Annotated in this window: 55 protein-coding genes and 1 tRNA gene (1 of these 56 only partly in view); 18 read left to right on the top strand and 38 right to left on the bottom strand. The window is 61.7% G+C overall.

Annotated features, from left to right (window positions below; all coding sequences use genetic code 11):
* The 6 genes from pilB to ACK41V_RS02725 all read left to right on the top strand — a co-directional run.
* On the top strand, positions 1-1,319 hold the 3' portion of the coding sequence (gene pilB, locus ACK41V_RS02750) for a type IV-A pilus assembly ATPase PilB (RefSeq protein WP_409777479.1). The gene continues 424 nt to the left of window position 1, outside the view; the window shows 1,319 of its 1,743 coding nt (coding positions 425-1,743); its start codon lies beyond the left edge, outside the window; the stop codon is at positions 1,317-1,319.
* Between the two features lie 18 nt (positions 1,320-1,337).
* Entirely contained in the window at positions 1,338-2,555 is a 1,218-nt protein-coding gene (locus ACK41V_RS02745) for a type II secretion system F family protein (protein WP_409777476.1), read from the top strand.
* The gene (locus ACK41V_RS02740) at positions 2,555-3,424 is read left to right on the top strand and encodes a prepilin peptidase (RefSeq protein WP_409777474.1); all 870 of its coding nucleotides are present in this window, start codon (positions 2,555-2,557) and stop codon (positions 3,422-3,424) included. The genes ACK41V_RS02745 and ACK41V_RS02740 overlap by 1 nt, the downstream gene beginning before the upstream one ends.
* A 17-nt stretch (positions 3,425-3,441) precedes the next feature.
* Positions 3,442-4,065: a dephospho-CoA kinase gene (gene coaE, locus ACK41V_RS02735; RefSeq protein ID WP_409777472.1), complete on the top strand. Its 624-nt coding sequence runs from the start codon at positions 3,442-3,444 to the stop codon at positions 4,063-4,065.
* Between the two features lie 85 nt (positions 4,066-4,150).
* Entirely contained in the window at positions 4,151-4,906 is a 756-nt protein-coding gene (zapD, locus tag ACK41V_RS02730) for a cell division protein ZapD (RefSeq protein WP_409777469.1), read from the top strand.
* Positions 4,907-4,973: 67 nt separating this feature from the next.
* On the top strand, positions 4,974-5,201 hold the full coding sequence (locus ACK41V_RS02725; RefSeq protein ID WP_409777466.1) for a DNA gyrase inhibitor YacG: 228 nt from the start codon (positions 4,974-4,976) through the stop codon (positions 5,199-5,201).
* Positions 5,202-5,332: 131 nt separating this feature from the next.
* Here ACK41V_RS02725 and ACK41V_RS02720 read toward each other — a convergent pair whose 3' ends face one another.
* From ACK41V_RS02720 to ACK41V_RS02700, 5 genes are all read right to left on the bottom strand, one after another.
* Positions 5,333-5,803, bottom strand: a complete 471-nt coding sequence (locus tag ACK41V_RS02720) for an NUDIX domain-containing protein (protein ID WP_409777463.1) — start codon at positions 5,801-5,803, stop codon at positions 5,333-5,335.
* The gene (locus ACK41V_RS02715; RefSeq protein ID WP_409777461.1) at positions 5,796-6,668 is read right to left on the bottom strand and encodes an ATP-binding protein; all 873 of its coding nucleotides are present in this window, start codon (positions 6,666-6,668) and stop codon (positions 5,796-5,798) included. The genes ACK41V_RS02720 and ACK41V_RS02715 overlap by 8 nt, the downstream gene beginning before the upstream one ends.
* Positions 6,669-6,727: 59 nt before the next feature.
* Positions 6,728-7,957 carry a bifunctional glutamate N-acetyltransferase/amino-acid acetyltransferase ArgJ gene (argJ, locus tag ACK41V_RS02710; RefSeq protein WP_409777458.1) on the bottom strand — a complete coding sequence of 410 codons (1,230 nt, stop codon included), beginning with the start codon at positions 7,955-7,957 and terminating at the stop codon, positions 6,728-6,730.
* Positions 7,958-8,065: 108 nt separating this feature from the next.
* Entirely contained in the window at positions 8,066-10,822 is a 2,757-nt protein-coding gene (gene secA / locus ACK41V_RS02705) for a preprotein translocase subunit SecA (protein ID WP_409777455.1), read from the bottom strand.
* Positions 10,823-10,959: 137 nt separating this feature from the next.
* On the bottom strand, positions 10,960-11,943 hold the full coding sequence (locus ACK41V_RS02700) for a M23 family metallopeptidase (RefSeq protein ID WP_409777452.1): 984 nt from the start codon (positions 11,941-11,943) through the stop codon (positions 10,960-10,962).
* A gap of 32 nt (positions 11,944-11,975) precedes the next feature.
* Here ACK41V_RS02700 and ACK41V_RS02695 point away from each other — a divergent pair, with 32 nt between their 5' ends.
* Positions 11,976-12,275, top strand: coding sequence for a hypothetical protein (locus tag ACK41V_RS02695; RefSeq protein WP_409777450.1), 300 nt, complete (start codon positions 11,976-11,978; stop codon positions 12,273-12,275).
* A 42-nt stretch (positions 12,276-12,317) separates the two neighbouring features.
* On the opposite strand, the gene ACK41V_RS02690 is transcribed toward ACK41V_RS02695, so the two are convergent.
* From ACK41V_RS02690 to petA, 6 genes are all read right to left on the bottom strand, one after another.
* Positions 12,318-12,393: transfer RNA gene (locus tag ACK41V_RS02690), tRNA-Thr, on the bottom strand.
* A 49-nt stretch (positions 12,394-12,442) separates the two neighbouring features.
* Entirely contained in the window at positions 12,443-12,982 is a 540-nt protein-coding gene (locus ACK41V_RS02685; RefSeq protein WP_409777447.1) for a ClpXP protease specificity-enhancing factor, read from the bottom strand.
* A gap of 54 nt (positions 12,983-13,036) precedes the next feature.
* The gene (locus ACK41V_RS02680; RefSeq protein ID WP_409777445.1) at positions 13,037-13,648 is read right to left on the bottom strand and encodes a glutathione S-transferase N-terminal domain-containing protein; all 612 of its coding nucleotides are present in this window, start codon (positions 13,646-13,648) and stop codon (positions 13,037-13,039) included.
* Between the two features lie 100 nt (positions 13,649-13,748).
* On the bottom strand, positions 13,749-14,507 hold the full coding sequence (locus ACK41V_RS02675) for a cytochrome c1 (protein ID WP_409777442.1): 759 nt from the start codon (positions 14,505-14,507) through the stop codon (positions 13,749-13,751).
* Positions 14,508-14,526: 19 nt separating this feature from the next.
* Positions 14,527-15,939: a cytochrome b gene (locus ACK41V_RS02670; protein WP_409777439.1), complete on the bottom strand. Its 1,413-nt coding sequence runs from the start codon at positions 15,937-15,939 to the stop codon at positions 14,527-14,529.
* An 11-nt stretch (positions 15,940-15,950) separates the two neighbouring features.
* Complete coding sequence (gene petA, locus ACK41V_RS02665; protein WP_409777436.1) at positions 15,951-16,547, bottom strand: ubiquinol-cytochrome c reductase iron-sulfur subunit; 597 nt, start codon at positions 16,545-16,547, stop codon at positions 15,951-15,953.
* A gap of 147 nt (positions 16,548-16,694) precedes the next feature.
* Between petA and mscL the strand changes: the two genes are divergently transcribed.
* A complete protein-coding gene (mscL, locus tag ACK41V_RS02660) occupies positions 16,695-17,123 on the top strand; it encodes a large conductance mechanosensitive channel protein MscL (RefSeq protein ID WP_409777433.1) in 429 nt (142 codons plus the stop codon).
* 46 nt (positions 17,124-17,169) lie between these two features.
* On the opposite strand, the gene pdxA is transcribed toward mscL, so the two are convergent.
* From pdxA to ACK41V_RS02635, 5 genes are all read right to left on the bottom strand, one after another.
* Positions 17,170-18,198 (bottom strand): 4-hydroxythreonine-4-phosphate dehydrogenase PdxA, encoded by a 1,029-nt coding sequence (pdxA, locus tag ACK41V_RS02655; RefSeq protein ID WP_409777431.1) that lies wholly within the window; start codon positions 18,196-18,198, stop codon positions 17,170-17,172.
* A gap of 85 nt (positions 18,199-18,283) precedes the next feature.
* The gene (locus tag ACK41V_RS02650; RefSeq protein WP_409777428.1) at positions 18,284-19,051 is read right to left on the bottom strand and encodes a Nif3-like dinuclear metal center hexameric protein; all 768 of its coding nucleotides are present in this window, start codon (positions 19,049-19,051) and stop codon (positions 18,284-18,286) included.
* An 85-nt stretch (positions 19,052-19,136) separates the two neighbouring features.
* Entirely contained in the window at positions 19,137-21,101 is a 1,965-nt protein-coding gene (locus ACK41V_RS02645) for a TRAP transporter large permease subunit (RefSeq protein WP_409777425.1), read from the bottom strand.
* Positions 21,101-21,718, bottom strand: a complete 618-nt coding sequence (locus tag ACK41V_RS02640) for a TRAP transporter small permease subunit (protein ID WP_409777422.1) — start codon at positions 21,716-21,718, stop codon at positions 21,101-21,103. Before ACK41V_RS02640 ends, ACK41V_RS02645 begins: the two co-directional genes overlap by 1 nt.
* Positions 21,719-21,794: 76 nt before the next feature.
* Complete coding sequence (locus tag ACK41V_RS02635) at positions 21,795-22,913, bottom strand: TRAP transporter substrate-binding protein (protein WP_409777420.1); 1,119 nt, start codon at positions 22,911-22,913, stop codon at positions 21,795-21,797.
* Positions 22,914-23,192: 279 nt separating this feature from the next.
* Between ACK41V_RS02635 and ACK41V_RS02630 the strand changes: the two genes are divergently transcribed.
* The gene (locus ACK41V_RS02630; RefSeq protein WP_409777417.1) at positions 23,193-24,341 is read left to right on the top strand and encodes a trypsin-like peptidase domain-containing protein; all 1,149 of its coding nucleotides are present in this window, start codon (positions 23,193-23,195) and stop codon (positions 24,339-24,341) included.
* Between the two features lie 240 nt (positions 24,342-24,581).
* On the opposite strand, the gene tatC is transcribed toward ACK41V_RS02630, so the two are convergent.
* The 12 genes from tatC to ACK41V_RS02570 form a co-directional block, all read right to left on the bottom strand.
* The gene (tatC, locus tag ACK41V_RS02625) at positions 24,582-25,376 is read right to left on the bottom strand and encodes a twin-arginine translocase subunit TatC (RefSeq protein ID WP_409777414.1); all 795 of its coding nucleotides are present in this window, start codon (positions 25,374-25,376) and stop codon (positions 24,582-24,584) included.
* 65 nt (positions 25,377-25,441) lie between these two features.
* Positions 25,442-25,903, bottom strand: coding sequence for a Sec-independent protein translocase protein TatB (gene tatB / locus ACK41V_RS02620; RefSeq protein WP_409777411.1), 462 nt, complete (start codon positions 25,901-25,903; stop codon positions 25,442-25,444).
* Positions 25,904-25,952: 49 nt separating this feature from the next.
* Positions 25,953-26,189, bottom strand: coding sequence for a Sec-independent protein translocase subunit TatA (gene tatA / locus ACK41V_RS02615; RefSeq protein ID WP_409777408.1), 237 nt, complete (start codon positions 26,187-26,189; stop codon positions 25,953-25,955).
* A 106-nt stretch (positions 26,190-26,295) separates the two neighbouring features.
* Positions 26,296-26,652 (bottom strand): histidine triad nucleotide-binding protein, encoded by a 357-nt coding sequence (locus tag ACK41V_RS02610; protein ID WP_409777405.1) that lies wholly within the window; start codon positions 26,650-26,652, stop codon positions 26,296-26,298.
* Positions 26,653-26,814: 162 nt separating this feature from the next.
* Positions 26,815-27,861: a patatin-like phospholipase family protein gene (locus tag ACK41V_RS02605; RefSeq protein WP_409777402.1), complete on the bottom strand. Its 1,047-nt coding sequence runs from the start codon at positions 27,859-27,861 to the stop codon at positions 26,815-26,817.
* Positions 27,854-28,240 (bottom strand): DUF4870 family protein, encoded by a 387-nt coding sequence (locus ACK41V_RS02600; protein ID WP_409777399.1) that lies wholly within the window; start codon positions 28,238-28,240, stop codon positions 27,854-27,856. Before ACK41V_RS02600 ends, ACK41V_RS02605 begins: the two co-directional genes overlap by 8 nt.
* The gene (locus ACK41V_RS02595) at positions 28,237-28,611 is read right to left on the bottom strand and encodes a phosphoribosyl-ATP diphosphatase (RefSeq protein ID WP_409777396.1); all 375 of its coding nucleotides are present in this window, start codon (positions 28,609-28,611) and stop codon (positions 28,237-28,239) included. Before ACK41V_RS02595 ends, ACK41V_RS02600 begins: the two co-directional genes overlap by 4 nt.
* A 5-nt stretch (positions 28,612-28,616) precedes the next feature.
* The gene (hisI, locus tag ACK41V_RS02590) at positions 28,617-29,015 is read right to left on the bottom strand and encodes a phosphoribosyl-AMP cyclohydrolase (RefSeq protein WP_409777695.1); all 399 of its coding nucleotides are present in this window, start codon (positions 29,013-29,015) and stop codon (positions 28,617-28,619) included.
* A gap of 241 nt (positions 29,016-29,256) precedes the next feature.
* Complete coding sequence (locus tag ACK41V_RS02585; protein WP_409777393.1) at positions 29,257-29,841, bottom strand: hypothetical protein; 585 nt, start codon at positions 29,839-29,841, stop codon at positions 29,257-29,259.
* Positions 29,838-30,638: an imidazole glycerol phosphate synthase subunit HisF gene (gene hisF / locus ACK41V_RS02580; protein WP_409777390.1), complete on the bottom strand. Its 801-nt coding sequence runs from the start codon at positions 30,636-30,638 to the stop codon at positions 29,838-29,840. The genes ACK41V_RS02585 and hisF overlap by 4 nt, the downstream gene beginning before the upstream one ends.
* Positions 30,639-30,799: 161 nt before the next feature.
* Positions 30,800-31,813, bottom strand: coding sequence for a UDP-glucose 4-epimerase GalE (galE, locus tag ACK41V_RS02575; protein WP_409777387.1), 1,014 nt, complete (start codon positions 31,811-31,813; stop codon positions 30,800-30,802).
* A 127-nt stretch (positions 31,814-31,940) separates the two neighbouring features.
* On the bottom strand, positions 31,941-32,240 hold the full coding sequence (locus tag ACK41V_RS02570) for a hypothetical protein (RefSeq protein ID WP_409777384.1): 300 nt from the start codon (positions 32,238-32,240) through the stop codon (positions 31,941-31,943).
* A gap of 16 nt (positions 32,241-32,256) precedes the next feature.
* Between ACK41V_RS02570 and ACK41V_RS02565 the strand changes: the two genes are divergently transcribed.
* From ACK41V_RS02565 to ACK41V_RS02530, 8 genes are all read left to right on the top strand, one after another.
* On the top strand, positions 32,257-35,109 hold the full coding sequence (locus ACK41V_RS02565) for a bifunctional glycoside hydrolase 114/ polysaccharide deacetylase family protein (protein WP_409777382.1): 2,853 nt from the start codon (positions 32,257-32,259) through the stop codon (positions 35,107-35,109).
* The gene (locus tag ACK41V_RS02560) at positions 35,069-38,983 is read left to right on the top strand and encodes a tetratricopeptide repeat protein (protein ID WP_409777379.1); all 3,915 of its coding nucleotides are present in this window, start codon (positions 35,069-35,071) and stop codon (positions 38,981-38,983) included. The genes ACK41V_RS02565 and ACK41V_RS02560 overlap by 41 nt, the downstream gene beginning before the upstream one ends.
* Before the next feature lie 46 nt (positions 38,984-39,029).
* Positions 39,030-39,560, top strand: a complete 531-nt coding sequence (locus ACK41V_RS02555; RefSeq protein ID WP_409777377.1) for a penicillin-binding protein activator LpoB — start codon at positions 39,030-39,032, stop codon at positions 39,558-39,560.
* A gap of 18 nt (positions 39,561-39,578) precedes the next feature.
* On the top strand, positions 39,579-40,958 hold the full coding sequence (locus tag ACK41V_RS02550; protein WP_409777374.1) for a PelD GGDEF domain-containing protein: 1,380 nt from the start codon (positions 39,579-39,581) through the stop codon (positions 40,956-40,958).
* Positions 40,951-41,964, top strand: a complete 1,014-nt coding sequence (locus tag ACK41V_RS02545; protein WP_409777371.1) for a hypothetical protein — start codon at positions 40,951-40,953, stop codon at positions 41,962-41,964. The genes ACK41V_RS02550 and ACK41V_RS02545 overlap by 8 nt, the downstream gene beginning before the upstream one ends.
* Positions 41,961-43,505, top strand: a complete 1,545-nt coding sequence (gene pelF, locus ACK41V_RS02540) for a GT4 family glycosyltransferase PelF (protein WP_409777368.1) — start codon at positions 41,961-41,963, stop codon at positions 43,503-43,505. Before ACK41V_RS02545 ends, pelF begins: the two co-directional genes overlap by 4 nt.
* 1 nt (position 43,506) lies before the next feature.
* Positions 43,507-44,880 carry an exopolysaccharide Pel transporter PelG gene (gene pelG / locus ACK41V_RS02535; RefSeq protein ID WP_409777365.1) on the top strand — a complete coding sequence of 458 codons (1,374 nt, stop codon included), beginning with the start codon at positions 43,507-43,509 and terminating at the stop codon, positions 44,878-44,880.
* 333 nt (positions 44,881-45,213) lie between these two features.
* A complete protein-coding gene (locus tag ACK41V_RS02530; RefSeq protein ID WP_409777362.1) occupies positions 45,214-46,230 on the top strand; it encodes a spherulation-specific family 4 protein in 1,017 nt (338 codons plus the stop codon).
* A gap of 91 nt (positions 46,231-46,321) precedes the next feature.
* On the opposite strand, the gene hisA is transcribed toward ACK41V_RS02530, so the two are convergent.
* From hisA to ACK41V_RS02495, 7 genes are all read right to left on the bottom strand, one after another.
* Positions 46,322-47,068, bottom strand: coding sequence for a 1-(5-phosphoribosyl)-5-[(5-phosphoribosylamino)methylideneamino]imidazole-4-carboxamide isomerase (gene hisA / locus ACK41V_RS02525; protein ID WP_409777359.1), 747 nt, complete (start codon positions 47,066-47,068; stop codon positions 46,322-46,324).
* Between the two features lie 68 nt (positions 47,069-47,136).
* Positions 47,137-47,805 (bottom strand): imidazole glycerol phosphate synthase subunit HisH, encoded by a 669-nt coding sequence (gene hisH / locus ACK41V_RS02520; RefSeq protein WP_409777356.1) that lies wholly within the window; start codon positions 47,803-47,805, stop codon positions 47,137-47,139.
* A gap of 52 nt (positions 47,806-47,857) precedes the next feature.
* Entirely contained in the window at positions 47,858-48,493 is a 636-nt protein-coding gene (gene hisB, locus ACK41V_RS02515) for an imidazoleglycerol-phosphate dehydratase HisB (protein WP_409777353.1), read from the bottom strand.
* Positions 48,490-49,611, bottom strand: coding sequence for a histidinol-phosphate transaminase (gene hisC / locus ACK41V_RS02510; protein ID WP_409777350.1), 1,122 nt, complete (start codon positions 49,609-49,611; stop codon positions 48,490-48,492). The genes hisB and hisC overlap by 4 nt, the downstream gene beginning before the upstream one ends.
* Positions 49,608-50,060, bottom strand: coding sequence for a PIN domain-containing protein (locus ACK41V_RS02505; RefSeq protein ID WP_409777348.1), 453 nt, complete (start codon positions 50,058-50,060; stop codon positions 49,608-49,610). The genes hisC and ACK41V_RS02505 overlap by 4 nt, the downstream gene beginning before the upstream one ends.
* 14 nt (positions 50,061-50,074) lie before the next feature.
* A complete protein-coding gene (locus ACK41V_RS02500; protein WP_015012682.1) occupies positions 50,075-50,299 on the bottom strand; it encodes a hypothetical protein in 225 nt (74 codons plus the stop codon).
* A 71-nt stretch (positions 50,300-50,370) separates the two neighbouring features.
* Positions 50,371-51,819, bottom strand: coding sequence for a PLP-dependent aminotransferase family protein (locus ACK41V_RS02495; protein ID WP_409777344.1), 1,449 nt, complete (start codon positions 51,817-51,819; stop codon positions 50,371-50,373).
* 151 nt (positions 51,820-51,970) lie between these two features.
* Here ACK41V_RS02495 and ACK41V_RS02490 point away from each other — a divergent pair, with 151 nt between their 5' ends.
* On the top strand, positions 51,971-52,372 hold the full coding sequence (locus tag ACK41V_RS02490) for a DUF2917 domain-containing protein (protein WP_409777341.1): 402 nt from the start codon (positions 51,971-51,973) through the stop codon (positions 52,370-52,372).
* 33 nt (positions 52,373-52,405) lie between these two features.
* On the opposite strand, the gene ACK41V_RS02485 is transcribed toward ACK41V_RS02490, so the two are convergent.
* The 3 genes from ACK41V_RS02485 to hisG are packed head-to-tail and all read right to left on the bottom strand — an operon-like array spanning position 52,406 to position 55,973.
* Positions 52,406-53,923, bottom strand: coding sequence for a hypothetical protein (locus tag ACK41V_RS02485; protein ID WP_409777338.1), 1,518 nt, complete (start codon positions 53,921-53,923; stop codon positions 52,406-52,408).
* Between the two features lie 15 nt (positions 53,924-53,938).
* A complete protein-coding gene (gene hisD / locus ACK41V_RS02480; protein ID WP_409777336.1) occupies positions 53,939-55,306 on the bottom strand; it encodes a histidinol dehydrogenase in 1,368 nt (455 codons plus the stop codon).
* 19 nt (positions 55,307-55,325) lie between these two features.
* Positions 55,326-55,973, bottom strand: coding sequence for an ATP phosphoribosyltransferase (hisG, locus tag ACK41V_RS02475; protein ID WP_409777692.1), 648 nt, complete (start codon positions 55,971-55,973; stop codon positions 55,326-55,328).
* Positions 55,974-56,103 lie beyond the last annotated feature (130 nt).

Raw genomic sequence — 56,103 nt, 5'->3', positions numbered from 1 at the left:
ACGATAAACTGAGTAAATTGGTGGACGCTACCACCAAATCCACCAGCGAATCAATGGACACCCTGACGGCTTCCGGGGGTGGCGATTTTGATTTTGACGATGTTGCCGTCGAGGATGTTCCGGACAATAATGACACGGGCGCAGCCGATGTCGAAGATGCCCCTATTGTCAAATTCCTTCACAAAATGCTCCTCGACGCGTTTAACATGCGTGCATCGGATTTGCATTTCGAGCCCTACGAACACCAGTACCGTGTTCGCTTTCGCATTGACGGGGAATTGAGAGAGATTGCTTCTCCCCCCATCGCTATCAAAGACAAGCTGGCCTCACGCATCAAAGTGATATCACGGCTAGATATTTCAGAAAAGAGAGTGCCGCAAGACGGGCGGATGAAACTCAAGGTCGGGCCGGATCGCGTCATCGACTTTCGGGTAAGCACTCTCCCAACACTGTTCGGCGAGAAAATCGTTATCCGTATTCTTGACCCCAGTAGCGCAAAACTCGGCATCGACGCACTTGGATATGAAGCAATAGAAAAAGAGCGTTTACTCGAGGCGATTGGCCGACCTTATGGAATGATCCTAGTTACGGGCCCTACCGGATCCGGAAAAACAGTTTCTTTATATACCTGTTTGAATCTTCTCAACAAGCCGGGCGTCAACATAGCGACAGCAGAAGATCCATCGGAAATTAACCTACCCGGCGTAAACCAGGTCAACGTAAACGAAAAAGCTGGCATGACGTTTGCCGTGGCACTCAAATCGTTTCTTCGTCAAGATCCAGACATTATTATGGTGGGCGAAATCCGCGATCTGGAAACTGCCGATATTTCGATCAAGGCAGCCCAAACGGGGCATTTGGTGCTTTCGACACTGCACACCAATGATGCGCCTACGACGCTTACGCGCATGCGCAACATGGGCATAGCGCCGTTCAATATTGCCTCCAGCGTGATTTTGATTACTGCACAGCGTTTGGCACGCAAGCTTTGCCCGCTTTGCAAAACGCCAGCTGACATCCCGCATGAGTCACTTCTCGAAGCCGGATACCCCGAAGAGGAGATTGATGGCTCTTGGGTCACGTACCGTCCGGTGGGTTGTTCTGCTTGCAATAATGGATACAAAGGGCGAGTAGGCATCTACCAGGTCATGCCTATCACTGAGGACATTCAACGCATTATCTTGCGCGATGGCAGCGCCTTGGAAATTGCCGAACAAGCAAAGGCGGAAGGTGTGCGTTCACTTCGCGCTTCTGGTCTGTACAAGGCCAAACAAGGACTGACTTCTCTGGAAGAAGTACTCGCAGTCACCAACGAATAATGCTCACTAGGGACTAGTATGGCGACCGCAGCATCAAGAGACGTCAAAGAGTTTGTTTTTGAATGGGAAGGCAAGGACCGACACGGAAAAGTCGTCCGTGGCGAGGTGCGAGCGTCTGGGGAAAACCAGGTCCAGGCCACGCTGCGTCGGCAAGGCGTTTTCCCGACAAAAATTAAAAAGCGCCGGATGCGCTCGGGCAAAAAAATCAAACCCAAAGATATCGCACTCTTCACACGGCAACTCGCGACCATGATGAAGGCCGGCGTTCCGTTGTTGCAGTCGTTTGATATTGTGGGCCGAGGAAATACCAATCCCAGCGTTACCAAACTGCTCAACGACATCCGCTCTGACGTCGAGACCGGGACATCGCTGAATGGTGCTTTCCGCAAACATCCAATGTACTTCGACAGCCTCTACTGCAATTTGGTAGAAGCTGGCGAAGCCGCCGGTATTCTCGAGGCGCTGCTGGATCGTCTAGCTACCTATATGGAGAAAACGGAGGCGATCAAATCGAAAATCAAATCTGCCTTGATGTATCCCATTTCCGTGGTTATCGTAGCCTTCGTCGTGGTGGCAGTGATCATGATTTTCGTGATTCCCGCGTTTAAAGAAGTTTTTACATCTTTCGGCGCTGACCTCCCTGCTCCCACGCTGTTTGTCATGGCAATCAGCGAGATATTCGTCAAATGGTGGTGGCTGATTTTTGGCGGGATCGGTGGCGGTTTCTATTTTTTCATGCAAGCATGGAGACGCAACGAGAAGATGCAGATGTTTATGGACCGCCTTTTGCTCAAAATACCAATTTTCGGTGCTTTGATTGAAAAGTCCTGCGTTGCGCGATGGACCCGGACTCTGTCCACCATGTTTGCCGCAGGGGTTCCGTTGGTGGAAGCACTGGATTCGGTCGGCGGCGCATCGGGAAATTCCTTGTATTCGATGGCCACGGAGAAAATCCAGCAGGAGGTTTCCACGGGCACCAGCTTGACCGCAGCGATGGGCAACGCGAACATCTTTCCCTCCATGGTTCTACAAATGTGCGCCATCGGCGAAGAGTCCGGCTCCATTGACCATATGCTGGGCAAGGCGGCCGACTTTTACGAAGCCGAAGTGGACGAAATGGTCGCTGGTTTGTCCAGCCTGATGGAACCTATCATCATCGTGTTTCTCGGCACGCTCATTGGTGGCATCGTGGTGTCGATGTACCTGCCCATCTTCAAGCTTGGTCAAGTTGTGTAATGGGAGTGGATGTTTGGTTGGATGCAGCACTTGGAAGTGTGCTGGGGCTGCTGATTGGCAGCTTTTTGAATGTGGTGATCTATCGGCTCCCCAAGATCATGGAGCGCCAATGGACGGCAGAGGCTGCTGCCTACCGGGCCCATGAACTCGGGCAGGACCCGCCTCCAGCACAGGAGGCCTTCAACCTGCTTACGCCCCGTTCCCGGTGCCAGTCGTGCGGACACATGGTGCAGTGGTACGAGAACATTCCCGTTCTCAGCTACCTTTTTCTTCGGGGTCGGTGCTCTGCATGCAACACACGCATCAGCGTGCGTTATCCGTTGGTAGAAATCGCCACTGGCGCACTGTTCTACTTTTGCATTCAACGCTGGGGGATCACGCCCACAGGCATCATGTGGTGCGGCTTTTCCGCGGCCTTGGTCGCGCTTGCGTTCATTGACTGGGATACCACGCTGCTTCCCGACGACATCACGCTGCCCTTGCTGTGGGCAGGATTGCTGGCGTCTGCCATGCAATGGACTGACGTCCCGCTGTACAGCTCGGTGGTGGGCGCAGCGGCAGGCTATCTCTCATTGTGGCTTGTCTACTGGGGTTTCAAGTTAGCGACCGGCAAAGAGGGCATGGGCTACGGTGACTTCAAGCTGTTCGCGGCCTTGGGTGCCTGGTTTGGCTGGCCCGCGCTCGTCCCTATCATTTTGATGTCGTCGGTCATTGGGGCCATTGTCGGGATCGCGCTGAAAATATTCAGCAACCTGCGCGAGGGCGGGTACGTGCCTTTTGGACCGTTCCTTGTGGGCGCAGCGTTCACGGCCATGATTTTCGGTCCCAATGCCATCATTGAGTCGGTATTGAAGCTCGCGGGCCTTTGAGCCGGTGGGTTGGGTTTATGTCGGACTACAAGTCGCCGCCCTTGCGCCTGGGCCTGACCGGAGGCATTGGTAGTGGCAAAAGCACCGTCGGCAATGTGTTCGCATCCCTGGGTGCCGCACTGGTAGACGCCGACCAGATTGCTCGAAACGCTACAGGCCCTGGTGGTGCGGCCATGCCTGCGATCCGCGCGGTGTTTGGCGATGCGTATGTCAATGCCGATGGCGCCCTGCACCGCGACCGCATGCGCCAACTGGCGTTCAACCGCCCTGAAGCACGGGCGCAACTGGAAGCAATCGTGCATCCCCTGGTGTCGCTGCACAGCGATCTCCAGGCACAGCAAGCGGTGGACCGTGGTTGCGCCGTGATCGTGTTTGACATTCCACTGCTGGCGGAGTCTGGGCGGTGGGCGCGACGGCTGGATGCCGTGCTGGTGGTGGACTGCTCCCCAGAGACACAAATCGAGCGCGTCATGCGGCGCAACGGTCTGACCAGAGAAGTCGTACAAGCCATCATTGCGTCCCAAGCGACCCGGCGCGCCCGCCGTGCCGTGGCCGATGTGGTGATCGCCAACGACGGTGACTGCACGCTCGATGCACTGCACACCCGCACAAGGCAGGCCGCCTTGCTGTTCGGGCTATGATGCGAACGAAACCGTTTGTGTTTTCATCCCATGCCGTGCGCCACCGGCGTCAGAATCCCCCCTGAGCCCCCAGGAACCCGCCAGCGTGATCCTTTACGAATATCCATTTAACGAGCGTCTCCGAACCTATCTGCGGCTTGAGCAGTTGTTTCGCAGGCTGGGCGAGTTGATTCCCCGCACGCATGCGCTGGACCACCACTTTGCACTGGTCACCATCTTCGAGATCATGGACGTTGCGGCCCGTGCTGACTTGAAGTCAGATGTCCTCAAGGACATTGAAAAACACAAACACCAGCTCGACAGCTACCGAGGCAATCCCTCGATCTCCGAGGCAGCGCTGGATGCGGTGATTGCCCAGCTGGACCGTTGCTTTGTGGCGCTCAACACCCAGTCCGGCAAGTCCGGCCACTCGCTGACCGAGAACGATTGGCTGATGAGCATTCGCAGCCGGGTGGGCATTCCGGGTGGCACCTGCGGCTTTGATCTGCCGGCCTACTATGCGTGGCAGCACCACGATCCCGCCATGCGTCAGCAGGCTCTAGAAGGATGGGCGTCCACCCTGGCGCCGCTGGCGGAATCCATTTATGTACTGCTCAAGCTGCTGCGGGACTCGGGCGTGCCACAGAAAGTGGCTGCAGAGCGGGGCCAGTTCCAGCAAAACCTGCCGCAAGGCCGCACGTTTCAGTTGCTGCGCCTGCGCATCGACCCGGCGCTGAACCTGATTCCAGAAATCAGCGGCAATCGGCTGATCGTGTCGGTGCGGTTGATGCGGCTAGAGGACGATGCCCGTCTGCATGCATGCCCAGAAGACGCCGCCTTTGAGCTGACCTTGTGCGCTTGACGACGCCCTGGCATCGCAAAAACCGCTCAGCAACGGCACAAGCAAACAGACTTTGAGGACAACGAGGATGGCTCACCCAGAACGCGACCGTGCTGCTGCGCCCGCTGCACGCATCGTCACCTGCCCTTGCTGTGGCGGCGACAGCATCTACGCGCCGAGCAACGCCTACCGCCCCTTCTGCAGCGAACGGTGTAAACAGGTGGACCTGGGCGCCTGGGCCAGCGAAGACTTTCGCATGCCCGCCGAAGCGCCACCGGGTGATGCGCCGCACGGCGATTCTTACCTACCACACTGACACATCACTGCGGCTGGACTGTAAATCAGTCAGTCAGTGAGTAAGTCAGCCAGCGCCTTGACCAGCAAATATTCGCATGGAATTTGAATGAAATCTGGCTCTAGCGCTTATCCATCAAGCGCTAGCAGCTATCATTTTTGCAATTCAGGTGCTACCAGTGACTGGCCACGCTCTTCGGCCAGCCACTGCAGGACTGGGTAGGCACCCGGCAACACGGGCTCCACCGTCAACGGCATCTGCTGCCAGTCCATCGACTGGCCTTCGCGCATCTCGAACTCTCCCGTCCACGCCCACACCTTGCACCAGTGCAGTCGCACCAGCGCATGCGGGTAATCGTGCTCGGTCACCTTCCAGACACTGGCGGGGCCGATGGTCACGCCCAGTTCTTCAATGAGCTCACGGCGCAGAGCCTGTTCCACGGTTTCTCCCGCTTCCAGCTTGCCACCCGGAAACTCCCAGTACCCGGCATACGGTTTCCCAGGCGGGCGGGTGGACAGCAGCATGGCACCGTCCGGGCGCAGCAAGATACCGACCGCGACTTCGGTGTGGGGGCGCGCATCGGCGGCACCAGTCGCCGCTTTGGCGGAAGTTGTTTCAACCATCGTGTCGCCCCGCATAGTCGCGCGCAAACTGGTAAGCCACCCGGCCGCTGCGCGAGCCGCGCTCCAGCGCCCACACCAAGGCTTCTGCACGGGCGGCTGAAATTTCGGCGGCTGGTACGCCCAGCGACGACAGCCACTGGGCCACGATGGTCAGGTACTCCTCTTGGCTGAAGGGATAGAAGCTGACCCACAGCCCAAACCGCTCGGACAACGAGATCTTTTCCTCCACCACTTCGCCGGGGTGGACCTCGCCATCCGCGGTGTGGGTGTAGGTGAGGTTTTCGGCCATGTACTCCGGCAGCAGATGGCGCCGGTTGCTGGTGGCGTAGATCAACACATTGGGCGTGGCAGCGGCCACCGAACCATCCAGGGTGGACTTGAGCGCCTTGTAGCCGGGCTCGCCGTCCTCAAAGCTCAAGTCATCACAGAACACGATGAATTTCTCGGGCCGATCAGACACCACGTCCACGATATCGGGCAGGTCCACCAGGTCGGCCTTGTCCACTTCGATCAAGCGCAGGCCTTGTGCCGCGTAGACGTTCAGGCACGCCTTGATCAGCGATGACTTGCCGGTGCCGCGCGCGCCGGTCAGCAGCACGTTGTTGGCGGGTTTGCCGGCTACAAACTGCTGCGTGTTGCGTTCGATCTTTTCCTTTTGCGGATCAATCTCTTTGAGGTCTGCCAGCTGCATGGCCGCCACATGGCGCACGGGTTCCAGCGTGCCATGGCCACTGCTGCGCTTGCGGTAACGCCAGGCAATGGCAGCGGACCAGTCGGGCGCCCCCAAAGGCTGGGGCAGGACGGATTCAATGCGAGCGATGAGTTGCTCGGCGCGCTCGATCAGATGGTCAAGTTTTTGATTCATTTTGGCCTCTAGCGCTTATCTATCAAGCGCTAACAGCTATGAAATTAGGAGTAACTGCTTCAAGACCGGTAATCGGCATTGATGGTGACGTATTCGTGGCTGAAATCGCAGGTCCAGACGGTGTCAGACGCATCGCCCCGGCCCAGCAGCACCCGCACCGTGATCTCGCTTTGTTTCATCACACGCTGGCCGTCTTCCTCGCGGTAGGCCGGGTTGCGGCCACCCTTGATGGCGACGTGCACGTCGTCGAGGAACAGATCGATGCCCGTCTGGTCCAGGTCATCAATCCCGGCGTAACCCACAGCGGCCAGGATGCGGCCCAGATTGGGGTCGCTGGCAAAAAATGCCGTTTTGACCAATGGCGAATGCGCAATGGCATAGGCCACTTTGCGGCACTCGTCGCCCGTCTTGCCGCCCTCGACCCGCACCGTGATGAACTTGGTCGCGCCCTCGCCATCGCGCACGATGGCCTGCGCCAGCTTTTGTGCCACATCCAGCATGGCGGCCTTCAAGGCCTGGCCGTCTGCGCTGTCGAGCGCCGTAATGGGTTTGTGGGCCGCCTTGTTGGTGGCGACCACCACAAACGAATCATTGGTAGATGTGTCGCCGTCGATGGTGACGCGGTTGAAGGAGCCGTCGGCCAGCTCGCGTGCCAGCTGTTGCATGACCGTGGGGTGCACGCATGCGTCTGTGGCCATAAAGCCCAGCATGGTCGCCATGTTGGGGCGGATCATGCCCGCGCCCTTGCTGATGCCGGTGATGGACACCGTGGCCCCGCCGATCTGCACTTGCGCCGAGAACGCCTTGGGCAGGGTGTCCGTGGTCATGATGCCTTCGGCGGCGCGGGCCCAGTGGTCTGGCTTTGCGTCGGCAATGGCCGCAGGCAACCCGGCTTCGATGCGCTCCACGGGCAAAGGCTCCATGATCACGCCGGTGGAAAAGGGCAGCACCTGCTCGGGTGCCACGTTCAGTTGCTTCGCCATGGCCACGCAGGTCGCTCTTGCACGCGCCAGTCCGTCAGCACCGGTGCCCGCATTGGCATTGCCAGTGTTGATCACCATGGCGCGAATGGCCTGCCCGCCTGCGAGATGTTCACGCCCTACCTGCACCGGTGCCGCACAAAAGCGGTTCTGCGTGAACACACCCGCCACGCTGGCCCCCTCGTCCAGCAAAAAGACGGTGAGGTCCTTGCGGTTGGCTTTGCGAACACCGGCTTCGGCAACACCAATACGGACACCGGCAATCGGGTGCAGATCAGCGGCAACGGGAGCGAGAAGATTGACGGGCATGGAAGTCCTTCTTAAAAACTGCGGCCGATTATCCGGAAAACCGTGGCACGCAAATGAAGACACGGGCCGCAGCCCGTGTCGTTTGGTCCTACTCAGTCAGCGCACAACTCAAGCGAGTTTGCCGTGGCACTGCTTGAATTTTTTGCCGCTGCCGCAAGGGCATGGGTCGTTGCGGCCCACGCGCATGCCATCGGGCAGTGCCTGACCAGCCGACTGGGTGTCTGCCAGGGTGGTTTCCACTTCGCCGGTCTCGGTGGGGGCGGTGTAGGTCACGTTGGCAATGGCCTCGCCACGGGCTTCCATGTCCTGCGCCGCCTGGTCCAACTGGGCCGGTGATTGCACCTGCACGGTCATCAGTATCTTGGTGACTTCGTTCTTGACGCCATCGATCAGCTGGCGGAACAGCTCGAAGGCTTCGCGCTTGTACTCTTGCTTGGGCTGCTTCTGGGCATACCCACGCAGGTGAATGCCTTGGCGCAGATAGTCCAGCGAGCTCAGGTGATCGCGCCAGTTGGAGTCAAAGCTTTGCAACAGAACCATGCGCTCAAACTGCGTGAAGTTCTCGCGACCCACCTGATCGACCTTGGTATCGAACGATGCATGGGCAGCCTGCAGCACCTTCTCCAGAATTTCGTCGTCGGTGATGGCGCTGGCGCCCTGGACTTCTTGCTGTAAGGGAATCGACACCTGCCATTCGTCGGCAAGCACCTTCTCCAGCGCAGGCAGGTCCCACTGCTCTTCCACCGATTCCACCGGCACATACTGGCGAACCAGGTCGGTCATGCAGTCTTCGCGCATGACGGCAATGGTGTCGGACAGTTCGCTCGCGTCCAGGATGTCATTGCGCTGCTGGTAAATGACCTTGCGCTGGTCGTTGGCCACATCGTCGTATTCCAGCAATTGCTTGCGGACGTCGAAGTTGCGGGCCTCGACCTTGCGTTGGGCCGACTCGATGCTGCGGGTCACAATGCCCGCTTCGATGGCTTCACCATCGGGCATTTTCAGGCGGTCCATGATCGCCTTGACGCGATCGCCCGCGAAGATGCGCATCAGCGAATCATCCAGGCTCAGGTAGAAACGTGAAGACCCTGGATCGCCTTGGCGACCCGAGCGGCCACGCAGCTGGTTGTCGATCCGGCGAGACTCGTGGCGCTCGGTGGCGATGATGCGCAGGCCACCCAGGGCCTTGATCTTCTCGTGGTCCACGGCCCACTCTTCACGCAGTTTGGCAATCTGTGCTTCACGCGCAGCGGCGTCCAGCGACTCGTCGGCCTCCACCGCGGCCACCAGCTTTTCGATGTTGCCGCCCAACACAATGTCGGTGCCCCGGCCGGCCATGTTGGTCGCAATGGTGACCATGCCCGCACGGCCTGCCTGGGCCACGATGTCGGCCTCACGCGCATGCTGCTTGGCGTTGAGCACCTGATGCGGCAAGCCTTCCTTGTTCAGCAGCTGGTCGATGATTTCGGAGTTCTCGATCGACGTGGTGCCCACCAGCACGGGCTGGCCGCGCTCGTGGCATTCGCGAATGTCCTTGATCGCCGCTTCGTACTTCTCGCGCGTGGTCTTGTAAACGCGGTCGAGCTGGTCGTCGCGCTTGCTCGGACGGTTGGGCGGGATCACCGTGGTTTCCAGGCCGTAGATCTCCTGGAACTCGTAGGCCTCGGTATCTGCCGTGCCGGTCATGCCCGCCAGCTTGTTGTACAGGCGGAAATAGTTCTGGAAGGTGATCGAGGCCAGGGTCTGGTTCTCGGCCTGGATGTTCACGCCTTCCTTGGCTTCAACCGCCTGGTGCAGACCTTCGCTCCAGCGGCGGCCCGACATCAGACGACCGGTGAACTCGTCGACGATCACGATCTCACCCTCTTGCACCACGTAATGCTGGTCGCGGTGATAAAGGTGGTTGGCCCGCAGCGCTGCATACAGGTGGTGCATGAGCGTGATGTTGGCCGGGTCGTAGACGGAGGCGCCTTCGGCAATCAGGCCCTGGCTGGCCAGAATGCGCTCCGCGCTTTCATGGCCTTGCTCGGTCAGGAACACTTGGTGGGTTTTTTCGTCCAGCGTGAAATCGCCGGGCTTGGTCACACCCTCACCTGTGCGTGCGTCGGCTTCGCCTTCCTGGCGCACCAGCAGCGGCACGACTTTGTTCATGGCGATGTACATCGCCGTGTGGTCTTCGGCCTGGCCACTGATGATCAGCGGCGTGCGGGCTTCATCGATCAGGATCGAATCCACCTCATCGACGATAGCGAAGTTCAGGCCCTGCTGCACACGGTCTGCAGCTTCGTAGACCATGTTGTCGCGCAGGTAGTCGAAGCCATATTCATTGTTGGTGCCGTAAGTGATGTCGGCACGGTAGGCTTCCTGCTTTTGCTCGCGCGGCATGTTGGGCAGGTTGATACCCACCGTGAGGCCCAGGAAGTTGTACAGGCGCCCCATCCACTGGGCATCGCGGTTGGCGAGGTAGTCATTGACCGTCACCACGTGCACGCCCTTCGCAGACAGCGCGTTCAGGTACACCGGCAGCGTGGCAGTCAGCGTCTTGCCTTCCCCCGTGCGCATTTCGGCGATTTTGCCGAAATGCAGCGCCATGCCACCCAATAGCTGCACATCAAAATGCCGCATCTTCATGATGCGCTTGGAGCCCTCGCGGACTACGGCAAAAGCTTCAGGAAGAATGTCGTCAAGCGATTCGCCCTTGGCCACGCGCTCCTTGAATTCCTGCGTCTTGGCGCGAAGCGCCTCGTCCGTCAGCTTCTCGTAGTCGGGCTCCATCGCATTGATGCGAATCACCGTCTTGCGGTATTGCTTGAGGAGCCGGTCGTTGCGGCTGCCGAATAATTTGGTGAGGAAGTTGGTGGCCATGCGAACAGGACCGCTTGCCCCGCTGATAACAGCGCGTCAAGCGACCGAAATCCCTAAGATGAATTGAGTTCAGGTGGGTCCGACGCGCATGATTGCAAGCTTTGCAAACCCGTGCGGCAAACACCGGACCCGTGATTTTACCTGCCTGCTGCAGGGGTGGCCGTCGGACCAGGCAATGGCGACGGCTGAGCCGCCGCCACCTGAGCACCAGTGGCGGTACCGCCAGCACTCAAAAACTTCTGAGGATCCTGAAAAACCCCTTGCACCAGGACTTCAAAATGAAGATGTGGGCCGGTCGAGCGCCCCGTGGTGCCGACCTCTGCAATCTTCTGCCCCCGGCGCACGATGTCCCCTTGTTTGACCAATGTGCGCGAGGCATGGGCATAACGGGTGATCAGTTGATTGCCGTGGTCCACCTCGATCATGTTGCCGTAGGCCGAGTGGTATTCCTGGGTGACCACCACACCACCCGCCGCAGCCAGGATTGGCGTGCCCGTGTCCGCCTGAAAATCAAGTCCGGTGTGCAGGGCCGACTGGCCGGTGATCGGGTCCACGCGCCAACCAAAGGCGGAACCTGCCGCCCGGCCGGTCACCGGAGCATGGGTAGGAATCATCTTTTTGCGGATGTGCTGGTCGAAAAGACGGGATTCCAGCACCGTCATCAAGTCCACCCGCTGGTGGGTCAGGCGCTCCATCTCATCGAGCGTGGCCTGCAGTTCTTCCAACGACAAATCTCGCGCACCGACCAGCACACCACCGCGCCCATCGGCTTTGGGGACATCGGCGGGCGCCATGCCTGCAAGTCCTAAAACCCGATCACCCAGAGATTCGAGTTGCACCATGCGCGCCTGCATTTCGCCGACCCGTCGCGCCATGGCATCCAGGTTGGCACGCATGAAGCGGTCCCGCTCAGCGAACTCATCCTTGACCACAAGGCGCACCAGCGAACCCACAATGGGCCACCCTTCGCGTGCGCCTTTGAGGAAAACCCAGTGGTACAGACTGGCGGCCACGAGCATGAGGCACAAAGAAACCGCAAAACCCGCCAAGAGCAAACGCGTGCCAGACAGATGAATGGCCCGGCTACGCGCCAGCCTAGCGTCCGTGATAATCAGATGCACTACTAGTTCTCCACGCCCGAAGACGCCACACCATGAACCGCCGCCACTACGCAGTCAGCCTGCAGCAAGCCAGCGAGGAATCCCCCACGCTGGCCAAGCTCACAGCGCTGACCCGTGACTCCAGTGATCGGCTCAAAGCGATTGAATTGCTGATTCCCGCAGCACTCCGACCCGCCGTCCAAGCCGGTCCCATCGATGGGGACAGCTGGTGCCTTCTGGTCAAAAGCAATGCCGCAGCGGCAAAAATACGCCAGCTGCTGCCTGCATTGCAGGCGCATTTGCGCAGCCGGGGGTGGGAGGTTAACGCGATTCGCCTGAAAGTTCAAACCTGACGACCTGCGTCTGAACCGGGGAATGCGAAGAAAAGAAGAATTTGGTGCCGGTTGTCGGAATCGAACTGACGACCTACCGCTTACAAGGCGGGTGCTCTACCAACTGAGCTAAACCGGCGAAGGCTGGATTCTATGTGAAAAAACAGCCCTAAAAATCGAAATCGAGGCTATTTGACGCGCTTCAGCGAAGGCCGCGCTCCGCCCGCAGTCGGCGGAGGTCGCGGTGCATCCCCGCCATCATCTTTTTTACCCTCTTCCGTGGTCACCAACTGCACCACGCGGTCTTCCGAAACCGGCGCAGTCACGGCAGACTCCGCATCCGTTGGCGCAACGACTTGCGCCAACGCTGTGGTGGTTGTGGCGACATCGCCCCCCACCAGGTTATCGACCGGCGGAGGAAACGCCATGCCTTGGCCGTTCTCGCGCGCATAAATTGCGATCACTCGCCCGACCGGCACCAGGATCTCCCGGGGCTTGCCACCGAAGCGCGCTTTGAACTCGATGAACTCGTTGCCCAGCTGCAGTGAACTGGTGGCGTCAAAACTGATGTTCAGAACGATCTCACCATCCTTCACATACTCGCGCGGCACCTGCACGGAATCATCCACACGCACCGCCACATAAGGCGTCAGCCCGTTGTCGGTACACCATTCGTACAGGGCACGAATGAGATAGGGGCGCGTGGACGTGGATTCCTGAGCGTTCATGAAGAAGTAGGTTGGCGGCTGCGGTGAAGGAAGGAATGGACAGCAAGCCGAGGCTTACTTGCGCATCACCTTTTCGGAGGGTGTGAGCGCCTCGATGTAGGCAGGGCGCGAGAAAATGCGTTCGGCATACTTGAGCAGCGGGGCGGCATTCTTGCTCAGATCAATGCCGTAGTAGTCCAAGCGCCACAACAGAGGGGCAATCGCAACGTCGAGCATCGAGAAGTTGTCGCCCAGCATGTACTTGTTCTTGAGGAACACCGGCGCCAGCTGCGTGAGGCGATCACGAATGTGCGCGCGCGCTTTTTCCAGCGCCTTCTCATTGCCCTTGGTGGCGCGCGATTCGAGGATGTTCACATGCACGAACAGCTCCTTCTCGAAGTTGAGCAGGAACAGGCGCACACGGGCGCGGTCCACTGGGTCGCCGGGCATGAGTTGTGGGTGCGGAAAACGCTCGTCAATGTACTCATTGATGATGTTCGACTCGTACAGGATCAGGTCACGCTCGACCAGAATCGGCACCTGGCCGTACGGGTTCATCACATTGATGTCTTCGGGCTTGTTGTACAGGTCCACATCGCGGATTTCAAAGTCCATGCCCTTTTCAAACAGGACGAAGCGGCAGCGGTGGGAAAAGGGACAGGTCGTACCCGAGTAAAGCACCATCATGGTGGGAGGCTCCTAAAAATCAAAAGAGTGGGACGCCGAAAGCGCCCACTCTGTAAAAACCCAATGGCACCCCGAAGGGTGCTTTCGATGGATTCAGCGTTTACTTGACGTCCTTCCAGAAGGCTGCGTTCAGCCTCCAGGCGATGAGTGTGAACACGCCGAGGAAGATCAGCACCCAGACACCGATGCGCTTGCGGGTGTTCTGTGCGGGCTCTGCCATCCATTGCATGTAATTCACCAAATCACCGACCGCCTCGTCGTATTTGAGCGGGGTCAAGAGACCGGGTCTCACCTGCTCCCAGCCCTTGAAAACCTGGGTCTTGTGACCATGGCTTTCGTGCTCTTCAAACACAGGACGGCGATCCCCCTGCAGTTCCCACAATGCGTGGGGCATGCCCACGTTAGGGAACACCAAGTTGTTCCAACCCGTCGGCTTGGCTTCGTCGCGGTAGTAGGTGCGCAAGTAGGTGTACAGATAATCTGCACCCGAACCACCGGCGCCAGCACGCGAGCGGGCAATCACTGTCAAATCGGGAGGGTTCGCGCCAAACCAGGCCTTGGCCTGCTTGGGGTCAATGGCCGCTTTCATCGTTTCGCCCACTTTGTCGGTCGTGAACAGCAAGTTGTCTTTGACCTGCTGGTCCGAAAGACCGATGTCTTTCAGGCGGTTGAACCGCATGAAAGCTGCCGAATGGCAGTTCAGGCAGTAGTTGACGAAAATCTTGGCGCCGTTTTGCAGAGAAGCCAGGTCGTTCGTCTTGTTAGGCGCCTTGTCCAGGGGAATGCCACCGCCTGCGGCGAACGCAGAACCCACAGCAAGACCAAGGGCAGCAACCAGCGTGAGGAAAATTTTCTTCATTGTTGTTATCTCCTGGGGCTCAGTGTGCAACAAACGTCACACGGTCAGGCACGGGCTTGGTCTCGCCAATGCGGCTCCACCAGGGCATCAACAGAAAGAAGCCGAAGTAGAACAGCGTACCCACTTGCGAGACCCGCTCACCCAAAGGCGATGGAGGCTGCACACCCAGGTAGCCCAGGATCAGGAAGTTGATCACGAAGATGCCGTACAGGTACTTGTGCCAATCAGGGCGGTAGCGGATCGACTTGACCGGGCTGAAGTCCAGCCAAGGCAGAAAGAACAGGATGATTACAGCACCACCCATCACCACCACACCCCAGAACTTGGCATCAATCGCCAGCATCAGCGCACAGGCCACGACGGCTGCACCCACAATGCCGATCTTGATGAAGCTGGGCAACTTGGCCTTGAAAACACCAAACGCTGCAGCGCCCACCACGCACAGAATCAGCGCATACATCATCTCGCTGGTGATGGCACGCAGCATCGAGTAGAACGGCGTGAAGTACCAGACAGGCGCAATGTGCAGCGGCGTCACCAGCGGATCGGCGGGGATGAAGTTGTTGTACTCCAGGAAGTAGCCACCAAACTCGGGCGCAAAAAACACCACGGCGGTGAATGCCATGAGGAACATGCTCAACGCAAAAATGTCGTGCACCGTGTAGTAAGGGTGGAAAGGCACACCATCGAGCGGCTTGCCATTGGCATCCTTGGGCGCCTTGGGGCCCTTGATTTCCACGCCATCGGGGTTGTTGGAACCCACGTCATGCAGCGCCAGCAAGTGCGCAACCACCAAGCCGAGCAGCACCAGCGGCACAGCAATCACGTGGAAGCTGAAGAAGCGGTTCAGCGTAGCGTCACCCACCACGAAGTCACCACGGATCAACAGCGCCAGATCAGGGCCGATGAACGGGATGGCGGCAAACAGGTTCACGATCACCTGAGCGCCCCAGTACGACATCTGGCCCCAGGGCAGCAGGTAGCCCATGAAGGCTTCGGCCATCAGGCACAGGAAGATGGCGCAGCCAAAGATCCAGACCAGCTCACGCGGCTTGCGATAGCTGCCATAGATGAGGCCTCGGAACATGTGCAGATACACCACCACAAAGAAGGCCGAGGCCCCGGTGGAGTGCATGTAGCGGATCAGCCAGCCCCAGGGCACATCGCGCATGATGTACTCGACCGAAGCGAACGCCAAATTGGCGTCGGGCTTGTAGTGCATGACCAGGAAAATGCCGGTCACGATCTGGATCACCAGCACGACCAAGGCGAGCGAGCCGAAGATGTACCAGAAGTTGAAGTTTTTCGGAGCGTAATACTCCGACATGTGCACTTTGTAGGCGTCAAAAGCGGTCGGGAAGCGGTTCTCAAACCAGTTCGTGACCTTGGCGCCTGCGGAAGCGTTGGGGGAGATTTCCTTGAATTCAGCCATGTCGATGTACCTCAGGCCTTCTTGTCTTCGCCGATCAACAGCAGTGTGTCGGACAGATACATGTGCGGCGGCACTTCCAGGTTGTCAGGCGCCGGCTTGTTTTTGAAGACCCGGCCGGCCACGTCGAACGTGGAACCATGGCAGGCGCAGAGGAAACCACCGTGCCAGTCGTCCGGCAGGGACGGCTGAGGACCGGTCTGGAACCTGTCGCCCGGCGAGCATCCAAGGTGGGTACAAATGCCCACACCCACAAACACGTCGGGCTTGATCGAGCGGTGCTGGTTTTTGGCGTACTCGGGGGTGGGGTACGTATTGCGATCCGACTTGGGATCGGCGAGTTGCGGCTCGGTCTGCGCGAGGGACTCCAGCTGCTTGGGAGTGCGCTTCATGATCCACACGGGTTTGCCACGCCATTCGACCGTCAGCTTCTCGCCGGGCTGGAGGGCCGAAATATCCACCTCTACAGCGGCACCGGCCGCTTTGGCTTTTTCCGAAGGCTGAAAACTACTGACGAAAGGCACTGCAACTGCCACTCCGCCAGCGGCACCGGCACATCCGGACGCAATCAGCCACGTCCTTTTACTGGTGTCGACTGGTGTGTCACTCATGGGGATCCTCGGTAAACATCGCTATTGTTTGGGTCAACCGCGAATTGTAGCGGAGTGAAAATGGTTATTTCAAGGCGCTGGACTGTCTTGACAGGGCATTGGACTGGGCAATACTCCGCCATCACCATTCATACACGGAGGAACATCATGGGAATGATGCAAGAGTTCAGGGAGTTCGCGGTCAAGGGCAATGTGATTGACTTGGCGGTAGGCGTCATCATTGGCGGCGCATTTGGCAAGATCGTGGACTCGGTGGTCACTGACCTGATCATGCCGTTGGTGGGACTGGTGTTTGGCAGGCTTGACTTTTCCAACCTGTTTGTGGTGCTGGGCACCGTGCCAGCAGGCACAGCGATGACGCTGGATGCGATCAAAAAGGCTGGCGTGCCCGTTTTTGCCTACGGTAACTTTTTGACCGTGGCAGTCAATTTCATCATTTTGGCGTTCATCATTTTCTTGATGATCAAACAAGTCAATCGCCTCAAGCGCGAAGCCCCCGCACCGGCGGCTGCACCCGCCGTGACGCCCGAAGACATCGTGCTGCTGCGTGAAATTCGCGACAGCCTGAAGAAGTAACAGCAACGGCCACAACAGCTGCAGCTGCAGCTGTTGTGAGGCCGCTTCAGGCGCAGAGCGCTCGCGCCATGCGCACTGCCTCGATGAGGCTCGCGGGGTCGGCCACGCCCTGCCCTGCGATGTCGAACGCCGTGCCATGGTCCGGGCTGGTGCGCACCAGCGGCAGGCCCAGCGTCACATTCACCCCCTTGTCCACCCCCAGGTATTTCACCGGGATCAAGCCCTGATCGTGGTACATCGCAATCACCACATCGAACTCACCCTGGCGACCCGGCGTGTTGCGCGCGCGCATGAACACGGTGTCTGGCGCCAGCGGATCCGACACGTCCAACCCCTGCACCCGCGCGGCGGCGATGGCAGGGGCGATGATGGCGGCCTCCTCGTGGCCAAACAAGCCGCCCTCGCCTGCATGGGGGTTAAGGCCCGCCACAGCGATGCGGGGCGCGCGGCCCAGGCTGCGCAGCAACGCGGCGTGGGTGATCTGCAGGGTTTGCAACACGTTGTCGAAGGTGACCGCCGCTATCGCGTCGCGCAGCGGCAGGTGGATGCTGACCAGCACCGTGCGCAGCTCGTCGTTGGCCAGCATCATGCGCACCGGCATGTGCGACACGGCAACGCCCTGGTGCGCGGCAGCCTCGGCCTGCAGCAACTCGGTGTGCCCCGGGAACACAACCCCCGCGGCGGACAGCGCCTCTTTGTGCAAAGGCGCCGTCACCAGCGCCGCCACCTCCCCGCGCAACGCAGCGCGTGCGGCCCAGACCACGCTGTCGGCAGCCGCGCGCCCGGCGTCTGCGCTGACCTGCCCCCACGGCTGGGGCCCTGCGATGCCGGGCAACTGCAGCACGGGGATACAGCGCGGTGGCACATCCCATGCGTCAGCTGGCGCGGCGATCTGCGCCACAGGCACCGTCGGCACGCCCGGGCGCGCAACCGCGTGCGCAGCGCGCCGCAACGTAGCCACGTCTCCCACCACAAAACACCCGCGCAAATCGGACTGCGCATCACGAAACGCCTTGGCGACCGTTTCGGGGCCGATGCCTGCAGAGTCTCCCTGGGTAATGGCAATGGTGTGCATGAAAAATATGAGTCAAATTGGCCTCTAGCGCTTATCTATCAAGCGCTAGCAGCTATTAATAAGTGAGTAACCGCAGACTTTGCCTCTACGCCGGGTTGTCAATCTCGATGAACTGATGGGCCAACCCATAGCGCCCGGCCACCTGCGCTGCCACGGCGGGGGCACCGTACCGCTCCGTGGCGTGGTGTCCGGCAGCGATGAAGCTCACCCCCATCTCGCGCGCAAGATGCGCCTGGGGTTCCGAAATCTCCCCGGTGATAAAGGCATCGGCACCCGCCGCAATGGCGGATTCGAAGTAGCCCTGAGCCCCCCCGGTGCACCAACCCACACGGCGGACAGGGCGTGCAGTGCCGTTTTCTGCCGCTTCGGGCTGCACCAGCGTCACCGGGCGGCCCAGCGCGTGGGCCACATGGTCCGCCAGCGCCCGCCCGTCCGTAAATGCAGCGGGCGCCACACAACCCAGATCCTGCTCGCCAAACCGGGCGTCGGCCACCCAACCCAGCACGCGGCCCAACTGGGCGTTGTTGCCCCATTCGGGGTGGGCGTCCAGCGGCAGGTGGTAGGCATACAGGTTGATGTCGTGCGCCAGCAGCAGTTGCAGGCGCTGCTTCATCCAGCCCGTCACACGGCCGTCCTGCCCACGCCAGAACAGGCCGTGGTGCACAAAAACGGCATCAGCGCGGGCGGCAATGGCTGCCTCGATCAGCGCACGGCTGGCGGTCACGCCACTCACGATGCGCGTGATCTCTGCCTTGCCTTCGACCTGCAGGCCGTTGGGGCCATAGTCCTTGAAGCGCTCGGGTTGCAGCAGGCCGTCAAAAGCCTGCAAGAGTTCAGTGCGTGAAATGCTCATGCCGGTATTGTCGCTGCCGCCCCAAAGGAACAAGGCGCCACAGGGGCGCCTTGTTGTGCTAACGATCAGCCGCTGGAACCATCCGTCACCGGTAAAGCACCTGCGGCAGCCACAGACCAATGGCCGGGAACTGGTACAGCAGCACGATGGCCAGAATCTGAATGCCCATGAACGGCAACATGCCCGCAAAAATCTGGTTCAGCGTCACATGCTTGGGCGCCACTCCTTTCAAATAGAACGCACTCATGGCCACGGGCGGGCTCAAGAACGCGGTCTGCAGGTTCAGCGCCACCAGCAGACCGAAGAACAGCGGGTCCACGCCAAAGTTGTCCAACAGCGGGATGAAGATGGGCATGAAGATCACGATGATCTCGGTCCACTCCAGCGGCCAGCCCAGGATGAAGATGATGACCTGCGAGAGCACCAAAAACTGCGTCTTGGTGAGGTTCATGCTCAGCACCCACTGCTCGACCAACTCTTGCCCGCCCAGCAAGGCAAACGCCGCCGAGAAAATCGCCGACCCCACAAACAGCCAGCACACCATCGCGCTGGTCTTGGCCGTGAGGAACACCGATTCCTTCACCACGCTGAAGGTGAGCTGCCGGTAAGCCGCCGCCAGCACAAAGCCCCCAAAAGCTCCCACGGCCGCTGCCTCGGTCGGTGTCGCCAGGCCAAACACGATGGAGCCAAGCACCGCCAAAATCAGCACCAGCAGCGGGAAGAAGCTGGACAGCAGCATCTTGAAGACTTCGAGCCGCGCGTAGCTCAGGATGGCATAGAACGTCACCAGTGCCAGGGCGCCTACGCCCAGGCCGATCCAGAACCCGGTGGGCGCGGGTTTGGTGGTGGCGGCAGGTTCGCCGGGGGCTGCCGTGTCAGCACCGGCTACCGCGGCTGGCGGCTCAGGCACAGCGGCGGCATCCGACCCTTGGGGGGCAGACTCTGCGCCCGGCGGTTCGGCCACCGCATCGTCGCTGGGCGGCTCTGCCAAACCTGAGCCCTCTGGCTCGGCGAGTCCACCACTGGACGAAGCCTGGTTGGTGCCGGACCCCATGGCCTGCAGCTCGGTGTAGGCCTCCACCACCACCACCCGGGTGGCGCTCTGGTAACTGGCCAAAGCGGCGGCAGCAAAAAGCACGGCGGGCAGCAACGCCACCCCCAACTGGCCCAGCAAGTAGCGGGTCGAGACATTTTGATTGCGTTTGCCCTTGAGGGCGTTGACCAGGCTGCCCAGCGCCCAACGGTCGGACGTAGCGCCAATCGCCACAAGGCCGGGCGGCAAAGGAACATAACGCTGCTCGGCCGTGAGCGGCGGCGCCCACGCTGGCTTGAGCTTGGCCATGATGATCACGTACACGATGTACAGGCCCGCCAGCATGATGCCGGGGAAGAACGCGCCCGCGTACAACTGCACCACCGACACACCGGCCGTGGCGCCATACACGATGAGCAGCACAGAAGGCGGAATCAGGATGCCCAGACAACCGCCAGCAGTGATGACGCCCGCCGACAGCCGAACGTCATACCCCGCGCGCAGCATCTGCGGCAAGGCGAGCAGCCCCATCAACGTGACCACCGCGCCGACGATGCCCGTGGCAGTGGCAAACACCGCGCAGGTCACCAGCGTGGCCACGCCCAGCGAGCCAGGAACGCGGGCCAGCGCCAGGTGCAGGCTGCGAAACAGCTTGTCAATCAGGTTGGCACGCTCCACCAGGTAGCCCATGAAGACAAACAGCGGAATCGAGATCAGCACGTCGTTGCCCATGACCGAGAACGCGCGCTGCACCATCAGATCCAGCGTCTGCTTAAGCGCCCCGGCAGTCGTCTGCCCCCCCGAGTGGTAGGCAAAAAAGGCGAACATCATCCCCATGCCCATGAGGGTAAAGGCCGTCGGAAAGCCCAGCATGATGGCCACCACCACCAGCGACAGCATCAACAGGCCGTAGTGGCCGTTGGTCATCTTGTCCACACTGAACACCATCACGATGGCAGCCAGAATGATCAGCGCCATCAGCGTAAAACCGAAATACAGCTCCTTGCGAATCTTCATCACTGGCCCCCTTTCTGTACGACCAGGCGGTCCAGCGCTTCGATGTCGGCGTCTTTGACGTTCACCATCTGTTTGAGCTTGTCCACATCCACTTCCTCGACATCGTCCTCGCGTTTGGGCCAGGTCCCGTCTCGAATGCAGATCACGCAGCGAATGATTTCCACAATGCCTTGCAGCAACAAAAATGCGCCTGCAAGCGGCACAACGAACTTGAACGGATACAGGGGTATTGGGTCGGCATTGAAGGTTTGCTCGCGCATGGCCAGTGAGTCCTGAAAGTAGTACCAGCCCGCGAACGTGAGCGCGATGATGCCGGGCAGAAAAAAGAGGATGTACAGGACCAAATCCACCCAGGCCTGCGTGCGGGGTGCAAAGAATCCATAGAGCACGTCCCCGCGCACATGGCCGCTTTTGGCCAGCGTGTACGCCCCTGCGGTCATGAACAGCACGCCATACAACATGATCTGCACGTCCAGCACCCAGGCGTGCGGTTTGTTGAGAACGTAGCGGGAGAACACCTCCCAGGTAATCAACAGCGTGAGCGCAACGACACTCCACGCACAAGCCTTGCCGAACCAGGTCGAAATCCGGTCTACGGCGAGTAATAGTTTTTGCATGGCTTACCTATCTTGGAACAGAAAAAAGGCGCCTGGAGGCCATTGCCTGTAGGCGCCCTTGCTTCACAGCTACCGCTTAGGCCTTCTTTGCGCCCTTGCCAAAATAATGGTTGTAGGCCATCTTGAAGTCCACCATGTAATCGTTCTGCCATTGGCCCGCGCGCTGGGCGAAGACTTTCTGCGATTCCAGGATCTTCTTGAAAAGCGCGTTCTCACCGCCCTTCTTGGTGATGATCTTGTCCCAGGCAGCCAATTGGGCGCGCAAGATCGCATCGGGCGTTTTGTAGAACTTCACGCCCTGCTTCTTGAGTTCTTCGTAGTCCTTGGAATTGCGCTCGATGGCCTTCCAGCTCATGTCGGCACTGGCAGCTTGCACTGCGTAATCGACGATGGCCTTGAGCTCGGCGGGCAGCGCCGTGAGCTTGGTCTTGTTGAACAGGATTTCGAACTGCTCCCCGCTTTGGTGGAAGCTCTGCAACATGCAGTTCTTCACCACATCGGGGAAGCCCAGCACGCGGTCCGACGAAGCGTTGTTGAACTCGGCACCGTCGATCAGGCCGCGATCCAGCGCGGGCACGATTTCGCCGCCTGGCAGCGGGTTCACGGCAGCGCCCATCTCGGTGTACATGTCCACGGCAAGGCCCACCGTTCGGAACTTCACACCCTTCATGTCTTCGGCCTTGGCGATGGGCTTCTTGAACCAGCCAAACGGCTGCGAGGGCATGGGGCCGTAAAGATAAGAGACCACATCCAGGTTCAGCGACGCGTAGATTTCCTCAAGCAGGGCCTTGCCACCGCCGTAGTTGTGCCAGGCAAGCACCATGTTCGGGTCCATGCCGAAGGCGGGTCCCGAGCCCCACAGCGCCAGCGCCGAGTTCTTGCCGTAGTGGTAGGCCACCACACCGTGGCCGCCATCGAGCGTGCCTTTGGCCACTGCCTCCAGCAGCTGAAACGCTGGCACCACCGCGCCCGCAGGCAACACCTCGATCTTGAGGCGGCCGCTGGCCATGTCGTTGACCTTTTTCGCGAAGTCCTGCGCGTACTCGTGAAAGATGTCCTTGGCAGGCCAGGTGCTCTGAAAGCGCAGACTCGTGGTCGTCTGCGCCGTGGCGACCATGGGGGCGCTCAGGGCGCCCGCCGCAACGGCGGCTCCCTTGAGCAGGCTGCGGCGGCGCGGTGTATTGCTATGCGTCATAGATGTCTCCGTAATGTTGATGCAATCTACTGTTGCGATTTCATTGTCGGCATCGCTAGCGCCATCCCTACAGGGTTTACACCATCGGCAAAATGACGAAAGCGGCAAAAAGGATGAAAAAAATTTCACGGGCACCACCCCCGCAAAAACCCGGGCCGTCCGCCTCGCCGGAAGCCCCTGATCGCGGGTGGACAGGCCATTCGGCGACAATCCTGCCCTGTCCGCCGCACGGCGAAACCGCGTTTTTACGCCCCTGTCCTTGAGTCACACCCCAACACCATGAAGCGCATTTGGCTCCTCTTCTCCCAGGCCGTGACCGTGCTCGTTGCCGCCTACTTTGTAGTTGCCACTTTGCAGCCCGGCTGGCTGGACCGGGGTACCACGCGCTCCGGGGCGGGGATTGCCTTGATCGAAGCGCCTGGCGCGCCCGCATCCCAACCCGCGTCGGGCAGCTTCAGCGCCGCAGCCCGCAAGGCTTCGCCGGCGGTGGTCAGCATCAACACCAGCAAGGCGGTTCGGCACCCGCGCAGCAACGACCCGTGGTTCCAGTTCTTCTTTGGCGACCAGGGCAGCCAGGCGCAGGCGGGACTGGGCAGCGGTGTGATCATCAGCCCCGACGGCTATGTGCTGACCAACAACCACGTGGTCGAAGGCGCCGACGAAATCGAAGTCACGCTGACCGACAGCCGCCGCACCCGCGCCAGCGTGATCGGCACCGACCCCGACACGGATCTGGCCATTCTCAAGATCGACCTCGACAAGTTGCCTGTCATCGTGCTGGGCAATTCGGACCAACTGGCCGTCGGCGACCAGGTGCTGGCCATTGGCAACCCGTTTGGCGTGGGCCAGACCGTGACCAGCGGCATCGTCAGCGCGCTGGGCCGCAGCCAGCTGGGCATCAACACGTTTGAGAACTTTATTCAGACCGACGCCGCCATCAACCCCGGCAACTCGGGGGGTGCGCTGGTGGATGTCAACGGCAACCTGATGGGCATCAACACCGCCATTTATTCGCGCTCCGGCGGCAGCATGGGCATTGGTTTTGCCATTCCGGTGTCCACGGCCCGCCTGGTGCTGGACGGCATCGTCAAGGACGGCCAGGTCACCCGCGGCTGGATCGGTGTGGAGCCCAACGAGCTGTCCCCCGAACTGGCCGAGACCTTTGGCGTGAAAAAAGCCACCGAAGGCGTGATCATCACCGGCGTGCTGCAGGACGGCCCTGCGGCGCAGGCAGGCATGCGACCGGGTGACGTGATCGTTCAGGTGGATGGCAAAAAAGTGGGGAATGTGTCGGAGCTGCTCACCGCAGTGGCCGCCCTCAAGCCCGGCGAGGCCTCGGCGTTCAACGTGCAGCGCGGCGACACGATGGTGGAGCTGAACATCAGCCCGGGCGTGCGACCCAAGCCCCAGCGCAATGTGAGGCGGTAAAGGAGTCGAAGCCCCCCTGAGCCGCTGCGCGACGTCCCCCTGGGGGGGGACGCCTCCAGCGGCCCGGCGAAGCCGGTTCCGCGGTGGCGCTGGTATCGGAGTGCGCCGATTCTCGGGGTGTGCGCCCAACACGGCAGCACAGCCGCCGAGATGGGGATGGCTTGATTTACTATTAAAAATATAGCTACTGGCGCTTATGGGATAAGCGCTAGAGGCCATTTTGACCATTAATCCCAAGGATCAGGGATTGGAAGCAGGTTCGCTGCCTTCTTCCGGCGCCTTGGTGTGCTTGATGAAAATCTGCGCGGCCCAGATGCCCACCTCGTACAGGATGCACATGGGGATCGCCAGCGACAGCTGTGACACCACGTCCGGCGGCGTCACGATGGCGGCGATCACGAACGCCAGCACGATGAAATAGCCGCGGAACTCGCGCAGCTTTTGGATACTGACGATGCCCATGCGGGCCAGCACCACCACCGCAATGGGCACCTCGAACGAAAGGCCAAACGCCAGGAACATCGACAACACGAAGCTCAGATACGCCTCGATGTCTGGCGCAGCGGTGATGCTCTTGGGCGCAAAGCTCTGGATGAACGCAAACACCTGGCCAAACACCAGGTAGTAGCAAAACGCCACGCCGATGAAGAACAGCAACGTGCTGGAGATGACCAGCGGCAGCACCAGCTTTTTCTCATGCGAATACAGGCCGGGCGCCACAAACGCCCACACCTGCCACAGCACAAAAGGCAACGCCAGCAAAAAGGCGGCCATCAGCAAGATCTTGAGCGGCACCATGAACGGCGAGATCACCGAAGTGGCAATCAGCGTGGCCCCCTTGGGCAGGTGAGCGACCAAAGGCGCAGCCAGAAAGTCGTACAGCTCGCCAGGGCCAGGAAAGAAGAACAGGATCGCCGCCGCAATGCCGATGGCGATGATGGCCTTGACCATCCGGTCGCGCAGCTCCATCAGGTGCTGAACAAACGGCTGCTCGCTACCGGCCAGCTCGTCTTCTTTGGAAGGGGTTTCGGACATGTTGGGTCTTCGTGGGCGTCAGGGTCGTCGCCCGTACAGCGCGCGGGGCGCTGCTGGCTGCTGCATCAGTGGAATTTTTGGGGACGGTAACGGGCCACACGGGCCGCGCCAGACTGCGCCTTGGTGCGCACGCCGCTCTTGGACTTGTACCACTGGGGCATGGCGCCGCGTTTGAGGCGCCAGTTTTTACCCGGGTGTTTATAGGCTGGCACCACCGCCGTCTGGTCCTGCAACGCAGCGCTCGCGGTGTCGGTGGCCTCAGACCAGTCCTTTTCAAAGTCGCTGGCGCTGGTCTGGATGGAATTCTGCACATCCCGTGCAGCGCCTTCCACCGTGTCCTTCATTTTCTTGAGCTCATCCAGCTCCATGGACCGGTTGACCTCGGACTTGACATCGGCCACATACCGCTGCGCCTTGCCCAGCAGGGTGCCGACCGTCCGGGCCACGCGGGGCAACTTTTCGGGCCCGATGACTATCAATGCCACCGCGCCGATCAGCGCCATCTTGGACAGGCCAATATCAATCATGAAGGGTCAAGCGCCAATGCCAATGCGGGTACCAATGCGGAACGCTCGCTCAGCTTTTTTGCTTGGCTTCGACATCGATGGTGGTCTTGTCTGCGGCTTGGCTGTTGGCAACCTGGCCGGCGGGTGGGGTGCCAGCTGCGTCGGCCGAACCGTCCTTCATGCCGTCTTTGAAGCCCTTGACAGCGCCCCCGAGATCGGAGCCCATGTTCTTGAGCTTCTTGGTGCCAAACACCATGACGACGATCAGCAGCACGATCAGCCAGTGCCAGATGGAAAAAGAGCCCATGGAATATCTCCTAACGAATTGCAATCATTTTAGACGGGGGCCGTGACAAGAGTTCAGCACCCTCCCCCGCATGCGGGAAACTACTGGCTCTCGCCGTCAGCCTGGTTCAGCCTTTGAGCCATGGGCGCGGGCCGCCCATCACATGCACATGCAGATGATGGATTTCCTGCCCCCCTTCAAGCCCCGTGTTTACCACGACGCGAAAGCCACCTTCCGGGTACGGGTTGCAGCCCTGCTCCAGGGCCAGTCGGGGTGCCAGCGCCATCATGCGCCCCAGCACGCCCGCGTGTTCTGCGGTGACCTGCGCCATGGAAGGGATATGGACCTTGGGCACCATCAAGAAATGCACCGGCGCCCAGGGATGGATGTCGTGAAAGGCGAAGATTTCTTCGTCTTCATAGACCTTCTTCGAAGGAATCTGGCCTGCGATGATTCTGCAGAAGAGGCAGTTCGGATCGTGCATGGAAAAATGTCCGTACGAAGTTAACAGTTAACCGGGCGCTGCTTGGCCCGCAAGCCATTGAAACCGGCGCGCCCAAAACCAGTGCCCCCATGGAACTGGCTTTGCCAGGCCACCGGTGGCGTCCCCTTGGGGGGAAGGCGCCGTAGGCGACACAGGGGGGCTTCATATATTTTCAGTGATCTTGATGGTCGGCCGCACACCCACATCCTTGCGGTGCGCATGCAGCCAGTCCTGCCCGGCCGTGCGGCCCAGGGCGAACAGCTTGCGCACAAACGACATATCAGCGCGGGTCTTGCTGTCCGCGCCGAACGGTGCCAGCACCGCGCCACCGTCAATGCGGTGCATGCGCACGCTTTTGTAGCGGCGCGCATCCAGCTTGCCCTCGGCCAGCAGGCGGCGCACGAACTCGATGGCGCGCAGCTCGGCCAGCAGGCTGGCGTTGAAGGTGACTTCGTTCATGCGTTCCATGATCTCCTGGCCTGAATGGGGCAACTCCAGGTGTTCGATGGGGTTGATCTGCACCAGCAGAATGTCGGAGGTCTCGGTTTGGTAAATCAAGGGGTGCAGCGCCGGGTTGCCCGAGTAGCCACCGTCCCAGTAGTGCTCGCCGTCGATCTCCACCGCTTTGAACAGCATCGGCAGGCAGGCCGACGCCATCACGGCATCTGCGCTCAGCCGGGGGCCCGAGAAAATTTCGCCGCGCCCGGTGCGCACATTGGTGGCGCACACAAACACCTTGGGTCCCTGCGAAGCAGCGTGAGAACGGTGCGCTGCACACAGCAGCTCAAAATCCACCTCGCGCTCCAGCAGGCGGCGCAGCGGGTTGATGTTGAGCGGATTGGTCTGGTAGGGCGACAGCCATTGGCGCATCATCCCCATCATCGGGTTGGCGGCCGAAAGGGGCGAGCCCCACATCAGGCTGCCCAGCGTGCCCACGCCCTCCCACAGCCGGGTGAGCGTCTCACGCGCCGCGGCGCAGCCAGCCAGGTGCGCTTCGTGCGGGTCTTTGTGCTCCTGCGCGGCCTTGGCAAAGCCGTGGGCCATTGCCACCGCGTTCATGGCTCCCGCACTGGTGCCACTCACCCCGTCAAACTGCCAGTGTCCGTCTTCGAGCAGCGCGTCCAGCACGCCCCAGGTGAGCGCACCGTGCGACCCGCCCCCCTGCAGAGCGAGGTTCAGACGAGGGAGCGGCGCCGCAGCCTCAGGCATCCACTGCCTGGTTTTTGCTCATGGCCAGCATGCCGCGCACGATGCGGTACAGGAACCAGATGGAGATCAGAATCCAGGCGGGGTTGAACAGAAACAAGCCAAGCAGCCAGAACGGCGCTGTGACGATGTACAGAACGCCGACCCAGATCGTCGACCGGATGCGCCACGAGAAATGGTTGGCCTGCCAGGTGCCTTCGGCATCCCCCCGTTTGACCAGATCGATCACCAGCGCAATGATGAGCAGCAGCGCGCTGGCCTGGGCGCCCGGCACCACAGCCCCCACCGCCACGATCAGGTGCAACACATAGCTGACCCAGCCCACATTCTTGAGGCCCTGGGCCTTTTGCTCATTGCTCTGCACATCGATGATGTCGTTCATGGAGACCCTTCTTCAGTGGACCGCGCAACAGCCTTGCGCAACGCTTTTTCTTCGATGCCGCTGGTGCCCTCCCGGCGCTCCAGTTCGGTCAACACATCGGCGGGTGTCAGGCCGTAGTGCGCCAACGCCACCATGGAGTGAAACCACAGGTCGGCCACCTCATAGACCAGCTTGGACTTGTCGGCGCCATGGTCCACGTCCTTGGCCGCCATGACCACTTCCGTGGCTTCCTCACCAATCTTCTTCAGGAAAGCATCCGGCCCCTTGTGCAGCAGGCGCGAGACATAACTTTTATCCGGGTCGCCGCCGTTGGCGGGCTTGCGGCTTTCAATGATGGCAGCCAGTCGTGCGAGGGAATCGTTGGAACTCATGGCTCTTATTTGTAGATGGACTCGGGGTCTTTCAAGACCGGATCGACCGCGTGCCATGCGCCGTCCTTGAGCACGCTGAAAAAACAGCTGTGGCGGCCGGTGTGGCAGGCGATGCCGGGCTCGTGGCCCACCTGGGTGACCTTGAGCAACACCACGTCGTTGTCGCAGTCCAGGCGGATCTCGTGCACGGTCTGCACGTGGCCAGATTCTTCGCCCTTGAACCACAGCTTCTTGCGTGATCGGCTGAAGTACACGGCACGGCCCAGTTCTGCCGTTTTCTGCAGGGCCTCGCGGTTCATCCAGGCAAACATCAGCACGTCGCCCGTGCCTTGTTCTTGCGCAATCACGGGCACCAGGCCCTGCGCGTCCCACTTCACTTCATTGAGCCAGTTCATGCGCGGAATTGTCGGTGATTTGAATGACCGCCCTCCATGCGGGGCGAGGTGATTTGAAGCCATTTTGGCCTCTAGCGCTTATCCAGCAAGCGTTAGCAGCTATCAAAATGAGAGAGCGCCAGAAACCAGGGCGCTGCAGCTGTGCGGTTGGCCGCCCAGTGACGCGCCACGCCATCGGCGGCAAGAACCATAAAAACGATAGCTACCAACGCTTACCCATCAAGCGCTAGAGCCTGTTTTTATCAAAAATTCACTTCACGACCGTGAGAAACACCCACTTGCGATCCCAGTTCTTGCGGCCCAGGTACTTGATGGCAAATGCATAGCGGCCGGGCGGCAGAAAGTCTTGGGTGAGCGTTTCCTGCTGCGTCACCACAGGCTGGCCATTCACGCGCACGCTTTGCTGCGCCACCAGTTCGGACTCGCTCTCCAGATCCTGGCCATCGAGGGCATAAACGGTGACGTCGGGCTGTTCCTTTTCTTCGCCCACATGGGGCAAGCCCATGGCGTTGGGGCGCGTGAGCACGTCGAGCGCCACCTTGCCACCCACGGGTTCCCGCACGATCCAGTAGACCTCGCGCACGTTGTCGTTCAGCTCCTTGAGCAGGGCCTTGAGCTTGGTGTATTCGGCCTTATCGGCAATCACCTGCACGGGCTTGCTGCCAATCGTCGCGTCAAAGCAGCGGCCGATGCGGTCCACGCAAGGCGCGCGATCAAAGTAGCCGCTCGCATACGACGGCGCGGGCACCTGGGCGAAAGCGGGCGCCACCGCCAGAGCAGCCAGCGCAGCCACCAGGGTCAGCGCCCGGCGCGCAGCGTGGTGCAGCCGCTTCACAGGCGCACGGGGATGCCCCGCCCTGCCATGTGCTGCTTGGACTGGCCCACGGTGTACTCGCCGTAATGGAAGATGCTGGCGGCCAGCACCGCATCGGCGCCGCCGATCTGGATGCCGTCGGCCAAGTGGTCGAGGTTGCCCACCCCGCCCGAGGCGATCACGGGCACGCTCACGGCGTCGCTCACAGCGCGGGTCAGCTCCAGGTCAAAGCCCGCCTTGGTGCCATCGCGGTCCATGCTGGTCAGCAGGATTTCGCCCGCGCCGCGCTGCGCCATCTCGGTGGCCCAGGCGATGGCGTCCAGGCCCGTGTTCTTGCGCCCACCGTGGCTGTACACATCCCAACCCGCGCCCACGGGCTGGCCGTTGGCGCCGATGCGCTGGGCATCCTCGGCCGAGCGGCGCTTGGCGTCGATGGCCACCACGATGCACTGCGCGCCGTACTTGGCAGACACGGCGTTGATCACGTCGGGGTTGGCGATGGCGGCCGAGTTGAAGCTGGTCTTGTCGGCGCCCGCATTGAGCAGCCTGCGCACGTCTTCCACGGTGCGCACACCGCCGCCCACGGTGAGCGGAATGAACACCTGGCTGGCCACGGCCTCAATGATGTGCAAGATTAAATCGCGCCCATCGCTCGTAGCGGTGATGTCGAGGAACGTGAGTTCGTCAGCGCCCTGGGCGTTGTAGCGCGCGGCGATCTCCACCGGGTCGCCCGCGTCACGCAGCTCGACGAAGTTGACGCCCTTGACCACGCGGCCTCCGGTGACGTCAAGGCAAGGGATGATGCGTTTTGCAAGCATGGCGCGTGAAAAAGTGGGTTGAGGGAGGGAGAGATACCAGAGCGGACCGTCCGGCATGCAGGCAGTTGGAGAGCCCAAATACCGCAGTGCCGCATTTTCTTCCCGATTGTCCACTGTCTGGCGTGCCGTGGAATTGTCTCGGCAACCTGCCAACGGACCCCTCAGCGTTGCAGGCTTGCAGCCACGCCACTTTGCCAGCGCCAGGCGTCGTCGCACATGCGCTGGATTCCGTGCTGGGCGCGCCAGCCCAGCAATTGCTCAGCCAACGCAGGGTCTGCCCAGCACTGGGCGACGTCACCCGGGCGGCGCGCCACCACCTGGTAGGGCACGGCGCGGGCGCTGGCCTGCTCAAACGCTTTGACCATCTCCAGCACCGACACCGGCTTGCCGGTGCCAAGGTTCACCGTCAGCAGCCCCGCGTGGTCCCGCAGGTAGCGCAAGGCGGCCACATGGCCATCCGCAAGGTCACACACGTGGATGTAGTCGCGCACACCGGTGCCGTCGGGCGTGGGGTAGTCGCCCCCGTACACGCTCAGACGCTCACGCAGGCCCACGGCCACCTGGGCCACATAAGGCAGCAGGTTGTTGGGCACGTCCTGGGGGTCTTCGCCGATCAGGCCGCTCTCGTGCGCGCCCACCGGGTTGAAATAGCGCAGCCGCGCAATGCGCCAGAGCCCGGGCTCTGCTGCCTCCACGTCGGCCAGCACCTGCTCCATCATGAGCTTGCTGGCGCCGTAGGGGTTCTGTGTCGACAGGGGCGCATCCTCGCGGATGGGGACCGATTCAGGCTCGCCATACACGGTGGCAGACGAAGAAAACACCAGGGTGCGCACATTGGCTGCCTGCATGGCGCGCAACAGGTTCACCGTCCCGGCCACGTTGTTGTCGTAGTAGCGAAGGGGTTCGCGCACCGACTCCCCCACCGACTTGAGCGCAGCAAAGTGGATGACCGCGTTGATCGGGTGCTCCGCAAAAACACGCTGCAGCAAGTCGGCGTCGCGCACGTCGCCCTGGACGAAAGGCACAGGCGCCCCGGTGATGCGCTCCACGCGCTCCAGAACCGACGCGCGGCTGTTGCAAAAATTGTCCAGCACTAAAAACGGCATGCCAGCCGCGGCCAATGCCACACAGGTGTGGGAGCCGATAAAACCAGCCCCGCCAGTTACAAGAATCACAGACCCATCTCCTCAAAAAAGACACAAGCGCCGGGTGCGGCCCCGTTTTACGCCAACCCGGCGCAGCCATCAGAGCGTTTATCCCCTAGCCAAGCGCTCACCCGCGACAGACCATTGCAAACGATTGTCAACGCATGGTCACAGCGCGCACCTTGCACGGATACTGCGACACCCTTGGAGGTAACCCACAAAAAGCTCGTTTTTCCTGAAAAACGCCGGGGGCCTGAATCCAAAACCAAACGCCGCGCGTACCCGTCACACCGAACGACAAATCGGCACCAAGAAAAAACACATCCATTAACAGATTGTCATAGATCGTACCTATCAATACAAAGCTATTCTTGTCGGCCAACGCGATCTCCTCCCTGTGCAGATCCGCCTGTACCTCTGCCGCCTCGGGCGGCAGTTCGGCCGCCAGCTCTCTCATTCAAGCCACCGAACCCATGTTTTTCTCGCTGCGCCAGACCCTCCGGTTGGCCTTGTGCTTATTGACCTTCTCTGCTTTCGGTGCCCCTGCGATGGCGACACCCGCCGTGGCCCTGCACTACAGCCGCCACGCGCCGCTGGAAGATCTGAAGCTTTTTGACATTGTGGTGGTGGAGCCGGACCACGGTTACGACCCCGTTTCCTACCGGTCCAAGGGCAGCGAACTGTATGCCTACGCCTCCGTGGCGGAGGTGCAACCCACGCGCAGCTACTTCAAGGACATTCCAGCCCCCTGGCAGATGGCGCGCAATGGCCAGTGGAACTCGGTGGTGATCGATCAGACCCCCGCCGAATGGCCCGCTTTCTTTGCAGAGGGGGTCATCGGCCCCTTGTGGAAGCAGGGCTACCGGGGTTTCTTTCTGGACACGCTCGATTCCTACCGGTTGGCCAGCAGTTTTGACGAAAACGCCCAGCAGAACGGCCTGGTGCGTGTGATCGAAGGCCTGCACCAGCGCTTTCCCGGCATCAAGCTGATTGTCAATCGGGGATTTGAGGTGATGCCGCGCCTTCAGGGCAAGGTCGAGATGGTGGCGGCAGAGTCGCTGTACCGCGGGTGGAATGCAGGTAGCAAGCGCTACGAAGAGGTGTCTGAATCCGATCGCCAATGGCTGCTGACGCAACTCAAGACCATCCAGGAACGGGACCGCATCCCGGTGCTGGCCATCGACTACGTGCCCCCGCACGACCGCGCACTCGCCCGGGAAACCGCTGCGCGCATCCAGACCCACGGCTTTATCCCTTGGGTGAGCGACAGCGATCTGTCGACCGTCGGCATTGGCAGCGTGGAGCTGGTGCCCCGGCGGGTGCTGATGGTCTTCAATGGCGCCGAGTCCCCCGCCCTGAACTACAGCACGGCCCACCGGTTTCTGCAGATGCCACTGAACCACATGGGCTATGTGGTGGACTACGCCGATGTCCGCAGTCCGTTGCCGAAGGGCATCTACCGCGACCGCTATGCGGGAGTGGTCACTTCGTTCGCAGGGTTCATTCCCAGCACGCACCGGGCAGATTTGACGCGGTGGCTGCTTGACCAGATGACGGCTGGCATGCCGGTGGCCATTGCGGGAGACTTCGGGCTCCAGCCGGACCGGTCATGGGCCGACAAGGCGGGCATTCAGGCGCAGGGCTTCACCCTTCAAGGCGCGCTCCGTGTAAGCCGCACCCACGCCATGATGGGGTTCGAGGTGGAAGCGCCTCCCACCGAAAGAGACTATTCACCCGTTCGACTGGTGGGCAAAACGGCGGGCCAGGCCACGCCGCTGATGGAGTTCAAGGACGAGAAGGGCCAGACGTTTGTGGGCGGCGCACTGACGTCTTGGGGTGGATTCATCAACGACCCCTTCGTGCTGGCCGATATCCCCGGTACGGACCAAAGCCGGTGGGTGGTCGACCCCTTCGCCTTCTTTACCCAGGCGCTCAAGCTTCAGCCCCTGCCCATTCCAGACATCACGACCGAAAATGGCCGCCGCCTGTTGTTGGCGCATGTGGATGGCGACGGTTTTCCTTCAAGGGCAGAGTTCGCTGGCAGCCCGCTGGCCGCAGAAGTGCTGCTCAAGGAGGTTCTGGAGAAGTACCGCATTCCGCAGACCGTGGCCATCATCGAAGGCGAAACAGCGCCCCACGGTCTTCACCCGGCGTTGAGTCCGCAGTTGGAGGACATTGCGCGGCGCATGTACCGCCTGCCCCATGTGGAGGTCGCCAGTCACAGCTACTCCCACCCGTTCTTGTGGGATACCAGCGTCAAGCATGGCCTGTTCGCGGAGAACAGCGAGGCTGCTTTCCACATGGCCATTCCCAATTACGAGATGGATCTTCAGCGGGAGATTGCGGGCTCGGTGGACTACATCCGCCAGCGGTTGGCGCCCAGCGGAAAACCGGTCAAGGTGTTTCAGTGGACGGGGGACACCGCGCCGAGCGGACGCGCCCTCCAGATCGCCTATGAGGCGGGTCTGATCAATATCAACGGCGGCGACACGTTCATCTCCAAACTCAACCCGACGCTGACAGCGGTCGGCGCGCATGGCATCACCAAGGATGGCTACCTGCAGGTGTACGCGCCCATCACCAACGAAAACATCTACACCAACTTGTGGGGCGGCCCTTTTTATGGCTTCACGCGGGTGATCGAGACCTTTGAGATGACAGACAAACCGCGCCGCATCAAACCGGTGGGCATCTACTACCACACGTACTCAGCCTCCAAGCCCGCAAGCTTGCGCGCCCTGCGTAACGTCTACGACTGGGCCTTGGCACAACCGCTGCACCCTGTGTACACCTCGGAGTACATCCGCAAGGTGTTGGACTTTCACAGCCTGGCCCTCGGGCAGGATCGCCAGGGGTGGCGCGTGCGAAGCAATGGACATCTGCGCACGCTGCGCCTGCCCAGCGACCTGGGCACGCTGGTATCCCAAGGCAGCCATGGTGTGGCGGGCAGCCGCGAAGGGCAGGAAGGCACCTATGTGCACCTGACCGGAGACAAGGCGTGGTTTCAGGTAGCCAGCGGCACACCAGCCACCGCAGCAGTTGCCACTGCCACTGCCGACACGCGTGCGCCTGTTTCACTGTACGAAGCCAATGCCCGCATCGCGAGCTGGTCGGTCAGCCCTGACGGGCTGACCACCAACTTTGCACTGCAAGGCCATGTGCCTCTGCAGTGGAGCCTGGCCAGCATTGGCGACCACTGCCAACTGCGTGCCGACAAACGCGTGATTCCTGCCCAAAAGTCGCCTGCGCCTGCACGCGCCGACCTCCGCACTTACCGACTTTCCGATGCTTCCGCGCAAATCCAAGTTACCTGCGCAGCCCGTTGAGCGCCCCATCCTGGCCCCCCATTGGCTGACAGCCATGTTGGCCACCATGGTGGGTGGATCGCTTTGGCTGATGTATCCCCGCCAGGATCTCGAACGTCGTCTGACGGCGTCACCGCGCGATTCCGGCCTGTCCTATGTCTATCTGAGCAACCTGCTGCGCAGCGATCCAGAGAATCCCCGCCTGCAAGCGCTCATGGCACAACATGAAGCCAAGGAAGAAGCCGCTCGGCTGGCACGCGAGGCCCAGGAGGCAAAAGCGGCCGAAATGCAGAGCGCCAACCCGTGGACGCTGTGGAATGCATCGATGGACGAATACCACGCCATCGACCCACAGGACACCGAGCGACGTAGCGCAGCGCGTGCGGAACTGGTACTGCGGCTGAACGCCTTGCTTGCCAACGATGTCCCACCCGGCATGCTGCCGAAGCTGGCAGGCCACGCCTTTCAGTTGGACGAACGAGCGCTGGGCATTCGCCTGTACCAGCAGATGGCCGCAACGACCAAAGTACCGAGCGAAGCCTCGCAGTTGTACCGCCGTGCCGCCAGGGAGTCCCTGTCCATGTCAGCCCATGCCCAGGCGGCCGATTTGTACCTGATGGCTCGCCGTACCACCACAGACCCTGAACAGGCAAAAGCGCTCTATCTGGACGCCCTGGCCGCCATGCAGGCGTCCGGCAAACCTGCTGCAGCGCTGGATCTGGCTCAACGTGAATTGGGGGCGCTTGAAAACGACCCCCAGGTGCTTCGTGCGCTGATCGATCTGGCCCGCGCTGCCGGAAAACCCGCCGTGGCGGAGCGTTACGTGAAGCGACTCCTGCAACTGGCACTGCTCCAGCAATGGCAACAGCAAAACGTCGCACAAGCCCCGGCAGACAACGGATACCAGCGGATGTCGGGAGCAATGTCACCGGTGCCCGCCGTCACCGGCGGGTACGAGGACCGCGCCTACCTGCTGGACCCTGCATTGCTGCACCACCCCCATGCAGCGGGCGGGCGCATCGTACGCACAGCACTAGGCGCGGCAGACGCCAAGAAGGCGGGACCTGGCATTCCGTTTGACGACAAGACCTACACGCTGGGGTACCAGGTTTTTCTGGAGAACCGAAACCTGGAGGATGCATGGCTGGTCGCTCGCTCTGCCGTGCAGCAATCTCCCGGCGATCTCGCCTGGAGAGAGCGACTGGCCAGAGTGGCCGAGTGGACCCAACGCAGCCCGGTTGCGCTGGAGAACTGGCTGGTGATCGCACGGCGAACCCAGAAAGACGAAGCCTGGCAGGCCGTGCTCAGACTGGCGCCAGGGCTGTTCGACGACGAGGCACTGGTAGAAGGCCTGCGCTACGAGCTGCGCAAACAACCGCACAACCCAAAACTGGTGCGCGAGCTGGTGCTGACTTACGAGCGTATTGGCACACCCCAGCCTGCCATCGACTTCCTCATCCAGCAACCCGCCACCGTGGCCAACCTGGAACTGCTGGCGGAACTGGCCACCCGTACGGGTGACCTGGATCTGGCGCTCAAAAGCTGGGAGCAGCTGTTCAAGGACCCTGAACAAATACAGCCCGAACGCGCCATGCGTGCCAGCGTGCTGGCTCTGTTGCGCGGGCGTGCAGCGCTCGGTATGTCCTGGCTGGAGGCAGCACGCCAGCGTGTGACTGAATCCACACCCGACGCAGTCGACTTCTGGCGAATGACCGGCCAGCTGGCCGAAAAGCAGCGGCGCGATGCCACGGCGCTGGAGGCCTATCGCGCACTTTTGGCGACCGACCAGGCCGACATGGGCGACTTTGACACGCTGGCCCGGCTTTTGAAGACCGACCACCCAGCTGAAGCGGCCGACATTGACCTGCTGGCATGGGAGCGATTTGGTGAGCCACGCCATCTGATCTCCGCCTTGACCTTTCATGTGAGTCGCAGCCAGTGGCCCGCGGTGAAGCGCCTGCTGCAGCGGATAGACACAGCCCCTCAGGCCAGCCGCCACGCTTTGCAACCGCTGCTGCAGGCCCCCGAATTCCTGCGTTTGGCTGGCCTCTACCACCAGAACGCAGGCAACGTCCCAAAGGCCGTGCAGATGTTCGAGTCTGGACTGCGCCTGGCACCGCAGGACGAGGCGATGAGACAAGCCATGATCTGGTTGTTCATCGATGCCAACGACAACGTATCGCTGCGCAAGCTCCTGTCCCTGCGCGAAGCCGACTGGAGCAAGAACCCGGAAATGCACGATGCGCTGGGCTCTGCCTACCAGGCACTGTCTTTGCCAGCGGTTGCGCTGGAGCGGTACTTCCGCCCGCGCATCGCCGCGAACCAGGGGGACTTCCTCTGGATGATGAACTACGCGGACGCGCTGGACCAGAACCAGGAGACGGATAAGTCGTGGCGCCTGCGCAAGTATTTGCTGTCCGAGGAGTGGGACAAAGCCCACGAGGGCAGGCGGCTGACACGGGCCCAGGCCCGGCAACGCTGGCTGACAGAAAGTGGTTTGGAGGAAGCACAGCGCAATGCGCGGGCCCGGCTCATCCTGCAGCAAAAACCCGGCGACGCGGGCCTGGATGCGTTGCGTGAACTGTTGCGTCTGGACCGGGACGCGAAAGGCAACTACTCGAACGCCGCCGCAGAAACCGCCATCGGCTGGTTCCAGGATGCGGGTGAATACACCGCAGAACGCGCGTTTTTGTGGCACCAGTACGCACGCAGCCAAAGCCTGCGCGCCAATCGGCCACTCTGGGCAGACATCACGGTGGCGCTGGCGGAAAAGGATCTGGCCGCTACCGGTCAGTTGCTGGACACATTTGGCGAACGCCTGCCGCGCTACGACCGGGTCAACGCAGCCGCCGCCGTCCAGGACGTGCGCATGGCACAAACCGTGGCGTTTGAAACCCAGGAAGACCAGCCGGACGACAACCCGCTCCATCTGCAGCTTACGGAAAACCTGCTGGCGTTCAGTGACCACGCGGGCGCCAACGTCGTATCACGCGACCTGCGTGACCTGCGTGAGACCGAAACATCGGTGGGCTTGCACTTGGCGCTCACCCCTCGACTGTCCCTGGATCTGGGTGCCCAACGCATCGAGCGGGTGGCAGGGCTCACTCAGCAACTGAGCAACCCGTCGCAGGAACGCAGCGTGCGCATGGATCTGCGCTGGCAGGACAACGACAGCACCACCTTGCTGCACATCGCCCGCCGCGAAAGTCTGGCCAGCTACACCCCCGTCCATCTGGAGCAGGAATGGCGCATTGACAACCGCCTGAGCCTGCGCATGGACGTCGGCATGCAACTGCCGACGCAGGAAAGCACCGTGATGCGCATGGCCGGCATGAAAGACCGCGTCGGAGTGAGCCTGCGCTACCAGGCATCGCGCCTGGACCAGTTCACCGCGGAGCACTGGCAGGAGCGGTACAAACTACAAACAGGCGGGGCCGTCGGCAGCGGGCGCCACTCGGCGCTGTCGTACACCCACACCTACCGGCTGGACGTGCCCACCCTGGACTTTGGGGTTTTCTGGTCGAACCACAACTACAACCGGCGCGACCCTGTGGGCCTGTCGGGCGCCGATCTGGCCTTTACCCGCTATCTACCGCCCTCGGTCACTGAAGTGAGTGAAGGCTACTTTCTGCCGGAGAACTTCAGTTTCTATGGGGTGCAGGTGTCTACCAACATGCGCTTCGAGCGGGATTACACCCGTGCATTTCTTCCCTACGCAAGCGCGGCGCGAACCTGGCACAGCAAACAGGGCGCGGGCTACAGCCTGCGCCTGGGCGTGGCGGGCAGCGTGCTGGGCGGCGACCACCTGAACCTGAGTTGGGGTCTGGTCCGTGGCGGCACGCAGACCCCAGGACTGAACCGTGAAATCCAGCTCAACTACCGAAAACACTACTAATGAACCCGCAAGAAAGGCCTGTGCAATGAAGACTTCCACGCCCCTCATGAAAACACTGAAACTTTTGGCTTGTGCCATCGCGGTGACAGCGCTGGCCGCCTGCTCCACCGTGGACCGGGGCCGAGCCCCTGCCCTGCAGACAAACGCCTCCTGGACCGTTCTGCCCTTTGCCAACCACACCGAAACGCCCATGGCCGGTAACCGTGCCGAAAGCATCGCCGAGGCGCTTTTGCATGCCAAGGGCGTGGGCAAGGTCAAGCGCTACAGCGCCACCACCCAGCAGGAGGCGCTGTTCGATTCGGGCGACACCAAACGGCAGGAAGACGCGCTGGCATGGGCCCGTGAGCAAGGGATTCGCTATGCCCTCGCGGGCTCGGTGGACGAATGGCGGTACAAGGTGGGCGTGGACGGCGAGCCTGCTGCAGGCGTCACCCTTCAGATCATCGAAGTTGCGTCGGGAGACGTGGTGTGGAGCGGCGCCGGAGGAAAGAGCGGCTGGAGCCGTGAGGCCCTCTCCGCAGTGGCACAAAAACTCATTCGCGAACTGCTCAACTCCGGCCTGTCCGGGGCGCGCTGAGGACTGATTTAAGCAACCATGGCCAGCACTCCTTCCGAGCCCTCCGGACGCCCAGTCCCCGACACCCCGGCCCCCTCGGGCGCCCGTACCGCATCTTTCACTGGCTCCCCTCTGGGCAAACTCACAGCCGTCGGTGATCGACCGTTGATCGTTTTACTGGAAACGATCCTCGTGCCGCTGATCACGGTGGTGCTGGGGTATGCGCTTGATCCTGACGATCCGCTGGGGGTTCATGCTGAGTTTCATTGGTCCTGGCTGGCGCCCGTCATCGTGGCGCTGCGCTACGGCCCATTGGCGGGCCTGGGAGCAGCCGCCGTCCTGCTGGCGGGCTGGTTTTTGCTGAATTTTGGGCACATGGACCAGTTCCCGCAGATTTTCTTTCTGGGTGGACTCATCACCGTCATGCTGGTGGGTGAGTTTTCGAGCCTGTGGCGCGCACGAACGCGGCGTGCCGAGGCCGTGCAGTTCTACCTGGACCAGCGCCTGGAGCACCTGATCCGTCAGTACTACCTGCTGCGCTTGTCGCACGACCGGCTGGAACAGGAACTCATTGGTCGGCCCATGTCGATGCGCGATGCGCTCAAGACGCTGCACGGTCTGGGCAGCAACCCGGAAGACGCGCAGGTGCTGCTCCGTCTGCTCTCCCAGTATTGCCAGATCAGTTCTGCAGCCCTTTACGTCGTGCGCGACGATCAGGTGGAGCCCCAACCGCTGGCCACGCTGGGCACTCCGGTCAGCCTCCACAGTGCAGACCCGCTGGTCGTTCAGGGACTGGAGACACGCACGCTGTGCCATGTAGTGCAGGCCACGGTGCGACAGGAGGCGAGCCGTTATCTCGTGGCAGCGCCGCTGCTCGACATTGGCGGCGAGGTGTACGGCGTTCTTCTCATCGACGACATGCCCTTTTTCTCGCTGCAGGATGAAGGTCTCCAAACGATCAACCTGCTCCTGGGCTACTACACAGATGGTCTGTCGACCCATGCCCTCGCGTCACCCCTGCTTTCCGAAGTGCCGGACTGCCCACCGGAATTCGCGTTTGAGCTGCAGCGCCTTTGGCGCATGCAGGAGAGCACACAGGTTCCCAGCGTGATCGTGGCATTGGAGTTCAACCAGTCGGCCATTGACCGGGACCTGCCGCAGCAGTTTCTGCGCCTCAAGCGCCTGATGGACGAGACCTGGTGGATCTCCGGCCCGCGCCGTCAGGTACTGGCTGTGCTGATGCCTTTGGGCGATGCCTCCACAGCCGAAGGCTTCATCGCACGCCTGGAGGGCTGGATGGATGGCAAGGAAGGCATGTCGCTGACCCAGGCCGGCGTGTATCCGCACCAGCTCCCACTTGCGCAGGCCGAAGGTCCTCAAGCGCTTTTGCACAAGCTGCACCAACTCGCCGATGCTTAATTCCAAACTGGGGCTGTGGGCCGTTTTGATGGAACTCGGCGCATGGGCGGGCCCTGCGCTGCTCGATGGCAACTCTGAAGCCGCGCTGCTCAGCTATCTGCTGGCCCATGCCGCCGCGAGCGTTCTGCTGGCCTTGTTCACGCTGCCACTGCTAGCGCCGCAGCAAGCCAAGCCGCGCGCCCCCATGCTGGCGCTCATGGCCGTGTGCAGCTATGTGGTGCCTATCGCAGGTTTTATGGGCGTGTTGGTGGGCACACTGGTGCTGCGCTTTTACCGGTCTGCAGCCCATGTGGACGACTTCAGCTCGCTGCAGTTGCCTGAGTTTGACTTGCACCAGCGCATGCAAAGCGGGTTCCGCCAGACGGGCCTGCGCGCGGTGCTGGGCAACAGCGATGTGCCCACCCGCTCGCGCATGCGTGCCATGGTGGCACTCCAGCACGTGTCCGGTCGCATCTCGTCTCCTTTGCTGCGCAACGTGCTCAATGACTCCAGCGAAGACCTTCGCCTGCTCGCCTACGGCATGCTCGACAGCCTGGAGCGCAATATCAGCCGCGCCATTGATCAGGAGCTGGATACCCTGCGCACAGCACAGGCCAGCGAAGGCAACGAGAAACTGGGGCCCATCGGCCTGCAGGCGGCAGAAAAACTGTCTGCGCTGTATTGGGAGCTGGTGTACCAAAACCTTGCGCAAGGGGACATGCGGGATCACGCGATCCGCGAATCCCTGCGCTACTGCGATCTGGTCCTTGGTCAGGCGAACCACGCCCAGCACACCTTGCGCCGCGGTCTGCTGCTGCATGCCCTGGGACGCAACCAGGAAGCCGCTCTGTCTTATGACCTGGCCCTGCAACAGGGCCTACCAGCCACCCGCGTGCTGCCGTATCTGGCAGAGCTGAGCTTCGAGCAGCGCGACTTTGAAAGAACCCGCCAACTGATGCAACAACTCGACGAGTGGAGTTCCCTTCCCAAACTGCGCCCTGTCATCGACTACTGGAGTGCCCGATGATCCACCCCAAGGCCGAACAGGCAGACGTTGCCCTGCTGCTGGAAGGCACGTTCCCGTACGTCAGCGGAGGCGTTTCGAGCTGGATCAATCAGATCATCCGGGCGTTTCCCGAATACCGTTTTGCCATTATTTTCCTGGGCAGCCAGAGCCGGGACTATCCCAAGTTCAAGTACGAGTTGCCAACGAACGTGGTGCATTTTGAGCAGCACTTTCTCTACGACCATCTCTCCGCAAATGACCTCCCGCATGCACGCGAGGGGGATAAAGCCACCTTCCAGGTCTTGCGCGACATCATCACCACGCTGCGCCAAGGCCATACAGAAACCGCACTGGCCCTGCAAATGCTGCGGGCCGTGACCCACGAGATGCTGCCCGGGGGCAAGTTTCCGCTGGAAGATTTTCTCTACAGCGAACAATCGTGGGATCTGATCTGTGACACCTATCGCAGAGATTGCACAGACCCCTCGTTCGTGGACTATTTCTGGACCGTGCGCATCATGTTCCAGCCGCTGTGGACCCTGGCCCAGGTCGCTCACAGCATGCCTGCCGTGCGCATGTCGCACAGCGCCTCCACGGGGTATGCCGGATTTCTGGGGGCCCTGCTCCATGACACCCGCGGCATCCCTCTGGTGCTGTCGGAGCACGGCATCTACACCAAGGAGCGCCAGATCGATTTGCTCAAGAGCGAATGGATCCGCGACAACCGCAACATCTTCCAGCGCGACCCTACCGAGCTGTCGTACTTCCGGCAGATGTGGATTCGTTTGTTTGAGTGGCTCGGGCGGTATTGCTACGCAGCTGCTGACCCCATCATCGCGCTGTACGAAACCAACCGGCTTCGCCAGGTGCAGGACGGTGCTGACGCGGCACGGACGTTCAACATCCCCAACGGCATTCAGCTGTCGCGCTTTGCGCCCATGCGCACCAAGCGCCCGGCAGCAACGCCGCCCGTGTTGTGCCTGATCGGGCGCGTGGTACCCATCAAGGACGTGAAAACCTTTGTGCGCGCCATGCGGCGTGTGGTCAACCAGGTGCCCGACGCGCAGGGCTGGATTGCGGGCCCTACGGACGAAGACCCCGCCTATGCGCAGGAATGCCAGAACCTGGTGCGCAGCCTGGGCCTGGAAGAACATGTGAAGTTTCTGGGCTTTCAGAAAGTGGAAGACCTCATGCCCAAGATCGGCCTGGTGGTGCTGTCGTCCATCAGCGAGGCCCTGCCCTTGGTGATTCTGGAGGGCTATGCCGCGGGCGTGCCCACGGTGTCTACCGATGTGGGTTCGTGTCGACAACTCATTGAGGGTCTAAATGACGAAGATCGCGCCCTGGGAGCCAGTGGAAGCGTGGTGGGCATCGCCGACCCTCAGGCCCTGGCAGATGCTGCCATTGCCCTGCTGGCCGACCCGGTCGAGTGGCAGCGCGCCAGTGCAGCGGCCATTGCCCGGGTGGAACGCTACTACACCGACACCATGATGTTTGACAGCTATCGCAAGGTCTACCGCCAGGCATTGCAGGACCGGACCGCCCGGCAGGAGACGCACTGATATGGCAGGCATTGGATTTGAACTGCGGCGCATGCTGCGCAAGAACACCCTGACAGGGCTGATTCAGGCATATGCCTACGCAGGCGTCATCGGCTCCGGCCCCTGGGTGTTCTCCATCATTGGCATTTTGCTGGTGGGTATCTTCAGCGCCAGCGTGGTGGTGCCCAACTTCCTGGTGACGCAGTTCCAAACATCGGTCACCTACCTGGTGGCATGTAGTCTGATACTGACCGGCTTCGTGCAGCTCGCCTTCACCCGATTCGTATCGGACCGGTTGTTTGAGAAACACCGCGACCTCATCCTGCCCAACCTGCACGGTCTGTTGCTGATCGTGATGGTCTGCGCTGCAGCGCTGGGATCTCTGTCACTGTTCGTGGTGTTCCCGGGTGAGAGGCTGCTGTACCGCATGCTCATGCTGGCGGGCTTCGGCATCATGTGCGGCGTCTGGATTCTTGCGATCCTCCTGTCGGGCATGAAGCGCTACCGCGCCATCACCATTCTTTTCGGGGCTGCGTACGCGCTGATCGTGGTGGCTGCCTTGCTCATGCGGCCCTGGGGCCTGGAAGGGTTGCTGGGGGGGTTTGTACTGGGCAATTTTGTGCTCCTCACTGGCATGTGGGTGCTGGTGGTGCGCGAATTCAGTCCACAGGGGCGTTTGATTGCGTTTGACTTTGCCCGCAAGGAGTTGCTTTACCCCTCGCTGATGCTGGTCGGGTTCTTGTACAACCTGGGCATCTGGGCGGACAAGTTCATGTTCTGGTACTTCCCGCCCACCTCCGACGCCATCATTGGTGGGCTGCGTGCGTCACTCATCTACGACCTGCCAGTGTTCCTGTCGTACCTCTCCATCATCCCGGGCATGGCCGTTTTTCTGGTGCGCATCGAAACGGACTTTGTGGAGTATTACGACAAGTTCTACGACGCCGTGCGCAGCGGCGGATCGCTGGAATACATCGAGGCCATGCGCGACGAAATGGTGTATTCCATTCAGCAGGGGCTGGGCGAAATCGCCAAGATCCAGACGCTGGCTGTGCTCGTCACGTTTGTGGCTGGCCCGGCCGTGCTGGACGCCCTCGATATCTCGCACCTGTATTTGCCGCTTTTGCATGTGCAGGTGATCGGCGCAGGCCTGCAGGTGGGGTTGATGGCCATTCTCAACGTGTTTTTCTACCTGGACCAACGCCGCATCGTGTTGCTGCTGTGCGCAGAAATGGTGCTGCTCAACATCGCCCTGACCGCGCTGACCCAGTACCTGGGTGCCGCGTACTATGGCTACGGCTTTGCGGTGGCGATGCTGATCACGCTGTGCACAGGCTTGGTACTGCTGACCCGCCAGCTCAACCGGCTGGAGTACGAGACCTTCATGCTTCAGTGAAGGGGCGAGGAGTGAGGTGAAAAGTGAAGGGGCGGGTGCCACGGCTGGCGCCCCCTTCATCTCTACCTGTATGTGAACGCGCGGCAAAGCAGGGCTTGGCAGGGTATGCAGCCCATGCGCTTCTGGCACACTGGATTGCATTGCCGTCCTTGGCCACAGAGCCTCATCACCATGCATCGCCCTCGCAAAACACTCCTTCGTTCACTTGGCCTAATTGGCGCAGCAGCAGCTCTGCTGTCTGCCTGTGGCGGAGGAGGTGGAGGTACAGACGCCCCGGCCACGTCGATTCAACTCACGGTTGCCACGCCCACCAGCAGCGGAGGGGTGTTTGAGGTGCAAACACCCGTTGCGGTGCAGACCCAGGTTCAGATCAACGGTGCTGCCGCAGCCGATGGCACCCAGGTCAACCTGTCGATGCCAGGCGGAGTTTTTTCACCCACATCCACCACCACGCGGAATGGAGTCGCTACCAGTTCGCTGACCGGGGCGACAGCTGGTACCCAAACCATTACCGCCACCGCCCAGGCCAACGGTGCTTCAACAAGCGCCACACAGACCATCTACCTTCGTCCCGTGCCCGCGGCCCTGGAAATTCTGGTTCCTGCGTACTTCCTGCCCTCCAGCGGCACCGGCTGGAGCCAGATGGCTGCGTCAGCGTCCGGCACCCCGAGCGTGCGCATCACAGCCATCCTGAACCCCTCCAACGGCGTCTTCACCACCGCCAATGCGCAGCTGCTGAGCGCTGCGCGTGACCTGGTGACTTCCGGGGGATCGGTGGTTGGCTACGTGTACACCCGCTACGGCAACGGCACGCGATCGATGGCGGACATCAAGACCAACATCGACCGCTACCTGGCCCTGTATGGCCGCGATGTGATCAGCGGCATTTTTCTGGATGAAATGGCTTCGGACGCACGCCAGATCGATTTCTATCGCGAGATCTACAGCTACATCAAATCCAAGGATGCGGCACTGCGCGTGATGGGAAACCCGGGAACCACCCCTGCCGACGTGTTCGCTACCGCGGCCGATCTGCTCGTCACCTTTGAAGGCACCGCAGCCGACTACCAGAACTACGACCCGCGCAGCCGATCCGCCTGGCTCTATGCCTTGCCCAATGCACGCCAGTCCGCGCTGGTGCACAACACCGACACCTGCGCCGCCATGCAAACCGCCGTGCGTTCAGCGGCTTCCGCCCGGTTCAATGCCGGCGTGGTGTACGCGACGGATCTGCGCTACAACGCCAGCACGGGGGTAGGCAACCCGTGGGCCAGTTTGCCCACGTACTGGACCTCGTTGGTGAGCACGGTACAAGCTGTCAACACGGGTTCGGGGCTGCCGACCTGCTGAGCCGCAGAGGCGAATAAAAAGGCCGGGTGAACCCCGGCCTTTTTACTGTCGCGCACAAATTGAGCGCGGCAAACATTGGGTGGCTGGCTGTTCAGACAGCGTCGCCCAGCTCGTCCGCACGCGCTTGCGCAGCTGCAAAATCAAGGTCACCCGAGTAAATCGCGCGGCCGCAGATCACGCCCTCCACACCTTCGCGCTCCACCGCGCACAGCTGCTCGATGTCGGCCATGCTGCCCAGCCCGCCCGATGCGATGACGGGAATCGTCAGCGCCTGTGCCAGCTTCACCGTGGCGTCGATGTTGATGCCCGAGAGCATGCCGTCGCGGCCGATGTCGGTGTAGATGATGGATTCAACGCCCCAGTCTTCAAACTTCTTGGCCAGGTCCACCACTTCGTGGCCGGTGAGCTTGCTCCAACCGTCGGTGGCCACCTTGCCGTCCTTTGCATCGAGGCCCACGATGATGTGGCCGCCGAAGGCGCTGCAGGCGTCTTTGAGGAAGCCGGGGTTCTTGACCGCGGCCGTGCCGATGATCACGTAGCGCAGGCCGCCGTCGATGTATTTTTCGATGGTGTCCAGGTCACGAATGCCGCCGCCCAGTTGCACCGGGATCTCTTCGCCCACCTCTTTGAGGATGGACTTGATGGCGGCGTAGTTCTTGGGAACGCCCGCAAACGCGCCGTTCAGGTCCACCAGATGCAGGCGGCGTGCACCGGCATCCACCCATTTGCGCGCCATGGCGGCGGGGTCTTCACCGAAGGTGGTGGATTGGTCCATATCGCCTTGTTTGAGGCGAACGCAGTGGCCGTCCTTGAGATCGATGGCGGGAATGAGCAGCATGGTGGTGAAGTTCGGGGGGGGAAAAGGGCGAGGCAAAGCTCGGCCCGAACGGGTGGGGGGTTAAGAGATCAGGGATTCCAGTGCAGAAAGTTGCGGTACAGGGCCAGGCCGTGCTCCGCGCTTTTCTCCGGGTGAAACTGGGTGGCAAAAATATTATCGCGTGCAATGGCGGCTGCGAACAAACCGCCGTAGTCCGTTTGACCCGCGCAATGGACGGAATTCTGCGGCACAGCATAGAAACTGTGCACAAAGTAGAAGTAACTGTTGTCGGGCACCCCGGCCCACACCGGGTGCACCGCACCTGCATGGGGCATCTGCCGCACCTGGTTCCAGCCCATCTGGGGCACCTTGAAGCGGCTGCCGTCGGGCTGGGTGCGGCCTGCCAGGTCGAACTTGAGCACGTCGCCCGGGATGAGGCCGAGGCCCGGGGTGTCCCCCTCGGCGCTGTGGTCCAGAAGCATCTGCATGCCCACACACACGCCGAACATTGGCTTGGAGGCGGCGGCTTCGAGCACCGATTCCTGCAGGCCGGACTCGCGCAGCTCGCGCATGCAGTCGGGCATGGCGCCCTGCCCTGGCAGCACGACGCGCTGGGCCGCGCGCACGTCTTCGGGGCGCTGGGTGACGACCACGGTCCAGCCCGTGCCTTGCGCCGCGTGCTGCACGGCCTGCGACACCGAGCGCAGGTTGCCCATGCCGTAGTCCACAACCACAACGGTTTTTGCTTCCATATTCATAGCTGCTAGCGCTTATCTATCAAGCGCTAGCGCCCGATTTGACCTAAAAATTTCACAAAGAACCTTTGGTGGAGGGGATGACACCCACCGAGCGCGGGTCGCGCTCCAGCGCCGCGCGCAGCGTGCGCCCGAACGCCTTGAAGATGGTCTCGCACTGGTGGTGGGCGTTGATGCCCTTGAGGTTGTCGATGTGCAGCGTGACGCCGGCGTGGTTCACGAAGCCCTGGAAGAACTCGTAGACCAGCTGCGTATCGAGCTGGCCAATGCTGCCGGCCGTGAACTTCACGTCGATGTGCAGCCCCGGGCGGCCCGAGAAATCGACCACCACGCGCGACAGCGCTTCGTCGAGCGGCACGTAGGCGTGGCCATAGCGGCGGATGCCCTTTTTGTCGCCCACGGCACGCGCAAACGCCTGGCCCAGCGTGATGCCCACGTCTTCCACCGTGTGGTGGCCATCGATGTGCAGGTCGCCTTCGCAGTCGATGTCGAGGTCGATCAGCCCGTGGCGGGCGATCTGGTCGAGCATGTGGTCGAAGAAGCCGATGCCCGTATGCAGCTTGGCTTGGCCCGTGCCGTCGAGGTTGATGCGCACGCTGATGCGCGTCTCGGCGGTGTTGCGGGTGACCTCGGCGATGCGGTCGGCCAGGGGATCGGTGGTCGTGGAGGTGACGAGTGCGGAGGAAGTCATAGGGAAGCCTGGAGTGCGGCCAGCATCTGCGCGTTGTCATCGGCATTGCCGACCGTGAGGCGCAGGCAGTTGGCCAGCATGGGGTGCATTGTAGAAACGTTCTTGACGAGGACCTTGCGGTTTTTCATGCCCTCGTACGCCTTGGCGGAATCCGCCACGCGGATGAGGATCATGTTGGCCTCGCTGTCCCAGCATTTTTCGACGCCCGGCATCTGGCGCAGGGCCGCGACGAGCGTGGTGCGCTCGGCGCGGATCTCGGCCGCTTGGGCCGCGAACACTTCGGCGTGTTCCAGGGCAAACAGCGCCGCCTCGCAGTTGAGCACGCTCACGTTGTAGGGCGGGCGCACCTTGTCGATCTCGCTCACAAAGGCTGAGGGCCCAATGAGGTAGCCCAGGCGCACGCCCGCCAGGCCAAACTTGCTGAGCGTGCGCATGAGCAGCACGTGGGCGTTGCGCGCAGGCTCGGCCCGCATGCGGTCGATGAAGGTGCGGCTGGCAAACGGCTGGTAGGCCTCGTCCATGACCACGATGCCGCCCTGCGCGCCCGCGGCGTCGATGATGCGCTGCACCGCGCCCTCGTCCCACAGCGTGGCCGTGGGGTTGTTGGGGTAGGCGATGTACGTAATGGCGGGGTTGTGCTGGGCAATGGCCGCCAGCATGGCGGGCTCGTCCAGCTCGAAGTCGGGCGTGAGCGGCACGCCGACGAAGTCCAGGCCCTGCAGCTGCGCAGACAGCGGGTACATCACAAAACCTGGCATGGGTGCCAGCATGGTGGCGCGCTGGCCCGTGCCGGGCTGGGCGCAGGCCAGGGCCAGCAGGGTGATGAGTTCGTCCGAGCCGTTGCCCAGCACGATGCCGTAGCCCTCGGGCATGTCGGCGTATTTGGCAAGGGCGGCCTTCAGGTCTGCAATGCGATCACCCGGGTAGCGATTGAGCGCCAGGGCGCCCAGGCGTTGGCCCAAAGCGGCCTGCAGATGGGCCGGTAAACGGAACGGGTTCTCCATCGCGTCCATCTTGAGCATGCCGGTAGAGGGCTGCACGCCATAGGCGTGCATGGCGCGCACGTCGGGGCGGATGCGGGCCAGGGCTTGGAGAGGAGACGACGCAGGAGTAGTCATTCGGTGGTGTCCAGTTCGTTGGGGGTAACAAGAAAAGGGTTGATGGGGCGCACGGCGTCCAGGGCCTCGCCATGCGGCAAGGCTTCGGTCAGCAGGTAGCGGCAGCCCTGCTGGTGGGCGGACGAGAGGATGAGTGCGTCCCAGTAGCTCAGGCGGTAGCGGTCCTGCAGATCCCAGGCGCCGTCGACGGTGTAGGAGTCGAGGTGCGGCGGCAGCCACACGCGCAGGCGGCGCACCTGGGCGCGCACCTGCTGCAGCACCTGCGGGCCGTCAAAGCGCTGGATCGCCTGGTTGTAAAGCTCGTTGAGCACCTGCGAGCTGATGCGGCCACTGCGCGTCTGCCAGCAAAAGTTCATCCACTCGCGGGCACGCGCCTGGCGCTCGGCATCGCGGTCGTCCACGCTGGCCAGCAGGACCTCGGTATCGACAAAGATGGGGACGGTGGCCATACGCTCTCCGCTGCTCAGCGCAAAAACAGGGTCTCGCGTGGCACATAGGGCCCGCTGGACGCGCCCCAGGATTCAAAGCCCAGCGCCTCGCGCATCGCCTGGGCGTAGGCGTCTTCCTGGCGCATCTTCTCGGCCAGCCATTCACCCAGCAGGCGCGACACGCTGCTGCCGCGCTTGGCCGCTTCCACCCGCACCCATTCGGCGACGGTGTCATCCATGGTCACGGTGATGTTTTTCATGCAATTGATATTACACGAAGTTCGTGCACCACGAAGTTCGTGTAATTAATTTTTCGTTGATACGAGGTTTTTTACGCCGCCTGCCGCTGGCTTTGCAGCATCTGCGTGGCCATGTCGCCCACGGTGCGCAGCGCCTCCAGATGGGCAGGCGACCAGTCGCCCCCCACCCCGATGCGCAGGCAGTTGCGAAACCGCCCGCTGGTGCTGAACACCGTGCCCGGCGCGATCAGGATCTGCCGGGCCAGGCAGGCTTCGTGCAACTGCACCGAATCGAGCGCGCGCGGCAGCTCCAACCACATCAGCAAGCCGCCGGGCGGGTCGCTCACCCGGGTGCCCTGCGGGAAGTGCGATGCGATCACCCGCCGCGCCTCGTCCATGCGCGCCGCCACGCCCGCGCGCAGCTGGCGCATGGCGGCGGCGTGGCCGGCCTGGGTGATGAGGTCGGCCAAAGCCAGCTCCAGCACGGCCGACTGGCCGCCCGCCTGCAGGTCCTTGATGCCGCGCACCTTGTCGGTCCAGCGCCCGGCCTCCAGCCACCCCAGGCGCAGCCCCGGCGCCAGCGTCTTCGAGAACGAATCGCACAGCATCACGTGGCCCGTGGTGTCGTACGACTTGACGGTGCGGCGCATCTCGTCGACCTCGACCAGGTCGTTGTAGATCGCGTCCTCGATCACCGCCATGTCGTGCCGCGCGGCCATCTGCGCCAGGCGCTTGCGTTCGGCCTGCGGCATGCAGCTGCCCAGCGGGTTGCTGAGCGTGGGGACGATCATCACGGCCTTGACCGGCTGGGTGTCCAGCGCCAGCTGCAGCGCGTCCAGCGACAAACCGTGGCGCGGGTGCGTGGGGATCTCCAGCGCGCGCAGGTGCAGGCCCTGCAGCACCTCCAGAAACGAAAAATGCGTGGGCGACTCCAGCGCCACCACATCGCCCGGCTGCGTCACGGCACGCAGGCACAGCGCGATGGAGTCCATGCAGCCGCCGGTGATCACGATGTTCTCGGGGTCCAGGCTGCAGCCCATGCCGACGGCGTAGCGCGCCAGGGCGCGGCGGGCATCCTCGTGCCCGGCCGATGTGGGGTAGGTACACAGCAGATAGCGGTGGCGCTGCGCAGCGCGCACCACGGCGCGGCGCACGCGGTCGGGGTTGAACAGCTCGAAGCCTGGCGTGCCGCTGCTGAAGGAGATCATGTCCTCAGGCTGGTTGCGCCCCAGGATGCGCTGGCCCAGCCAGTCCACAGACACCTCGCGCGGGCGGCGCAGGGGACGGGGTGTGCTGGGCTCGGGCAGGCTCACCGGCCGCGCCGCCACAAAAAATCCCGAACGCGGTCGCGCGGTGATCAATCGAGCGTCTTCCAGCCAGTGGTAGGCCTGCACCACCGTGGTCTGCGCCACCGCATGCTGGCGGGCCAGCTCGCGCACGGACGGCAATTTTTCGCCGCGCGCCAGGGTGCCATTGCGGATCAACTGCGCGAGTTGCTCGGCAATCTGCAGGTAGAGCGGAGGGGCATCATCGGTAGTCATGCCGCATTCTGTACTGGCACTCTGGTCGATAAGCAGTACAGAGGCACACCAGTACGTACAGTACAGATGGATCACTTCGCGCTTCTGTACTGGCCCAGATGGTCCGTGCCTGTAGCTGGTGGTGCGCGGCCGGTGGCCGCACAGTGAAGGCATGAACTCGCTGCACATCCCCACCCCACCGTCGCCCGTCCTGCCCACCCAGCCAGCGGTCCCCCTCACCCTGCAATGGAAGCGCCAGCCGCTGCCGCCCCTGCAGGCCGTCCAGGTGCTGGACTTCCGCGCGGGCGACATCGCGTTGCTCGAAGTGGAACAAGGCCGTGTCTGGGTGACCTGCGATGGCCTGCTGGAAGACTATTTTCTGGAAGCCGGGCAGCGCTTGTCGTTCACAGGCCCAGTACGGTTGCGGGTTAGTGCCGAGGGGAGCAGGCCTGCCAAGCTGAACTGGGCGACGCACCGACCAGGAGAAAGCGCCGTCTGCCCACAGAAGCCTACGGCAACTTCGAAGCCATTGAGGGGCACGCCAGTTACGCTGGCAAACGGAGCATCCGCGTGAGTTGAACGATCTAGCAAGGCCACTGCCGGGTCATCAGTCCTGAGCATCGCCAGAAGCCTGCTGCAGATCATTCCTGCGGGCCCGAAGAAGAGTCCCTTGCTCACGCAGACGTTTTTGAAGCTTGAGATTTTTGGCCTCCAAAGCTTTATTTTTCTTTAGGAGTTCTTCGATTTGACGTTTTGCACCCGAACTATCAACAGCCTCCTGTTCCGGAAGCACAGTGCTCAAGACTACTGGCGACAAAACTGGCAAAGGTGAGTATCGCCCCTGCGCCAGCTCAGGAGGCACTCCAAGGTAGGCACACCAAAATGCGTCTAGTCGCTCCGCTAACCGCAGCCACAGCAGCGCGAAGTTGCACTGGTCTACGTGCACACCATCTTTTTTTAGCGCCAGTTCCATCTCAAGCATTTGATGCTCGATCGGTCGCAGTAAGCGATGCGACCTCAACTCCTGCCAGTCAGACGCGCTCTCGGTTGGCAACACTGGGATGCACGCCATCAAGGCCCTCTTCAACTCGCCGCCTCGCTTTTTAAACTGCTGCCGAGAGAGCGCAATGAAAGCCTTCTCGTATCCACCACACCCGTGCGCAAGTTGGTTTCGAAAGCTATTCAACATGAAGGCCGCTTCAGCGCTGATACCCAGTAAGCGCTTTGAAGCCTCAGTCCCAAGCGTTGGCCTGCCGTCCATTGCCTCGACACAAAGCATTAACTGCAAGAAGCGCACTTCAGCGGGCACCGCCGAGTTCTTGCCAAGAACAGTGAACTGCTGGGCAGAGCTAATCTTGTCAAAGTGCTCGTCGGACAGGGCCAACATTCCGTTCATCAATGCAATGCACAGGCGGGTGGCCTGTCCAAGATGGCTATCAGACAGAAGTGGCAAGTAGCTATAGCGACTCTTTGCTGGCAATCCATAGAAAACCAGTGAATCCCCGGAGCGCTCCATCACCGAACTAAGGGGCTGTCCACAAATAAGTTCGAGCGCGGCCTTGATCCGGATGCTTCGCTGAGAAAAATCGGAGTCACTAAATGCACAAAGAACACCCTTCGCCAATGCATGATTGGCAAAAAATATTTCCGACCCAGTCCCCTCAGCCATAACACCGTACGGCAAAGGAACATCGCACAGCGCAATTCCCCAGTGGTATTGAAAGCGATGCTGCGCGCTCAGCGGTGCAAGCGCGTCCAACCGGACGACCGAATTCGCTGCCGCGAACGTGACCAGACATGGGTTGGACTGGTCCGACGCTTCCAGTCCGAACCAGAAGTCGCAGAGCCAAGACCAAGATTTTTGCGGACGCACCTCGATCGCCGAGTGGGCGGTAAGTTCGAGATCACCAGACTCATCACGCAAAAGAAAATCTTCAAACGCCAGCGATGCGAAGGCCTCTACCGCTTCAAGCTCTTCAATGGCTGCTCGGTGAGAAGAGAAGTCAGCTGTGAATTCAAGCGACTCAGGGTCAAACTGAACGGGGAGATCGCGGATTCGCACCTGTGACATTGAACATGTCAGAGTCGCGTGGCCCTTCATCCGCCGCAACAAAGGATGGCCCATGTTGCGCGACGTGCCTTATTTCAAGCGCATTTCAGCGGCTTGCGCATGCGCCTGCAGGCCCTCACCATAGGCCAGCTCGGCAGCGATTTTTCCAAGCACCTGGGCACCGGCCTCGCTCACCTCGATGAGGCTGCTGCGCTTTTGGAAGTCGTACACGCCCAGCGGGGACGAGAAGCGTGCCGTGCCGCTGGTGGGCAGCACGTGGTTGGGGCCGGCGCAGTAGTCGCCCAGGCTCTCGGAGGTGTAGGCACCCAGGAAGATCGCTCCGGCGTGGCGCAGCAGCGGCTCCCAGCGGTGGGGGTCGGTGCTGCTCACCTCCAAGTGTTCTGGCGCAATGCGGTTGCTGATCGCGCAAGCTTCTTCCATGTCTCTGGTCAGGATCAGCGCGCCCCGGCCGTTGAGGCTCTTGGCGATGATCTCGGCGCGCGGCATGGTGGGCAGCAGGCGGTCGATCTCGCACTGCACGGCGGCGATGTAGGCAGCGTCGGGGCACAGCAGGATGCTCTGGGCCAGTTCGTCGTGTTCGGCCTGGCTAAAGAGGTCCATCGCCACCCAGTCGGGCGGTGTGGTGCCGTCGGCCAGCACCAGGATTTCACTCGGGCCCGCGATCATGTCGATGCCCACAGTGCCGAACACGCGCTTCTTGGCACTGGCCACGTACGCATTGCCGGGGCCGGTGATCTTGTCGACCTTGGGCACGGTGGCGGTGCCGTAGGCCAGCGCGGCCACGGCCTGTGCGCCGCCGATGGTGAAGGCGCGCGTGACGCCCGCCACGTAGGCAGCCGCCAGCACTAGGTCATTGCGCTCGCCCTTATCGGACGCCAATTGCGCGCCCGAGCCACCCGTGGCCACACTGCCACGCACGGGCGTGGGCACGACCATGATGATCTCCTGCACGCCCGCCACGTGAGCAGGAATGGCGTTCATCAGCAGGCTCGATGGATACGCGGCCTTGCCGCCCGGCACGTAGATGCCCACGCGGTCGAGCGGCGTGACCTTCTGGCCCAGCAGGGTGCCGTCTTCGTCGCGGTAGCTCCAGCTCTCGCCCGAGGCTTTTTTCTGCGCCTCGTGGTAGCTGCGCACGCGCTTGGCGGCGGCCTGCAGGGCGTCGCGCTGGGCCTTCGGAATGGCGTCGAACGCGGCCTTGAAGTCGGCCTGGGTCAGCTCCAGCCCGGCCATGTTCGGGGCCGAGAGGCCGTCGAACCGCGCGGTGTACTCCAGCACGGCGGCATCGCCACGTTGCTGCACATCGGCCAGGATGTCGGCCACGCGTTGCTCGATGGCCGCGTCGGTGTCGGCAGACCAATGCAGACGGGCTGCAAAATCAGCCTCAAAAGTGGCCGCAGCGGTTGACAGACGGGCGGGAGCAGCTACCAAAGTCATAGTGTGAATGGGCGTGGGTTCAGTTGGTTTCAGCAGGAATGGCCGAAGCAAACGCATCGATGATGCGCCGCAGCGGCGCCTGCTTGAGCTTGAGCGCGGCCTGGTTGACCACGAGGTACGAGCTGATGTCCATGATGCGTTCGACCTCCACGAGGTGGTTGGCCTTGAGCGTGTTGCCAGTGGACACCAGATCCACGATGGCATCCGATAGTCCAATGAGCGGCGCCAGTTCCATGCTGCCGTAGAGCTTGACCATGTCCACGTGCACGCCCTTGGTTGCAAAGAAGTCGCGGGCGATGCTGGTGTATTTGGTGGCCACTTTCAGGCGCGAGCCTTGTTTGACGGCGCGTTCGTAATCAAAGTCATTGCGCACAGCGACGCTCACGCGGCACTTGGCGATGCGCAGGTCGAGCGGCTGGTACAGGCCCTGGCCGCCGTGTTCGATGAGCGTGTCCTTCCCGGTCACGCCGATGTCGGCACCGCCGTATTCCACATACGTGGGCACGTCGGTGGCGCGCACCAGCACCACGCGCACATTGGGCTGGTTGGTGGGCAAGATGAGCTTGCGCGACTTCTCGGGGTCTTCCAGCACCTCGATGCCAGCGGCAGCCAGCAGGGGCAGGGTTTCGTCAAAGATGCGGCCTTTGGAAAGCGCCAGGGTGATCATGTTGCTGCTGCTCATGCTTTCACTCTTTCAATGTCGGCACCCAGGCCGCGCAGTTTGGCTTCCATGCAGTCGTAGCCACGGTCCAGGTGGTAGATGCGGTCGACCACGGTTTCGCCGTCAGCCACCAGAC

This window comes from Acidovorax sp. (assembly GCF_046291265.1).
GTDB lineage: Bacteria > Pseudomonadota > Gammaproteobacteria > Burkholderiales > Burkholderiaceae_C > Acidovorax.
This window is presented reverse-complemented; position numbering and strand designations above follow the sequence as displayed.

Bases quoted from the DNA above. Each gene is read 5' to 3' on its own strand.
- ACK41V_RS02745 (WP_409777476.1), top strand. From the start codon at position 1,338: ATGGCGACCGCAGCATCAAGAGACGTCAAAGAGTTTGTTTTTGAATGG.
- ACK41V_RS02740 (WP_409777474.1), top strand. From the start codon at position 2,555: ATGGGAGTGGATGTTTGGTTGGATGCAGCACTTGGAAGTGTGCTGGGG.
- coaE (WP_409777472.1), top strand. From the start codon at position 3,442: ATGTCGGACTACAAGTCGCCGCCCTTGCGCCTGGGCCTGACCGGAGGC.
- ACK41V_RS02725 (WP_409777466.1), top strand. From the start codon at position 4,974: ATGGCTCACCCAGAACGCGACCGTGCTGCTGCGCCCGCTGCACGCATC.
- ACK41V_RS02720 (WP_409777463.1), bottom strand. From the start codon at position 5,803: ATGGTTGAAACAACTTCCGCCAAAGCGGCGACTGGTGCCGCCGATGCG.
- ACK41V_RS02715 (WP_409777461.1), bottom strand. From the start codon at position 6,668: ATGAATCAAAAACTTGACCATCTGATCGAGCGCGCCGAGCAACTCATC.
- argJ (WP_409777458.1), bottom strand. From the start codon at position 7,957: ATGCCCGTCAATCTTCTCGCTCCCGTTGCCGCTGATCTGCACCCGATT.
- secA (WP_409777455.1), bottom strand. From the start codon at position 10,822: ATGGCCACCAACTTCCTCACCAAATTATTCGGCAGCCGCAACGACCGG.
- ACK41V_RS02695 (WP_409777450.1), top strand. From the start codon at position 11,976: ATGAACCGCCGCCACTACGCAGTCAGCCTGCAGCAAGCCAGCGAGGAA.
- ACK41V_RS02685 (WP_409777447.1), bottom strand. From the start codon at position 12,982: ATGAACGCTCAGGAATCCACGTCCACGCGCCCCTATCTCATTCGTGCC.
- ACK41V_RS02680 (WP_409777445.1), bottom strand. From the start codon at position 13,648: ATGATGGTGCTTTACTCGGGTACGACCTGTCCCTTTTCCCACCGCTGC.
- ACK41V_RS02675 (WP_409777442.1), bottom strand. From the start codon at position 14,507: ATGAAGAAAATTTTCCTCACGCTGGTTGCTGCCCTTGGTCTTGCTGTG.
- ACK41V_RS02670 (WP_409777439.1), bottom strand. From the start codon at position 15,939: ATGGCTGAATTCAAGGAAATCTCCCCCAACGCTTCCGCAGGCGCCAAG.
- petA (WP_409777436.1), bottom strand. From the start codon at position 16,547: ATGAGTGACACACCAGTCGACACCAGTAAAAGGACGTGGCTGATTGCG.
- mscL (WP_409777433.1), top strand. From the start codon at position 16,695: ATGGGAATGATGCAAGAGTTCAGGGAGTTCGCGGTCAAGGGCAATGTG.
- pdxA (WP_409777431.1), bottom strand. From the start codon at position 18,198: ATGCACACCATTGCCATTACCCAGGGAGACTCTGCAGGCATCGGCCCC.
- ACK41V_RS02650 (WP_409777428.1), bottom strand. From the start codon at position 19,051: ATGAGCATTTCACGCACTGAACTCTTGCAGGCTTTTGACGGCCTGCTG.
- ACK41V_RS02645 (WP_409777425.1), bottom strand. From the start codon at position 21,101: ATGAAGATTCGCAAGGAGCTGTATTTCGGTTTTACGCTGATGGCGCTG.
- ACK41V_RS02640 (WP_409777422.1), bottom strand. From the start codon at position 21,718: ATGCAAAAACTATTACTCGCCGTAGACCGGATTTCGACCTGGTTCGGC.
- ACK41V_RS02635 (WP_409777420.1), bottom strand. From the start codon at position 22,913: ATGACGCATAGCAATACACCGCGCCGCCGCAGCCTGCTCAAGGGAGCC.
- ACK41V_RS02630 (WP_409777417.1), top strand. From the start codon at position 23,193: ATGAAGCGCATTTGGCTCCTCTTCTCCCAGGCCGTGACCGTGCTCGTT.
- tatC (WP_409777414.1), bottom strand. From the start codon at position 25,376: ATGTCCGAAACCCCTTCCAAAGAAGACGAGCTGGCCGGTAGCGAGCAG.
- tatB (WP_409777411.1), bottom strand. From the start codon at position 25,903: ATGATTGATATTGGCCTGTCCAAGATGGCGCTGATCGGCGCGGTGGCA.
- tatA (WP_409777408.1), bottom strand. From the start codon at position 26,189: ATGGGCTCTTTTTCCATCTGGCACTGGCTGATCGTGCTGCTGATCGTC.
- ACK41V_RS02610 (WP_409777405.1), bottom strand. From the start codon at position 26,652: ATGCACGATCCGAACTGCCTCTTCTGCAGAATCATCGCAGGCCAGATT.
- ACK41V_RS02605 (WP_409777402.1), bottom strand. From the start codon at position 27,861: ATGCCTGAGGCTGCGGCGCCGCTCCCTCGTCTGAACCTCGCTCTGCAG.
- ACK41V_RS02600 (WP_409777399.1), bottom strand. From the start codon at position 28,240: ATGAACGACATCATCGATGTGCAGAGCAATGAGCAAAAGGCCCAGGGC.
- ACK41V_RS02595 (WP_409777396.1), bottom strand. From the start codon at position 28,611: ATGAGTTCCAACGATTCCCTCGCACGACTGGCTGCCATCATTGAAAGC.
- hisF (WP_409777390.1), bottom strand. From the start codon at position 30,638: ATGCTTGCAAAACGCATCATCCCTTGCCTTGACGTCACCGGAGGCCGC.
- ACK41V_RS02570 (WP_409777384.1), bottom strand. From the start codon at position 32,240: ATGAGAGAGCTGGCGGCCGAACTGCCGCCCGAGGCGGCAGAGGTACAG.
- ACK41V_RS02565 (WP_409777382.1), top strand. From the start codon at position 32,257: ATGTTTTTCTCGCTGCGCCAGACCCTCCGGTTGGCCTTGTGCTTATTG.
- ACK41V_RS02560 (WP_409777379.1), top strand. From the start codon at position 35,069: ATGCTTCCGCGCAAATCCAAGTTACCTGCGCAGCCCGTTGAGCGCCCC.
- ACK41V_RS02555 (WP_409777377.1), top strand. From the start codon at position 39,030: ATGAAAACACTGAAACTTTTGGCTTGTGCCATCGCGGTGACAGCGCTG.
- ACK41V_RS02550 (WP_409777374.1), top strand. From the start codon at position 39,579: ATGGCCAGCACTCCTTCCGAGCCCTCCGGACGCCCAGTCCCCGACACC.
- ACK41V_RS02545 (WP_409777371.1), top strand. From the start codon at position 40,951: ATGCTTAATTCCAAACTGGGGCTGTGGGCCGTTTTGATGGAACTCGGC.
- pelF (WP_409777368.1), top strand. From the start codon at position 41,961: ATGATCCACCCCAAGGCCGAACAGGCAGACGTTGCCCTGCTGCTGGAA.
- pelG (WP_409777365.1), top strand. From the start codon at position 43,507: ATGGCAGGCATTGGATTTGAACTGCGGCGCATGCTGCGCAAGAACACC.
- hisA (WP_409777359.1), bottom strand. From the start codon at position 47,068: ATGCTGCTCATTCCCGCCATCGATCTCAAGGACGGCCACTGCGTTCGC.
- hisH (WP_409777356.1), bottom strand. From the start codon at position 47,805: ATGAATATGGAAGCAAAAACCGTTGTGGTTGTGGACTACGGCATGGGC.
- hisB (WP_409777353.1), bottom strand. From the start codon at position 48,493: ATGACTTCCTCCGCACTCGTCACCTCCACGACCACCGATCCCCTGGCC.
- hisC (WP_409777350.1), bottom strand. From the start codon at position 49,611: ATGACTACTCCTGCGTCGTCTCCTCTCCAAGCCCTGGCCCGCATCCGC.
- ACK41V_RS02505 (WP_409777348.1), bottom strand. From the start codon at position 50,060: ATGGCCACCGTCCCCATCTTTGTCGATACCGAGGTCCTGCTGGCCAGC.
- ACK41V_RS02500 (WP_015012682.1), bottom strand. From the start codon at position 50,299: ATGAAAAACATCACCGTGACCATGGATGACACCGTCGCCGAATGGGTG.
- ACK41V_RS02495 (WP_409777344.1), bottom strand. From the start codon at position 51,819: ATGACTACCGATGATGCCCCTCCGCTCTACCTGCAGATTGCCGAGCAA.
- ACK41V_RS02490 (WP_409777341.1), top strand. From the start codon at position 51,971: ATGAACTCGCTGCACATCCCCACCCCACCGTCGCCCGTCCTGCCCACC.
- ACK41V_RS02485 (WP_409777338.1), bottom strand. From the start codon at position 53,923: ATGGGCCATCCTTTGTTGCGGCGGATGAAGGGCCACGCGACTCTGACA.
- hisD (WP_409777336.1), bottom strand. From the start codon at position 55,306: ATGACTTTGGTAGCTGCTCCCGCCCGTCTGTCAACCGCTGCGGCCACT.
- hisG (WP_409777692.1), bottom strand. From the start codon at position 55,973: ATGATCACCCTGGCGCTTTCCAAAGGCCGCATCTTTGACGAAACCCTG.